Annotated in this window: 57 protein-coding genes (1 of these 57 only partly in view); 41 read left to right on the forward strand and 16 right to left on the reverse strand. The window is 62.8% G+C overall.

What is annotated here, in order from left to right; all coding sequences use genetic code 11:
- The 3 genes in view from NKJ77_RS13450 to NKJ77_RS13460 are tightly spaced (at most 36 nt apart) and all read right to left on the reverse strand, a layout consistent with a single transcriptional unit that may run on beyond the window.
- A protein-coding gene (locus NKJ77_RS13450) for a zinc-dependent alcohol dehydrogenase family protein (protein ID WP_023697653.1) crosses the window boundary here: on the reverse strand, positions 1–490 show its beginning. 551 nt of this gene lie to the left of the window's left edge; only the first 490 of its 1,041 coding nucleotides appear in the window; its start codon is at positions 488–490; its stop codon lies off the left edge, out of view.
- Between the two features lie 36 nt (positions 491–526).
- A complete protein-coding gene (gene maiA / locus NKJ77_RS13455; protein ID WP_023688172.1) occupies positions 527–1,177 on the reverse strand; it encodes a maleylacetoacetate isomerase in 651 nt (216 codons plus the stop codon).
- Positions 1,178–1,181: 4 nt separating this feature from the next.
- On the reverse strand, positions 1,182–1,889 hold the full coding sequence (locus NKJ77_RS13460; RefSeq protein ID WP_352535313.1) for a fumarylacetoacetate hydrolase family protein: 708 nt from the start codon (positions 1,887–1,889) through the stop codon (positions 1,182–1,184).
- Positions 1,890–2,096: 207 nt separating this feature from the next.
- Here NKJ77_RS13460 and NKJ77_RS13465 point away from each other — a divergent pair, with 207 nt between their 5' ends.
- Complete coding sequence (locus tag NKJ77_RS13465) at positions 2,097–2,780, forward strand: response regulator (protein WP_023672627.1); 684 nt, start codon at positions 2,097–2,099, stop codon at positions 2,778–2,780.
- Positions 2,781–2,903: 123 nt separating this feature from the next.
- Here the strand turns inward: NKJ77_RS13465 and NKJ77_RS13470 are convergent, their stop codons facing one another.
- On the reverse strand, positions 2,904–4,247 hold the full coding sequence (locus NKJ77_RS13470; RefSeq protein WP_352535314.1) for a hybrid sensor histidine kinase/response regulator: 1,344 nt from the start codon (positions 4,245–4,247) through the stop codon (positions 2,904–2,906).
- 3 nt (positions 4,248–4,250) lie between these two features.
- A complete protein-coding gene (locus NKJ77_RS13475; protein WP_352535340.1) occupies positions 4,251–5,435 on the reverse strand; it encodes an FIST N-terminal domain-containing protein in 1,185 nt (394 codons plus the stop codon).
- A 248-nt stretch (positions 5,436–5,683) separates the two neighbouring features.
- On the opposite strand from NKJ77_RS13475, the gene NKJ77_RS13480 reads away from it, so the two are divergent.
- The 4 genes from NKJ77_RS13480 to NKJ77_RS13495 all read left to right on the forward strand — a co-directional run bounded on the left by NKJ77_RS13480 (position 5,684) and on the right by NKJ77_RS13495 (position 10,866).
- Complete coding sequence (locus NKJ77_RS13480; RefSeq protein ID WP_023830584.1) at positions 5,684–6,184, forward strand: (2Fe-2S)-binding protein; 501 nt, start codon at positions 5,684–5,686, stop codon at positions 6,182–6,184.
- 122 nt (positions 6,185–6,306) lie between these two features.
- Complete coding sequence (locus NKJ77_RS13485) at positions 6,307–8,652, forward strand: xanthine dehydrogenase family protein molybdopterin-binding subunit (protein WP_023688177.1); 2,346 nt, start codon at positions 6,307–6,309, stop codon at positions 8,650–8,652.
- Positions 8,653–8,757: 105 nt separating this feature from the next.
- Entirely contained in the window at positions 8,758–9,555 is a 798-nt protein-coding gene (locus NKJ77_RS13490) for an FAD binding domain-containing protein (protein ID WP_023672622.1), read from the forward strand.
- Positions 9,556–9,843: 288 nt separating this feature from the next.
- Positions 9,844–10,866, forward strand: a complete 1,023-nt coding sequence (locus NKJ77_RS13495) for an acyltransferase family protein (RefSeq protein ID WP_023830586.1) — start codon at positions 9,844–9,846, stop codon at positions 10,864–10,866.
- Between the two features lie 66 nt (positions 10,867–10,932).
- Here NKJ77_RS13495 and NKJ77_RS13500 read toward each other — a convergent pair whose 3' ends face one another.
- The 5 genes from NKJ77_RS13500 to NKJ77_RS13520 all read right to left on the reverse strand — a co-directional run bounded on the left by NKJ77_RS13500 (position 10,933) and on the right by NKJ77_RS13520 (position 13,878).
- On the reverse strand, positions 10,933–11,439 hold the full coding sequence (locus NKJ77_RS13500; RefSeq protein ID WP_023746795.1) for a GNAT family N-acetyltransferase: 507 nt from the start codon (positions 11,437–11,439) through the stop codon (positions 10,933–10,935).
- Positions 11,439–12,209 carry a copper homeostasis protein CutC gene (locus NKJ77_RS13505; RefSeq protein WP_023735276.1) on the reverse strand — a complete coding sequence of 257 codons (771 nt, stop codon included), beginning with the start codon at positions 12,207–12,209 and terminating at the stop codon, positions 11,439–11,441. The genes NKJ77_RS13500 and NKJ77_RS13505 overlap by 1 nt, the downstream gene beginning before the upstream one ends.
- A gap of 109 nt (positions 12,210–12,318) precedes the next feature.
- Positions 12,319–12,753: a cupin domain-containing protein gene (locus NKJ77_RS13510; RefSeq protein WP_023823039.1), complete on the reverse strand. Its 435-nt coding sequence runs from the start codon at positions 12,751–12,753 to the stop codon at positions 12,319–12,321.
- A gap of 77 nt (positions 12,754–12,830) precedes the next feature.
- Positions 12,831–13,217: a hypothetical protein gene (locus tag NKJ77_RS13515; RefSeq protein ID WP_023730737.1), complete on the reverse strand. Its 387-nt coding sequence runs from the start codon at positions 13,215–13,217 to the stop codon at positions 12,831–12,833.
- A 64-nt stretch (positions 13,218–13,281) separates the two neighbouring features.
- On the reverse strand, positions 13,282–13,878 hold the full coding sequence (locus tag NKJ77_RS13520; protein WP_023672616.1) for an alpha-ketoglutarate-dependent dioxygenase AlkB: 597 nt from the start codon (positions 13,876–13,878) through the stop codon (positions 13,282–13,284).
- A gap of 148 nt (positions 13,879–14,026) precedes the next feature.
- Between NKJ77_RS13520 and NKJ77_RS13525 the strand changes: the two genes are divergently transcribed.
- From NKJ77_RS13525 to apnL, 9 genes are all read left to right on the forward strand, one after another.
- Positions 14,027–14,254, forward strand: coding sequence for a KTSC domain-containing protein (locus NKJ77_RS13525; RefSeq protein WP_023805420.1), 228 nt, complete (start codon positions 14,027–14,029; stop codon positions 14,252–14,254).
- Between the two features lie 136 nt (positions 14,255–14,390).
- Positions 14,391–14,771 (forward strand): hypothetical protein, encoded by a 381-nt coding sequence (locus NKJ77_RS13530; RefSeq protein ID WP_023805419.1) that lies wholly within the window; start codon positions 14,391–14,393, stop codon positions 14,769–14,771.
- A gap of 416 nt (positions 14,772–15,187) precedes the next feature.
- The gene (locus NKJ77_RS13535) at positions 15,188–16,015 is read left to right on the forward strand and encodes a phosphogluconate dehydrogenase C-terminal domain-containing protein (RefSeq protein ID WP_023825738.1); all 828 of its coding nucleotides are present in this window, start codon (positions 15,188–15,190) and stop codon (positions 16,013–16,015) included.
- 323 nt (positions 16,016–16,338) lie between these two features.
- Positions 16,339–17,280 (forward strand): D-ribose ABC transporter substrate-binding protein, encoded by a 942-nt coding sequence (locus NKJ77_RS13540; RefSeq protein ID WP_023825737.1) that lies wholly within the window; start codon positions 16,339–16,341, stop codon positions 17,278–17,280.
- 90 nt (positions 17,281–17,370) lie between these two features.
- A complete protein-coding gene (locus NKJ77_RS13545; RefSeq protein ID WP_352535315.1) occupies positions 17,371–18,015 on the forward strand; it encodes a DUF2291 family protein in 645 nt (214 codons plus the stop codon).
- Entirely contained in the window at positions 18,012–19,559 is a 1,548-nt protein-coding gene (locus tag NKJ77_RS13550) for a sugar ABC transporter ATP-binding protein (RefSeq protein WP_023825735.1), read from the forward strand. The genes NKJ77_RS13545 and NKJ77_RS13550 overlap by 4 nt, the downstream gene beginning before the upstream one ends.
- Positions 19,556–20,620, forward strand: coding sequence for an ABC transporter permease (locus NKJ77_RS13555; RefSeq protein ID WP_023730743.1), 1,065 nt, complete (start codon positions 19,556–19,558; stop codon positions 20,618–20,620). Before NKJ77_RS13550 ends, NKJ77_RS13555 begins: the two co-directional genes overlap by 4 nt.
- A gap of 2 nt (positions 20,621–20,622) precedes the next feature.
- Entirely contained in the window at positions 20,623–21,657 is a 1,035-nt protein-coding gene (locus tag NKJ77_RS13560; protein WP_023830589.1) for a Gfo/Idh/MocA family protein, read from the forward strand.
- Positions 21,654–23,492: a D-apionate lactonase gene (apnL, locus tag NKJ77_RS13565; RefSeq protein ID WP_023830590.1), complete on the forward strand. Its 1,839-nt coding sequence runs from the start codon at positions 21,654–21,656 to the stop codon at positions 23,490–23,492. Before NKJ77_RS13560 ends, apnL begins: the two co-directional genes overlap by 4 nt.
- A gap of 1 nt (position 23,493) precedes the next feature.
- Here the strand turns inward: apnL and NKJ77_RS13570 are convergent, their stop codons facing one another.
- Positions 23,494–24,207 carry a transcriptional regulator NanR gene (locus tag NKJ77_RS13570; RefSeq protein ID WP_023672607.1) on the reverse strand — a complete coding sequence of 238 codons (714 nt, stop codon included), beginning with the start codon at positions 24,205–24,207 and terminating at the stop codon, positions 23,494–23,496.
- Positions 24,208–24,392: 185 nt separating this feature from the next.
- On the opposite strand from NKJ77_RS13570, the gene oiaX reads away from it, so the two are divergent.
- The 15 genes from oiaX to derI all read left to right on the forward strand — a co-directional run bounded on the left by oiaX (position 24,393) and on the right by derI (position 42,333).
- Positions 24,393–25,643, forward strand: a complete 1,251-nt coding sequence (gene oiaX / locus NKJ77_RS13575) for a 3-oxo-isoapionate-4-phosphate decarboxylase OiaX (RefSeq protein ID WP_023805416.1) — start codon at positions 24,393–24,395, stop codon at positions 25,641–25,643.
- A gap of 4 nt (positions 25,644–25,647) precedes the next feature.
- On the forward strand, positions 25,648–26,982 hold the full coding sequence (locus tag NKJ77_RS13580) for a four-carbon acid sugar kinase family protein (protein WP_352535316.1): 1,335 nt from the start codon (positions 25,648–25,650) through the stop codon (positions 26,980–26,982).
- A 217-nt stretch (positions 26,983–27,199) separates the two neighbouring features.
- Positions 27,200–28,723, forward strand: a complete 1,524-nt coding sequence (locus NKJ77_RS13585) for an FGGY-family carbohydrate kinase (RefSeq protein WP_352535341.1) — start codon at positions 27,200–27,202, stop codon at positions 28,721–28,723.
- Entirely contained in the window at positions 28,720–29,496 is a 777-nt protein-coding gene (locus tag NKJ77_RS13590; RefSeq protein ID WP_023672603.1) for a DeoR/GlpR family DNA-binding transcription regulator, read from the forward strand. The genes NKJ77_RS13585 and NKJ77_RS13590 overlap by 4 nt, the downstream gene beginning before the upstream one ends.
- Positions 29,493–31,205 carry a glycerol-3-phosphate dehydrogenase/oxidase gene (locus tag NKJ77_RS13595; RefSeq protein ID WP_502902093.1) on the forward strand — a complete coding sequence of 571 codons (1,713 nt, stop codon included), beginning with the start codon at positions 29,493–29,495 and terminating at the stop codon, positions 31,203–31,205. The genes NKJ77_RS13590 and NKJ77_RS13595 overlap by 4 nt, the downstream gene beginning before the upstream one ends.
- Before the next feature lie 325 nt (positions 31,206–31,530).
- Positions 31,531–32,544, forward strand: a complete 1,014-nt coding sequence (locus tag NKJ77_RS13600; protein ID WP_352535317.1) for a sugar-binding transcriptional regulator — start codon at positions 31,531–31,533, stop codon at positions 32,542–32,544.
- Between the two features lie 33 nt (positions 32,545–32,577).
- Positions 32,578–33,225 (forward strand): DUF2291 family protein, encoded by a 648-nt coding sequence (locus NKJ77_RS13605; protein WP_502902092.1) that lies wholly within the window; start codon positions 32,578–32,580, stop codon positions 33,223–33,225.
- A complete protein-coding gene (locus NKJ77_RS13610; protein WP_352535318.1) occupies positions 33,222–34,760 on the forward strand; it encodes a sugar ABC transporter ATP-binding protein in 1,539 nt (512 codons plus the stop codon). The genes NKJ77_RS13605 and NKJ77_RS13610 overlap by 4 nt, the downstream gene beginning before the upstream one ends.
- A 27-nt stretch (positions 34,761–34,787) precedes the next feature.
- Entirely contained in the window at positions 34,788–35,921 is a 1,134-nt protein-coding gene (locus NKJ77_RS13615; RefSeq protein ID WP_023688198.1) for an ABC transporter permease, read from the forward strand.
- A 39-nt stretch (positions 35,922–35,960) separates the two neighbouring features.
- Positions 35,961–36,902 carry a D-ribose ABC transporter substrate-binding protein gene (locus NKJ77_RS13620; RefSeq protein ID WP_081726801.1) on the forward strand — a complete coding sequence of 314 codons (942 nt, stop codon included), beginning with the start codon at positions 35,961–35,963 and terminating at the stop codon, positions 36,900–36,902.
- Positions 36,903–37,013: 111 nt separating this feature from the next.
- Positions 37,014–38,573 (forward strand): FGGY-family carbohydrate kinase, encoded by a 1,560-nt coding sequence (locus NKJ77_RS13625; protein WP_023830596.1) that lies wholly within the window; start codon positions 37,014–37,016, stop codon positions 38,571–38,573.
- Positions 38,570–40,087 (forward strand): glycerol-3-phosphate dehydrogenase, encoded by a 1,518-nt coding sequence (locus NKJ77_RS13630; RefSeq protein ID WP_023830597.1) that lies wholly within the window; start codon positions 38,570–38,572, stop codon positions 40,085–40,087. Before NKJ77_RS13625 ends, NKJ77_RS13630 begins: the two co-directional genes overlap by 4 nt.
- Positions 40,087–41,025, forward strand: coding sequence for a sugar phosphate isomerase/epimerase family protein (locus NKJ77_RS13635; RefSeq protein ID WP_023830598.1), 939 nt, complete (start codon positions 40,087–40,089; stop codon positions 41,023–41,025). The genes NKJ77_RS13630 and NKJ77_RS13635 overlap by 1 nt, the downstream gene beginning before the upstream one ends.
- Before the next feature lie 76 nt (positions 41,026–41,101).
- Positions 41,102–41,869 carry a triose-phosphate isomerase gene (locus NKJ77_RS13640; RefSeq protein WP_023830599.1) on the forward strand — a complete coding sequence of 256 codons (768 nt, stop codon included), beginning with the start codon at positions 41,102–41,104 and terminating at the stop codon, positions 41,867–41,869.
- 26 nt (positions 41,870–41,895) lie between these two features.
- Positions 41,896–42,333 carry a D-erythrulose-4-phosphate isomerase gene (derI, locus tag NKJ77_RS13645; protein WP_023672592.1) on the forward strand — a complete coding sequence of 146 codons (438 nt, stop codon included), beginning with the start codon at positions 41,896–41,898 and terminating at the stop codon, positions 42,331–42,333.
- A gap of 15 nt (positions 42,334–42,348) precedes the next feature.
- Here the strand turns inward: derI and dhaL are convergent, their stop codons facing one another.
- Positions 42,349–42,990: a dihydroxyacetone kinase subunit DhaL gene (dhaL, locus tag NKJ77_RS13650; RefSeq protein ID WP_023830600.1), complete on the reverse strand. Its 642-nt coding sequence runs from the start codon at positions 42,988–42,990 to the stop codon at positions 42,349–42,351.
- Between the two features lie 24 nt (positions 42,991–43,014).
- Positions 43,015–44,022, reverse strand: coding sequence for a dihydroxyacetone kinase subunit DhaK (locus NKJ77_RS13655; protein WP_023667709.1), 1,008 nt, complete (start codon positions 44,020–44,022; stop codon positions 43,015–43,017).
- A 433-nt stretch (positions 44,023–44,455) separates the two neighbouring features.
- Between NKJ77_RS13655 and NKJ77_RS13660 the strand changes: the two genes are divergently transcribed.
- From NKJ77_RS13660 to NKJ77_RS13715, 12 genes are all read left to right on the forward strand, one after another.
- Entirely contained in the window at positions 44,456–45,733 is a 1,278-nt protein-coding gene (locus NKJ77_RS13660; protein ID WP_352535319.1) for a tyrosine-type recombinase/integrase, read from the forward strand.
- Positions 45,730–46,560, forward strand: a complete 831-nt coding sequence (locus NKJ77_RS13665) for a hypothetical protein (RefSeq protein WP_352535320.1) — start codon at positions 45,730–45,732, stop codon at positions 46,558–46,560. The genes NKJ77_RS13660 and NKJ77_RS13665 overlap by 4 nt, the downstream gene beginning before the upstream one ends.
- 390 nt (positions 46,561–46,950) lie before the next feature.
- On the forward strand, positions 46,951–48,201 hold the full coding sequence (locus NKJ77_RS13670) for an MT-A70 family methyltransferase (RefSeq protein ID WP_352535321.1): 1,251 nt from the start codon (positions 46,951–46,953) through the stop codon (positions 48,199–48,201).
- Positions 48,198–48,404, forward strand: a complete 207-nt coding sequence (locus NKJ77_RS13675) for a hypothetical protein (protein WP_352535322.1) — start codon at positions 48,198–48,200, stop codon at positions 48,402–48,404. The genes NKJ77_RS13670 and NKJ77_RS13675 overlap by 4 nt, the downstream gene beginning before the upstream one ends.
- On the forward strand, positions 48,401–49,264 hold the full coding sequence (locus tag NKJ77_RS13680) for a hypothetical protein (RefSeq protein WP_352535323.1): 864 nt from the start codon (positions 48,401–48,403) through the stop codon (positions 49,262–49,264). The genes NKJ77_RS13675 and NKJ77_RS13680 overlap by 4 nt, the downstream gene beginning before the upstream one ends.
- 399 nt (positions 49,265–49,663) lie before the next feature.
- A complete protein-coding gene (locus tag NKJ77_RS13685) occupies positions 49,664–50,206 on the forward strand; it encodes a hypothetical protein (protein WP_352535324.1) in 543 nt (180 codons plus the stop codon).
- Positions 50,172–50,687, forward strand: a complete 516-nt coding sequence (locus NKJ77_RS13690; RefSeq protein WP_352535325.1) for a hypothetical protein — start codon at positions 50,172–50,174, stop codon at positions 50,685–50,687. Before NKJ77_RS13685 ends, NKJ77_RS13690 begins: the two co-directional genes overlap by 35 nt.
- Positions 50,688–50,955: 268 nt before the next feature.
- Complete coding sequence (locus NKJ77_RS13695) at positions 50,956–51,216, forward strand: hypothetical protein (protein WP_352535326.1); 261 nt, start codon at positions 50,956–50,958, stop codon at positions 51,214–51,216.
- Positions 51,213–51,878 carry an ATP-dependent Clp protease proteolytic subunit gene (locus NKJ77_RS13700; RefSeq protein ID WP_352535327.1) on the forward strand — a complete coding sequence of 222 codons (666 nt, stop codon included), beginning with the start codon at positions 51,213–51,215 and terminating at the stop codon, positions 51,876–51,878. The genes NKJ77_RS13695 and NKJ77_RS13700 overlap by 4 nt, the downstream gene beginning before the upstream one ends.
- Before the next feature lie 6 nt (positions 51,879–51,884).
- Positions 51,885–53,003, forward strand: coding sequence for an Ig domain-containing protein (locus tag NKJ77_RS13705; RefSeq protein WP_352535328.1), 1,119 nt, complete (start codon positions 51,885–51,887; stop codon positions 53,001–53,003).
- Positions 53,003–53,281, forward strand: coding sequence for a hypothetical protein (locus tag NKJ77_RS13710; protein WP_352535329.1), 279 nt, complete (start codon positions 53,003–53,005; stop codon positions 53,279–53,281). The genes NKJ77_RS13705 and NKJ77_RS13710 overlap by 1 nt, the downstream gene beginning before the upstream one ends.
- Positions 53,269–53,973: a hypothetical protein gene (locus tag NKJ77_RS13715; protein WP_352535330.1), complete on the forward strand. Its 705-nt coding sequence runs from the start codon at positions 53,269–53,271 to the stop codon at positions 53,971–53,973. Before NKJ77_RS13710 ends, NKJ77_RS13715 begins: the two co-directional genes overlap by 13 nt.
- Before the next feature lie 174 nt (positions 53,974–54,147).
- Here the strand turns inward: NKJ77_RS13715 and NKJ77_RS13720 are convergent, their stop codons facing one another.
- The 3 genes from NKJ77_RS13720 to NKJ77_RS13730 are packed head-to-tail and all read right to left on the reverse strand — an operon-like array spanning position 54,148 to position 55,394.
- Positions 54,148–54,486: a sunset domain-containing protein gene (locus NKJ77_RS13720; RefSeq protein ID WP_352535331.1), complete on the reverse strand. Its 339-nt coding sequence runs from the start codon at positions 54,484–54,486 to the stop codon at positions 54,148–54,150.
- Between the two features lie 3 nt (positions 54,487–54,489).
- A complete protein-coding gene (locus NKJ77_RS13725) occupies positions 54,490–54,891 on the reverse strand; it encodes a calcium-binding protein (protein ID WP_352535332.1) in 402 nt (133 codons plus the stop codon).
- Positions 54,891–55,394, reverse strand: coding sequence for a hypothetical protein (locus NKJ77_RS13730; RefSeq protein ID WP_352535333.1), 504 nt, complete (start codon positions 55,392–55,394; stop codon positions 54,891–54,893). The genes NKJ77_RS13725 and NKJ77_RS13730 overlap by 1 nt, the downstream gene beginning before the upstream one ends.
- Positions 55,395–55,885 lie beyond the last annotated feature (491 nt).

Consider the following 55,885-nt stretch of genomic DNA (forward strand, 5'->3'; position numbering starts at 1 on the left):
TCACCCGGCCCTGGTCGACAATGGCGCGAAACGAGGTGACGAAGCGGCAGCCGAGGCTGGCGGCGGTGGCGAACTCCATCTCCTCGGGCAGGCGCACGAGATTGGTGTCGGCATGCTCGATGGCGACATATTCGGCAAACGATCCCCAGGCGGTGAATCCCGGCTGCGTTTGTTGTTCGCAGACCTGATGATTGCCCGAATTGCATTCGAAGCAGCGGCCGCAGCCGACGCAGAACGGCACGGTGACGCGTTCGCCGGCCTTCCAGCGGGTGACCTGCTTGCCGACGGCGACGACGATGCCGGCCAGTTCATGGCCCGGCACATGCGGCAGCGTGATGCCGTCATCATGACCCATCCAGCCATGCCAGTCGCTACGGCAGAGCCCGGTCGCCTCGACCTTGATGACGACGCCGTCGGCAGCCGGTTTCGGATCCGGCACGGTCAGGATTCTCGGCGTCTCACCGAATTTTTCGAAGACGACGGCTTTCATCGGCAACTCCCCGTGCTCTGCTCCGGCATTGTGAGCCTATTCGGCATCTATCTGATTCTCCGGCGCCGCCTTCTGAAAGGCCGGCAGCGCCATGCAGGCGGCGTGGATGCGCGAGATCTCGGGGTAGGGTGTCAGGTCGACGCCGAAGCGGGCGTTGCTGGCGATCTGGGCGACCAGGCAGATGTCGGCGAGGCCCGGTGCGTCGCCATGGCAAAATGTGCCGGTCTCATCCGATGAAGCCAGAATCTTTTCAAGCGGCTGGAACCCTTCGTTCACCCAGTGGCGAAACCAGTGGATGACATCCTGGTCGCCGGCGCCGAACAAAGTGCGCAGCGAGGTCAGCACGCGCAGATTGTTCACCGGGTGGATGTCGCAGGCGATCATCTGCGCCAGCATTCGCACGCGCGCCCGGCCGAGCGCGTCCTTCGGCAACAGCGGCGGTTCGGGATGGGTCTCGTCGAGATATTCGATGATCGCCAGCGACTGCGTCAAAAGCGTGCCGTCGCCCAGGATCAGCGCCGGCACCAGCCCCTGCGGATTGACCGCTAGGTAAGCCGGCTCCAGATGGTCGCCATGACGCAGATGATGCGGCACGTAATCGTAGGTCAGGCCCTTCATCTCGAGCGCAATGCGTGCGCGATAGGAGGTGGAGGAGCGGTAGTAGTTATGGAGGACCAGATCGCTCATCGGATCACGGCTTGCCCATCGAATCTTGGCCGACAGTGATCTCGATGGTGCCGATGCCGTCGACACCGCCGGTCATCGTCTGTCCCGGCGCCACCGCGCCGACGCCGGCCGGCGTGCCGGTGAAGATCAGGTCGCCCGGTTGTAGTACAACCGCACTGCTGCAGATCGAAACGATATCGGCGATCGGCCAGATCAGTTCGGCGAGGTCGCCCTCCTGTTTCACCGTGCCGTCGACGGCGAGCCAAATGCGGCCCTTTTGCGTGTGGCCGGATTTGGCGGCTGATACCAACGGGCCGCAGGGCGCCGATCGGTCGAAGGCCTTCGACCAGTCCCAGGGCCGCGCCGCTTTCTTGGCCTCGTCCTGCAGGTCGCGGCGGGTGAGGTCGATGCCGACGCCGTAGCCCCAGACATGCTCGAGGGCTTCAGCGCGGGGGATGCGGAAGCCGGCCTTGCCGATCGCCGCCACCAGCTCGATCTCATGGTGCAGGTTTTTGGTCAAAGGCGGGTAGGGGACCGTGGTGCCGCTATCGACCACCGCATCGGCCGGCTTGGTGAAGAAGAAGGGCGGGTCGCGCTCGTCATTGCCGAGTTCGCGGGCGTGCGCGGCGTAGTTACGGCCGACGCAGAAGATGCGGCGCACCGCAAAACGCTCGGCCGAGCCGGCGACGGCGACCGATGGTGTTGCGGGCAGGGGAAGGACGAAGTCTGTCATGCGCGGGTCTCTGCTTCAACTGAGGGCACATTTGACCGATTTGGACCGCCGGGCAAGGCAGGAGCCTCCGCAAAAGCGTCGGCTGCGCCTTGATTGTCTGATAAAGTCGGCTTCGCCTCCTGGGGTTAAGATGGCGATAGACTATTTGCCAATAAGCTGGCCATACCAGCGGGAGTATCGTGCCCAGGGAGAACTGAAACGAACACCATGACCGCAATCAACGATCGCGCCCGGTTTCTGATCATCGACGACCATCCGCTGTTTCGCGAGGCCCTGCACAGCGCCGTGCAGATGGCGTACCCGGAAGTCGACACGGTGGAGGCGCGCTCGATTGCCGAAGCGCTCGATCTCCTGGGTGGGATAAAACCGTTCGATCTGGCGCTGCTCGATCTCAACATGCCCGATGTGCATGGCTTTGACGGGTTGCTGCAGCTGAGGACCCGCCATCCGCGGCTGCCGGTGGTCGTCGTCTCGGGCTATGAGGAGCCGAAGATCATCTCCGAGGCGCTTTCCTATGGTGCAGCCGGCTTCATCCCGAAATCGGCGCGCAAGAGCGATCTTGCGGCCGCAATCCGCTCGGTGATGGAGGGCGCGATCTATGTGCCGGAGACATATGAGGGACAGCCGCCCGACGCCGACAGCGCCGACCGCGCCGATATGGTGCAGCGGCTGGCCAAACTGACGCCGCAGCAGCTGCGCGTGCTGCAGATGCTGCGCCAGGGCCTGCTCAACAAGCAGATTGCCTACGAGCTGCAGGTCGGCGAGACCACGGTGAAGGCGCATGTCTCGGAGATCCTGCGCAAGCTAAACGTCTACAGCCGCACGCAAGCGGTGATCGAGGTGTCGAAGCTGGACAATGCGGAGTTGTTCAGGGATCAGGCGGGGTTTTGATCTTTACCCTCCCCCTTGTGGGGAGGGTCGATCCGCGAAGCGGAGCGGGGTGGGGGAGCTTGGCGCTGCACCCCGCCCCGGCGCTGCGCGCCGACCCTCCCCATCGAGGGGAGGGTATGGGGCTCAAGCCAGCAGATGCGCCAGCAGCGCCCTTAGCTGCGCCGGCTTTAGCGGCTTCCGCATCAGCTCTATGCCTGCGGCGCGGGCTGCCTTGGCGACGGCCTCCGATCCGTCGGCGGTGACGATCAGCGCCGGCACGGCGCGGCCGAGATAGTCGCGGACTTCGGCTATTGTTGCGGTGCCGAGGTCGCCGTCGTCGAGATGCTGGTCGGCAATGACGATGTCGGGCACCCAGTCGGTGTCGCCAAGCAGGCTGATCGCAGCCTCGGTCGAGGTCGCGGCGCGCACCAGGCACTGCCAGCGCTCGAGCAGGAAGGTCATCGCCTGCAACACGTCGGCGTCATTTTCGACCAGCAGGACCTTGGTGCCGAACAGGCCGTAGCCGCGCGGCCGCTCCATCTCGGCAAGGCTGGCGATGGCGTCGGCGCTGGCGCCGATGCCGACCGGCACGTCGATGTGGAAGATGGTGCCGCGCCCAACCCTCGAGGAGAACGTCACGGGATGACCGAGCGCGGCGGCCATGCGCCGCACGATGGCAAGGCCCAGGCCCAGCCCGCCGCCGGAGATCCCGGTGTCGGCTGGAATGGCGGAGCCGCGATGGAACTCCTCGAACACCGCCTCGCGCTGGTCGTCGGGAATGCCGCAGCCGGTGTCGGCGACATCGATGCGGATGGTATCGCCGCGATGCCTTGTGCCGACAAGCACGCCGCCCGAAGGGGTATAGCGCAGCGCATTGGACAGGATATTCTGCAGGATGCGGCGCAAGAGCGTGCGGTCCGAACGCACCACGGCGCTGACCGGGCGGAACTTCAGCGCCAGCCCCTTCAGCTTGGCAACCGGCTTGAAATCCGAGCGCAGCGACGAAAACAGCGTCTCCAGATTGACGTCGCCAATGTCGGGCTGGACCACGCCGGCGTCGAGCTTGGAAATGTCGAGCAGCGTGCGCAACAGGTCTTCCATCGTCTCCAGCGAGCGCTCGACCTGACGGACGAGTTTCTTGCCCTCGTCGCTGGTCTGCACTTCGGCCAGTGCCGAGACGGAGAGGTGGGCGGCGTTCAGCGGCTGCAGCACGTCATGGCTGGCGGCGGCCAGGAACCTGGTCTTGGACAGGTTTGCCAGCTCGGCGTTTTCCTTGGCGGCGCTGAGGTCGATGTTCGACTGTTCCAGCCGGCGCAAGGTCGAGTGTAGTTCCTCGGTGCGCATGCGCACGCGGTTTTCCAGTGAAATTGCGGTCTGGAACAGCGAGAAGGCGTTGCCCTGCTGGTCCATCGAGCGCTCGACGCGGCTGACCAGAGCGGCGTTGATCTTCTTCAGCCTGTCGACGTCGTTGATGTCCCTGAGCGGCATGCGCTATTCCGCCGCCTGGCGTTCGCCGAAGGCGATGCCGGTGAAGGTTTGGTTCAGATGCATCGAACGGTACTGTTCGCCATAGGTGCCGAAGCCGATGACATTGTTGACCCGGTAGAGCTCCGAAATGTCGCGGAACACCTGGCGGTTGCGGGCGTCGAGCCGGCGCAGCACGCAATCGAAGCCGAGGATCATGTCGATGCCGCCGAGCCGCTCCTCGACGTCGCGCAGTGCGGCGCGCGTCGATTCCACCATGTCCTTGGGCTGGGCGATGGAGAGCACGACGCCGTCGTCTATGGCGCAGAAGAAAGACAGTGAGCCGTCGGCATGCATCTTCTGGATCGAGCGGCAGTAATATTCGCCGCCCACTTTCACCACCACCGGGTGCGAGGCGAAGCTCATCGGCGTCAGGTTCTGCGCAACGATGCCGACGGAGGCTGCATACTCCTCAGCCGCATTGGTGGCGTTGAATTCGCGCACGGTGCGGTGGTCCGGATCGGATGCCGTCACCACCAGCTTCTCGTCGGTTGGGATGAAATTGTCGGTCTTGAAGACATGGAACGGGATCTCGGTGGCGATCAGCACAATGATGGCGCTGTCGGACGCTACCTTGCCGTTCGAAATCAGCCTGGTGGTTTCGAATTTCAAATCGTCGCCCGCCGAACCGCCGATCAGCGGGATGTCGTCCAGCCCCCAATGGATGGCCGAGGTCACCGCTTCCTCTGCAAAGGACAGGCCGTCGATGAAGCAGAGCGCGAAGGTGCTTTTGGCATGGCAACTGCCGGTGCGTCCGCGCAGCAACCGCCGCAAGGCCTCGACTTCATCAGTGATCCTGTCCATGCCCGACGAGGAGAGATTGTCGACCATGGTGCTGACCGCCGAAAACGACGCGGAGGGAAAGAGCATGGCGAGCACATGACCTTCCTCCAGGCCTTGCGGGGTGATCTCGCCGGCGGTCGAGCAGGCGGCGTAGGCCAGCGTCGGCGCTTGGGTCTTCAGCGCTTGCGAAAGGACGCTCGCATCAAGCAGGCTCTGGGAAAAGAACAGCAGGGCAAAGCCGGCATCGATGGCTGCGGCCTCGGCGGCGACCGCTCGGGCGAATGCATCGGCGTCGGGCTCGTCGGTGGTGAGCGCCGACAGACCGGATGCATAGCTCGTCCGTGAACTGGCCAGAGGCTTCCTCCCGATATCCTCCGACGCTTCCTGCGCGCGCCCGTTTTATGTCTCTCGGCGCGCTGGCGTCGAGGGCATTGTTGCCCCCTATTCGCTCTTTGGCAATGGGGCGGACAGGCCCATGATTTTCGTTTTGTCCATGACCGAAAGTACAATGAGCGCCGTGTGTTTTTTGCGCTTTGTGCAGTGTACCAATAGCGCATGGCCGAGCGCCAAAGCCGCATCGGCAGCATGACTACCAAGGTCATACCCAGGGAGGATGCATGTCGGACGTTTCGTTTGTCGTGAACGGAAAACGGATCAGCGGCGCTGCCGAGGACCGAACGCTTCTGGTTCATTTCCTGCGCGAAAATCTTGGTCTCACCGGAACGCATGTCGGTTGTGACACCTCTCAATGCGGCGCCTGCGTCGTGCATGTCGACGGCATGGCGGTGAAGTCCTGTTCGATGCTGGCCGTGCAGGCCTCCGGGTCGACCGTGGTGACGATCGAAGGGCTTGCCAATGGCGGCGACCTGCATCCGATGCAGGCCGCGTTCAAGGAACATCATGGGCTGCAATGCGGCTTCTGCACGCCGGGCATGATCATGACCGCGACCGACATGATCGCGCGCCATCCCGAAGGCCTTGATGAGGCGACGGTGCGCGCCGAACTCGAAGGCAACATCTGCCGCTGCACCGGCTACCACAACATCGTCAAGGCGATCCTCGCCGCATCGCAGACTATGGCGAAGGTGCCGAAGGGCAGGGCGAAACAGGCAGCGTAAGAAAGAAGCGAGTAGCGAATAGGGAGTAGCGAGTAGTCGGTTTAGCCGAACCGCTCCGAGCACAATTCCTACTCACTAATCACTATTCGCCACTCACTATTCGCTATTCCGGAGGAATTCCTATGGGCATTGAAGGTATCGGCGCTCGGGTCGTGCGCAAGGAAGACAAACGGTTCATCACCGGCGCCGGCCGCTATGTCGACGACATGGTGGTTCCCGGCATGAAGCATGCCGCTTTCGTGCGCAGCCCGCACGCGCATGCTCAGATCAAGAAGATCGACGTCAGACGAGCGCAGGCGATGCCCGGCGTCATCGGCGTCTTGACCGGCAAGGAGCTCAAGGCCGACGGCATCGGCAACCTGATCTGCGGCTGGATGATCCATTCCAAGGACGGCTCGCCGATGAAGATGGGCGCGTGGTCGCCGCTGGCCGTCGACAAGGTGCGCTATGTCGGCGACGCGGTCGTCATCGTGGTGGCGGAAACCAAGGGCCAGGCCCGCGACGCGGCCGAAGCGGTCGAGATCACCTACAAGGAATTGAAGGCGGTGGTCGATGCCACCAAGGCGCTGCAAAAAGGTGCGCCGCAGGTCCATGCCGAAGCCGAGGACAATCTTATCTTCGACTGGGAGATCGGCGATGCCAAGGCGACCGACGCGGCGATCCAGGCGGCGGCCCATGTCACCCGCATGAAGATCGTCAACAACCGGCTGGTTCCCAACGCCATGGAGCCGCGCGCGGCCCTTGGCCATTACGACAAGGCCGAGGACCATTTTACCTGCTGGACGACGTCGCAGAACCCGCATGTCGCGCGGCTAGTGATGAGCGCCTTCTACAATGTCGCGCCGGAAAACAAGCTGCGCGTCATTGCGCCCGATGTCGGCGGCGGCTTCGGCTCGAAGATCTACATCTATCCCGAAGAGATCGTCTGCCTGTGGGCGTCCAAGAAAACCGGCGTCCCGGTCAAATGGGTCGCCGACCGCACCGAAAGCTTCCTCACCGACGCACATGGCCGCGACCATGTCTCGACGGTCGAAATGGCGTTCGACAAGAACAACAAGATCACCGGCTTCAAAGTCGACACCATCGCCAATCTCGGCGCCTACATGTCGCTGTTCTCGTCTTGCGTGCCGACCTATCTCTACGCGACGCTGCTGTCGGGCCAGTACAACATCCCGACGATCCACGCCAATGTGCGCACCGTCTACACCAACACGGCACCCGTCGACGCCTATCGCGGGGCAGGGCGGCCGGAAGCCACGTATCTGCTCGAACGGACAATGGAGACGGCCGCACGTGAACTTGGGGTCTCGCCGGCGGAGTTGCGGCGCATCAATTTCATCACCGAGTTTCCGCACCAGACGCCGGTCATCATGAATTATGACGCCGGCGATTACGGCGCTTCGCTCGATGCGGCGACACAGGCGTCCGACTATGCCGGCTTTGCCAAGCGCAAAGCGGCGGCCGCCAGCCAGGGCAGACTGCGCGGCATCGGCATGAGCTGTTACATCGAGGCCTGCGGCATCGCGCCGTCGGCGGCGGTCGGCTCGCTCGGCGCCGGCGTCGGCCTGTGGGAATCGGCCGAAGTGCGGGTCAATGCCGTCGGCACGATCGAGGTGCTGACCGGCTCGCACAGTCATGGCCAGGGCCATGAGACGACCTTCGCGCAACTCGTCAACCAGCGTTTTGGCGTGCCACTGGACTCGGTCTCGATCGTCCATGGCGACACCGACAAGGTGCAGATGGGTATGGGGACCTACGGTTCGCGCTCGGGCGCGGTCGGCATGTCGGCAATCGCCAAGGCGCTCGACAAGGTCGAGGCCAAGGCCAAGAAAATCGCCGCCCATCTGCTCGAAGCCGACGAGGGCGACATCGTCATCGAGAATGGCGAGGTCAAGGTCGCCGGCACCGACAAGAGCCTGCCCTGGTTCCAGGTGGCTCTTGCCGCCTACACCGCTCACAATCTGCCGGCAGGCATGGAGCCGGGACTGAAGGAAACCGCCTTCTACGATCCGGCGAACTTCACTTTCCCGGCCGGCTGCTACATCTGCGAGGTCGAGATCGATCCGGAAACCGGCACGACCGAGATCGTCCAGTTCGTCGCCGCGGACGATTTCGGCAACATCATCAACCCGATGATCGTCGAGGGCCAGGTGCATGGCGGCATCGCCCAGGGCATCGGCCAGGCGCTGCTGGAAGGCGCTCACTATGACGATAGCGGGCAGCTTTTGACGGCGAGCTATATGGACTACACCATGCCCCGCGCGGACGACCTGCCGTCATTCAAGGTGTCGACCTCGAACACGCCGTGTCCGAGCAATCCGCTCGGCATCAAGGGCTGTGGCGAGGCCGGCGCCATCGGCTCGCCGCCGGCGGTCATCAACGCCATCACCGACGCTTTGGGGATTGTGGACATCGCCATGCCGGCCTCGCCGTCGACGGTGTGGGCGGCGATTAGGGCGAAGAAATGAGTAAGTAGGGAGTAGTGAGTAGGGAATGGGCATTACCGGAGATGACAGCGTCCCTATTCCCTACTCCATACTCACTACTGCCTAACCACTTCAGGGGAGGATCCCATGTACGCAGTCAACTACCACCGCGCCGCCTCGGTCGCCGACGCCGCCAAGCTGGTGAAGAGCGGCGACGCCAGGCTTTTGTCAGGCGGCATGACGCTGATCCCGGCGATGAAGACGCGGCTCGCCGCACCCTCCGACCTGATCGACCTGTCGCGGATCAAGGAACTGCAAGGCGTCAAGGTGTCGGGCAAGACCGTCACCATCGGCGCCGCCACAACCCATTACGACGTCGCCAATGACGAGAAGCTGCGGAAGGCCTGTCCGGCGCTTGCGCACCTTGCGTCGCTGATTGGCGATCCGGCGGTGCGCCACAAGGGCACGATCGGCGGCTCGGTCGCCAACAACGACCCAGCCGCCGATTATCCGGCGGCGCTCTTGGCGCTGGGCGCCACCATCGTCACCAACAAGCGCGAGATTTCAGCCGCGAAATTCTTCACCGGCCTGTTCGAAACGGCGCTGAAAGAAGGCGAGATCATCACCGCGGTGAGTTTTACCGCGCCGGCCAAGGCTGCTTACGAAAAATTCCGCAACCCGGCCTCGCGCTATGCGATTGTCGGCGTGTTCGTGGCCAAGGGCAAGGACGGGGTCAGCGTTGCCGTTACCGGTGCCGGCGATGACGGCGTGTTCCGCTCGAAGGAGATCGAAGCCGCACTGGCGAAGAATTTTGCCGCATCGGCGCTCGACGGCGTGAAAGTGCCGGCGAAGAATTTGATGACCGACCTCCACGCTTCGGCCGAATACCGTGCCAATTTGATCGCCGTGATGGCCAAGCGCGCGGTGGCGGCAGCCAACGCCTGACATCATAAAGCTACTGACAAGGAAAGGGGCCATCGCGGCCCCTTTGTTCGTCTGCGGCGGGCTGTAACTGCCCAGTCCTTGCGGGTTCGCTGCCACGCGCAAATCCGTTGTTTCAGGTAATTCCCGTGCAAGAACAGGCGCATACTTCCCAAGGGACTGCCTAGCCCCATTCTCGCACTTGCACAATCTGATATTGCACTGCAATATGTATAGCTTGGCGGAACACGGGGTGGATTCTGCGCGCGGCGGTGTGAGCTGCGCCAAGATCTTGCGTCGTAGAGGATCGGCATGGCCGACATCTCCGCAGCGTCTGTTGCCCTGCCGCGGGCCACAGCCGACAAAGCAGCTAGAGCAAGACTGGCCTATCTCGATGGCTGGCGCGGGCTTTCGATCGCACTGGTGCTGATCGGCCATTTCTTCCCCGTTCCCGGGATCAATCTCGGCGTGCTCGGCGTCGAGTTCTTCTTCGTGCTCTCAGGCCGGCTGATGGGCGAGATCCTGTTCATCGAACGCTTCCCGCTGAAAAAATTCTTCAAGCGCCGCTTTTCGCGCATCTATCCCGCGCTTTTGGTGTTCGTGATATCAGCCATGATCGGGCTCTCCGGCACCTTTATCGCCTTCAAATGGAAGGCGGCGCTGACGGCGCTGACATTCACCTACAACTATGCCGGAATTTTCATCACCCGCGCCGGCGCGCTCGACCACATCTGGTCGCTATGCGTGGAAGAGCATGCCTACATCATCCTGGCGCTGATCAGCGTGGTGGTGACCGGGCGGGGTAATGTCGTTCGGCTGCTGGTGACGCTGTCGCTGCTGGCGATGGCCAATGGCGCCATTTCGTACTGGGCACTCGGCATGGATTACGAGCACAGCTATTGGCGCACCGATGTGCATATCGCCTCGATCCTGCTGTCGGCATCGATCTGCCTGCTCAAGCACGATGACCGGCTGCCGGCATTCCTGACGAGCCCCTATGTCAGCCTCGTGTCGGCGGCGGCGGCTATATTGCTGTTCCTCGATCCGGTGCCGACGCCGATCCATTACCTACTGGCGGTGCCGTTGCTGGCGCTTGCCGTCAATACGCTGGACACCAGCAACTGGCATCTTACCGGCCTGCTTTCATCCAGGCCGATGGTGATGATCGGGCTATGGTCGTACTCGCTCTATCTCTGGCAACAGCCCTTCTACAAATTCGTCGCCGAGCAGGGCAGTGCACCGATCCCGATGCTGGCGGCTGTCTTCGCCTGTGCATTATGCAGCTACTATCTGGTCGAGAAGCCCGCGCGGGCCTGGCTGAACCGGAATTGGTGAGGGCTACGGACTCCTAATCTTATGCTGCCGTGGCGATCTGCTTGCCGATCATCAGCCAGCGATGCGTCAGCCCGCAATCTGCCTGAGGTAGTAGCGCACGGTCTTCTTGCCGCCATGGATCACCGCGTCGCCGACCTCGGCGAAGCCAAGCGCGGCATGGAAGGCGTCCGAAGCCGGATTGGGCGGTTCGGCATTCACCTCGCACGTGACGATGCTGTGGCCCGCGCGTGCGACTTCCCCGAACAGATCCTCGTAGAGCCGGCGGGCATGGCCGCGGCCGCGCGCTTGCGCCGCGACGACGACGCGGTCGACATAGACGAAGCGTGGATAGCGCTCGCGGAACCAGAGGAAATTCGGGCTGTCGTAGCGCGCATCCTGGTCGAAGGTCATGATGAAGGCTTCGAGCGCGCCGATGCGCCTGACGTAAAACGCTTCGCCAAGAAGGAAGGACAGCCGTTCGGGCTCGAGCCATGACAGTTCGGCGGCGTGCTCGTTGTTGAGTGCGAGGATGGCCGCTTCGTCCTGAGGCGAGACACGGCTGATCGGCGACGGCCCACTCACGGCTTCGCTCATCATGCTCTGGCCGCCGCAATCGTCGCGGCAACCAGCGCCCCATCGGTGACTGTGGTGCGATACTCGCGGTCGAGATCGGTGCCGCCCATGCCGACTTGCGGGTTGCGGTAGGCCATGGCGCTCGGTACGTCCTTGAGCGCGGCGAAATGCAGTTCCGTCAGCCCGGTTGATGCCAGCACCCCGGCGATGTTTTCGGGGTCCAGCGCGCCGCAGCCGAGGATGATGATGCGGCCGTCGGCCTGGCGGACGAGATCCGCCAACAGGCCGGCGCCTTCCACCGCGGTGTCCCTCTGGCCGCTGGTCAGCACGCGGCCGACCTTGCAGCGGATTAGCGCTTCCAGCGCCTCGGCCGGGTCGCGCGTCATGTCGAAGGCGCGGTGGCAGGTAACGGCGAGCGGACCGGCGGCATCGACCAGCGCGCCCATGCGGGTTTCATCGATGGTGCCGTCGGCATCGAGGCAACCGACAACGACGCCGGCGACGCCGAGGTCACGAAGCGCTGCGACATCGGCGAGCATCGAGCTGTATTCGGCCTCGCTGTAGAGGAAATCGCCGCCGCGCGGCCGCACGATGACATGGAAGGGAATGGTCGCGCTCTCGAGTGCGGCGCGCACCGTGCCGAGGCTGGGCGTGATGCCGCCTTCGACCAGGCTGGCGCAGAGCTCGACCCGGTCGGCGCCGGCGGCCTGCGCAGCCAGCAGTCCATCGATGCCTTCGACGCAGATTTCGATCAGGGGGCGAGCATTTCCGGCCAAGGGGCGATCCTTCATGATTGCATGACGGCCAGCCCTAGCATCGGCTCGGTTGGCGGGGAAGCCGGAACAGCCTGTCGCTGCTTGGGCCAGCCCGGCAACCCTGCCTAGGTCCGTAGCGAGAGATCTATTGTTTCTGCAGCACCGTGTTCTTGGCGCCTTGTTCGACCTGGTCGATGACCAGCAGCTTGACCGGGCCGTCGCCGATGTTGGTGGCCTGGTGCCACTGGCCGATCATCTCGATGATGAAATCGCCCGTCTTGTAGGTGTTGCTGTTGCCGGTCTCGACATTCGTCACTTTGAGTGTCCCGGCCTCGACATAGGCGTAGCGGGCAAACGGGTGCTTGTGCACCGGCAGAGTGGCGCCGACCGCAATGTCATAGGCTGAAACCAGGACCTGGACGTTTTTCTGCGGCAGCACGATCGGCTGGCCGGACGCCGTCTGGCTGCGATCGGCAAGCGGTGTGACGACAACCGGCGGGATGGTACTGTCCAGCGCCCGAGCGGGGTTTGCAGATAGCGCTGCCGCGAACAGCAGCATCGATGCCAGAATCTTTCGCATGGTTCCTCCAGGTTCTACCGCCACCGCGCGGCGCGACGCCAAACTTCTATCTCTCGTCAGTTACTGGAGACACAACGTCATCCGCCGGTGCCGTCGTCCATCATCGTATTCGTGAGCGCTTCATAGATGTTGCTGCATACCTGGGACCGCGGACAGTGTTTTACGATGAATACCGGCACGACAGTCAGTGCGGCGGCGATCAGGATTTGCAGGAAGAGAGGAGCAGGCTCGAAGCGTTTGCCAAACAAGGCTCGGCAAGCGAAGTAGAGACTTTGAGCCAGGCATGCCCAGACAAGGACATGCAACAGCGTGCTCGTTGCTCGGGCATAGGGCGTTATGTATCCGTCGGGAAAGCCGACCATGCCAAGGTCGACGAGCCACTGCAGAGCCAGAACGCAGGACAGGCATGCCCACAGAAAGAGCGCCACGCGGGTAACCAAAACTCTGCTGCGATCCACGCTCATGTGCGATCGAAGCACAACTGCGCTCGGTCTTCCAGAGCGGCTGCTGCGTGGCTTGGAGTGTGGCCTATTTCAGAGTGCGCAGCGTGATCGAATAGCGGTGCCCGGCGACCGGCGGAATGCTGTGCTCCCACTCGTGGCGCGCCGGGCCGTCAATGAGATAGACAGATCTCGGCTGAACCTCGATCGTCTTGCGATCCCATTTCGAGCCGTTTTTTCGGCGCAGCCGAAAGCTGCAGGGCGCCAGCAGCGAGACGCCGGCGACGAGATCGAAATGCGGCTTGTCGCGATGCCAACCTATGCCCGCGCCCGGCCGATACTCGTTGATGAGCACTTGCGCGAATTCCGTGGCCTGCCTGCCGGCAAAATCCGCGACCTTGTCGCGAAGCGGCAGCAGGAATTTCGGGATGGGCGGCGCTTCGACGACCTGGCGCCGGTCGTAGTCGTAGCGCCAGCCGAAGCCGGCGACCTGCCGGTTGGCAAGGTGGCCGTGGAAATCGAACGGCTTGAAGGACAGTTCATTGAGGTGACGGACCAGTTCCGCCTCTTCGTCCGTTGTGATCAGGCTAGGCCGGTAAGAAAATCCTTCCGGCAGCGTGTCGGCCGCGCCGAAGAGATCGCCCTGGCTGGCATACGCTGTTGTACTGGATTTCGTCTGTGCCATCTGACGGAGAGATAGGAAGCCTCGCCACCCGGGCAAGATTCGGCGTTGTGGTGCGCCTCCCTGTCGGAACCTCCGCATCGTTGCGGCATTACGCATGTTCGAAGCAGGATTTGGGGCGAAAGATTTGGGGACGAAGCAGGATTTCGACATGCCGTCCACCGCCATCCGCAACACCCATTACGACCCGTCGACGAAAATCCTCTCGGTCTGGTTCGTCCCGAGCGGAGCCCGCTACGACTATGAAGAGGTCGAGCCCGAGACCTATGCGGCGTTCCGGGCCGCCTTCTCGAAAGGGCAATTTTTCAACGAGTTCGTGCGCGACCGCTACCGGTTTCAATTGGTTGAAGAAGGGCGTCCGCGAGCAACCGGGTTCTGAAGGTGCGGTGATCCGTATAAGGTCGCGAACCCCAATTGCTTTTCGAATTGACTTGTTTCAACCTGCTTTGTGGGGACGGACAATGCCGTGGTCGAGATGGCCATAACATTGGGGGAGGCAGCTTTTGAAATGCATATTGATTATACTCGGCGTGGTAGGTGTCCTGTCTTCCGCTGCGTCTGCAAAAGATAATCGACAACACATCGACCCTGCCTATCAAAAAAACATCAACTATCTGGCCGGGCTGTCCGACGCCCAGTTGAAATTGGTCGTAACATGGTCAGCCAACGTCATCGCCGTTACGACGCGATGCCCGGCGCTGCAGCTGACTCCAGACGGAAAATCCAAAATAACGGCGATATACATCTTGTACGATGTGCAAGATAAACACCTGATGCCCAATCCCCCCAAATTCAAGAGAGCCATCAGGTTTTATGAAGGCGCTTTCCGCACGGCGGCGCAACGCACGGACAGCTGTAGGGCGGAGAAAGCCAAGGACCCGGGAAGCTACCGGTAAATAATTGTCGGCATGATCGACTAGAAGTGATTTGGCTCGCCGGAACCCCGGCGAAGCGCTCTCTATAGCCCTTCGCCAAATCGCCGCGAGAACTCACGGCCCGAAAACGCGACCGGACCGCGCGGACGCGCTTCGCCTTGCTGGTGGCCCCCCACCGTCACCTCGCGACCGAGCCCCGCAAAAATGGACCTGGAGGCTTCTAACGCGGGCATCGAACGTCTGGAAAGGCAACGGCGCTCTGGCTTGGTTGAATTCTCGACCGCCACTGCGGAAATCGTGCGGACGGAATCCAAACGGGCGCCCGTATAGCCGCTCATCAAAGCCCTGTTCAACTCCTCAATTCGTGGTAAGGTGATTATACCAGTTAATAACATGACGATCGGCGCGGCCGTCGTTTAATGCGGGAGTAGGGATAGATGACGACGATTGCGCTGTTCGGTGCCGGCGGCAAAATGGGTTACCGCCTGTCGACCAATTTTCGCGGATCGCCCTACACGGTACGCCACGTCGAGGTCAGCGAGGCCGGCCGCGAGCGGCTGAAGACCGGACTGGGCTTCGACGCGGTCAGTGCCGATGCGGCGCTCGACGGGGCGGATGTCGTCATCCTGGCCGTTCCCGACACGCATATCGGCAAGGTGGCGGCTGATATCGAGAGCAAGCTCGCGCCTGGCACGATGGTGATAGTGCTCGACGCGGCCGCACCCTTCGCCGGCCATCTGCCCAACCGGCCGGACCTGACCTATTTCGTCACCCATCCCTGTCATCCGCCGATCTTCAACGACGAGACCGACATGGCGGCCAAGAAGGATTATTTTGGCGGCGTCAAGGCCAAGCAGCATATGGTCAGCGCGCTGATGCAGGGGCCGGAAGCGGACTACGCCAAGGGCGAGGCGGTCGCAAAAATCATCTGGGCGCCGGTCATGCGCTCGCACCGTGTCACCGTCGAACAGATGGCGCTGCTGGAGCCCGGTCTATCGGAGACGGTGTGCGCGTCACTGCTTGTCGTCATGAAGGAAGCCGTCGACGAGGTCGTCGCGCGAGGCGTCGACCAACAGGCGGCGCTCGACTTCCTGCTCGGCCACATGAACGTGCTCGGCGCCGTGATTTTCGGCGAGACCAAGGGCGTATTCTCGGATGCCTGCAACAAGGCGATCGAATTCGGCAAGCCGGTGCTGATGCGCGACGACTGGAAGCGGGTGTTCGAGCCCGAAGAGATCGCCGCGAGCATTCGGCGCATTACCTGAGACAGGCCGAGTCGGGCGCTTGCCGGAGCGCCTCGATGGCTCGACACACCCGCCATGACGAACAGATGTTTTGCTCAGTGGGAACATGTCACCTCAATTAGTGATTGACTCATCATACCAGTTGGCTTAGCTGTTGATGGCTTGGGCAAGGGTTCGCGGGAAGTACGAAGCCTGGGCGAGTGGAGGGACGGCGGGGGAGCAGCGATCGTTTGGGAAGCCGGCACCGGCATTCAGCCTGAACCGATCGGCGGCCCGCGTTGCGCGATGAATTCGAATGCAGAGGCCTTGATTTATCGAGGCAATTTTTCAAACGGGAGGACATCATGAAACTCACACGCAGAATGACACTTGCGGCGTTCGCCGGCATGCTGGCGCTTGGCACGGCGGTACCCGCCTATGCGGCCGACCTCATTGCCATCATCACGCCCTCGCACGACAATCCGTTCTTCAAGGCGGAAGCCGTCGGCGCCGAAGCCAAGGCCAAGGAACTCGGCTACGAAGCGCTTGTGCTCGTCCATGATGACGACGCCAACAAGCAATCCGAATTGATCGATACGGCGATCGGTCGCGGCGCCAAGGCGATCATCCTCGACAATGCCGGCGCCGACGCCACTGTCGCTGCCGTGCAGAAGGCCAAGGACGCAGGCGTGCCGTCGTTCCTGATCGATCGCGAGATCAACGCCACCGGCGTCGCCGTGGCGCAGATCGTCTCCAACAACTACCAGGGCGCCCAGCTCGGCGCGCAGGAGTTCGTCAAGCTGATGGGCGAGAAGGGCAATTTCGTCGAGCTGGTCGGCAAGGAATCCGATACCAATGCCGGCATTCGCTCGAAGGGCTATCATGACGTCATCGACGATTATCCGGACCTGAAGATGGTCGCCCAGCAATCGGCCAACTGGAGCCAGACGGAAGCCTATTCCAAGATGGAATCGATCCTGCAGGCCAACCCGGATATCAAGGGCGTCATCTCCGGCAACGACACGATGGCCATGGGCGCGTATGCGGCGCTGGTTGCGGCGAACCGCAAGGAAGTCATCGTCGTCGGTTTCGACGGATCCAACGACGTGCGCGATTCGATCACCGCGGGCGGCATCAAGGCAACCGTGCTGCAGCCGGCCTATGCGCAGGCGCAGATGGCGGTCGAGCAGGCCAACGACTTCATCAAGAACAAGAAGTCGCCCGAGAAGGAAAAGCAGCTGATGGACTGCGTGTTGGTCAATGGCGACAATGCTTCCAAGCTGGAAACGTTTGCGCTGACCAACTGAGCCGGCGTGACATGAATAGCGAGGGGCGATCAAGGTCGTCCCTCGCCGCCATTTTCCGTGGGTGCCAATCACCATGCTCAACAGGCCATCATGCTGAACAACAAGCCGATCTGGCCGATGCTTGTCGTTGCAGTCGGCATCAGCCTGACCGCCTGCAAGATTTTGCCGACTCCCTCGGGGGATAGCGGCAATGCCGCCGTCTTCAACCCGGACAAGATGGTCGAGGAGATCTGGGCCGCGAAGGTCGTGCCTTACCTCCAGCAGAAGGCCGGGCCTTTTGCCGAGGTCCACGCTCTGGCAAAAACCGATCCTGCTTCCGCCGGCGCCAAATATGGCAATCCGAACAAGCAGGCGAATTCGCCCTGGACCTTCGCGGTTCGCGTCGAGGGCAAGATCATCGCCGCCAACACGCAGTCGCGGGCCGCGACCATGGATATCGATGTCGACGGCGACGGCAAGGCCGATGCGCGGATACAGATCGGACCGGCGATGCGTGGAACCGCGCTGCGCGACAGTCTCGATTTCATCCAGTTCAACGATTTTACCAACCAGATCGACTTCGCCCAGTTCGGCAAGGCGTTCAACGCCTATGCCGTCAAGGCCGTGCTTGCCAAACTGCCACGTGACGCGCTGGAAGGCCGGACCGCCAAGGTCCTCGGCGCCTATACGCTCGAAAACGGCCAGGACCTGCCGCTGGTGACGCCGGCGGAGGCAGAAATCGGGCCGAAGCCATGAGCGCTGCGGTTGCTCACGATGTCGTCTTGAAGCTGGAGGACGTCTCCAAGGTCTATTCCGGCACCGTCGCGGTCAAGCGCGCGAATTTCGAGGTGCGCAAGGGCGCCGTCAATGTGCTGGTCGGCGAAAACGGCGCCGGCAAATCGACGCTGATGAAGATTATCGCCGGCGTCGAACAGCCGACGCTCGGCCGGATCCTCCTGGAAGGGGAGGAGGTCTCCTTCTCGTCATCGGGCGACGCGGTGAACCGCGGCATCGGCATGGTGTTCCAAGAGCTGAACCTGTTTGGCAATATGACCGTCGCCGAGAACATCTTCGCCACGCGCGAGATCACCAACCGGTTTCGCAAGATCGACCGCAAGGAGCAGGAGCGCCGTGCGGCCCAATTTCTCGAACGCCTGCAGGCCGGGATAAGGCCCGACATGCTGGTCGAGGATCTGCGCATCGGCCAGCAGCAGCTGGTCGAGATCGCCAAGGCGGTTTCGCTCGATGCACGCATCCTGATCATGGACGAGCCGACCTCGGCGCTGAGTGCGGCGGAAGTCGAGATCCTGTTCAAGGTGATCGCCGACCTCAAGGCGCGCGGCGTGGCGATCGTCTACATCTCGCACCGGCTGGAAGAGCTGATCCGCATTGGCGACTACATCACGGTGCTGCGCGATGGACAGATCACCGGCCAGGAAGAGATGAAAAACGTCGACACGCGGTGGATCGTGCGGCAGATGATCGGCTCCGACGCCAAGGATTTCGCCAAGGCCGACGGCCATGTACCCGGCGAAGAAATATTCCGCGCCGAGGACATCTGCCTGCCGCGCGCGACCGGCGGGCTGGCAGTCGATCACGTCTCCCTGTCGCTGCGCGCCGGCGAGATCCTCGGCATCTATGGCCTGATGGGCGCCGGGCGCAGCGAACTGTTCGACTGCATCATGGGCCGCCATGGCCAGGCGACCGGCGCGATCTTCATCGCCGGCAAGAAGGTCAAGGAGCGGGACACGACGCGGCGCATCCGGCGCGGGCTGGCGCTGATCCCCGAAGACCGCCAACGCGAAGGGCTGGTGTCGATCCTCTCCGTCGCCAGCAATCTGACACTGGCCAGCCTGTCGCGCTTTGTCCGCCTGTTCCACATCAGTGGCGGCCAGGAGAAGCAGGCGGTCACGCAGATGGTGCGGGAACTGGCGATCAAAGTCGCCGACCCGGCGCAGGAGGTCTCGTCGCTGTCGGGCGGCAACCAGCAAAAGGTGGTGATCGGCAAGGCGCTGCTCACCGGGCCGAAGGTGCTGCTGATGGACGAGCCGAGCCGTGGCATCGATGTCGGCGCCAAGGCCGACGTCTTCCGCACCATGCGCAAACTGTCGCGCGATGGGCTCGGTATTCTGTTCGCCACCTCGGATCTCGATGAGGTGATGGCGCTGTCCGACCGCATCGCGGTGATGAGCAACGGAAAACTGACCGGCATGTTCGATCGCGCCGAGGCGACGGAGGCAGCCCTTGTCGCCGCCTCGGCACTTGGCCACGGACCGGCCCCGCACACGGAGAACCCATGACTGACATCCCGGCCAAGGCGGCTGCCCCCTCCGTCTCGAGCGGCTCGCTGCTGCTGACGCTGATGAAGGCGAGGACCTTCATCGCGCTGATCGCCGTCTTGGTCTTCTTCTCGATCGCGGCGCCGAATTTCCTGTCGACCGCCAACCTGATCCTGATGTCGAAACATGTGGCGCTGAACGCCTTCCTCGCCATGGGCATGACCTTCGTCATCATCACCGGCGGCATCGATCTCTCAGTCGGCTCGATCGTCGGCCTGTGCGGCATGGTCGCCGGCTATCTCGTGCTCAACGGCATCGACCTGCAATTCGGCTACACCATCTATTTCAACGTCGTCGAGATCGCGCTGATCACGCTGGCGGTTGGCATATTGATCGGCGCCGTCAACGGATTGCTGATCACCAGGCTGAACGTCGCGCCGTTCATCGCCACACTCGGCGTGCTCTATGTCGCGCGCGGCCTGGCGTTGCTGTCGTCGGACGGCCGCACCTTCCCCAACCTCGTCGGCAAGCCGGAGCTTGGCACCACCGGGTTTGGTTTCCTCGGCGCCGGGCGGCTGCTCGGCCTGCCGGTGGCGATCTGGATCCTGATCGTTGTTGCGCTGGTTGCGGCATATCTCGCCAAATACACGCCGCTCGGCCGCCACATCTTCGCCGTCGGCGGCAATGAACGGGCGTCGCGAATTTCGGGCGTTCGTGTCAACATGGTGAAAATGTTCGTCTACATGTTCTCCGGCTTCTGCGCGGCGATCGTCGGCCTGATCATCTCGTCCGAACTGATGGCCTCGCACCCGGCAACGGGCGAAAGTTTCGAGCTCAACGCCATCGCGGCGGCAGTGCTCGGCGGCACCTCGATGTCGGGTGGGCGCGGCACGATCGGCGGCACCATTGTCGGCGCCTTCGTCATCGGCATTCTTTCGGACGGGTTGGTGATGATGGGCGTGAGTTCCTTCTGGCAGATGGTGATCAAGGGCCTTGTCATCATCGTCGCCGTCGTCGTCGACCAAGCGCAGCGCCGGCTGCAGAGCCGGGTGACGCTGATGCAGATGGCAAAGGCAGGCTGAGCATGGCGGAGTTGCGGGGAGGGCTCATCGGCTGCGGCTTCTTTGCCATCAACCAGATGCATGCCTGGCGCGACATTGAAGGCGCCGCGATGGTCGCCATTTGCGACCGCGACCCGGAGCGGCTGCGCATCATCGGCGACCAGTTCGGCATTGCGAAGCGCTACACCGACGCGGCAGAGATGTTTGCAAGCGAAAGCCTCGACTTCGTCGATATCGCCACTACCGTTCCCAGCCATCGTCCGCTGGTCGAGATGGCGGCGCTGCACCGTGTGCCGGTGATTTGCCAAAAGCCGTTCGCGCCGACGCTTGCCGACGCCAAGGCGATGGTGAGGGCCTGCGTGGAAGCCGGCGTACCGCTGATGGTGCATGAGAATTTTCGCTGGCAGTCGGCGATCCAGGCGGTGCGTGCCGTGCTCGACAGCGGCGAGATCGGCACGCCGTTCTTCGGGCGCATCTCCTTCCGCTCTGCCTATGACGTGTTTTCCGGCCAGCCCTATCTCGCCAAGGGAAAGCGCTTCATCATCGAGGACCTCGGTATCCACAGTCTCGACATCGCCCGTTTTCTACTGGGCAACGTGTCGACGATCACGACGCGAACCGCGCGCATCAACCCTGGCATCGCGGGCGAAGATGTCGCGACGATGCTGATGGACCACAAGAGCGGGGCGACGTCAGTGGTCGACTGTAGCTACGCGACGAAGCTCGCCACCGAACCGTTTCCCGAAACGCTGATCGAGATCGACGGCAGCGACGGCACGATCCGCTTGGCGCAGGGATATCGGCTCACCGTCACCGGCAGGAGCGGCACGAAGATCACCGACGTTTCGCCGCCCGTACTCGCCTGGGCATCGCGCCCATGGCACAACATCCAGGAGAGCGTCGTCGCCATCCAGCAGCACTGGGTCGACTGCCTGGCAAAGGGAACCGAGCCGGCGACCTCGGGCGCCGACAATCTCAAGACATTCGCGCTGGTCGAGGCGGCCTATCTGGGCGCCGCGAGCCACGAACCTGTCCACCTGGATGGCTTGCTGACATGACAGCCGACGCCTTCCTCCTATACGGCACACGCGTGGTCGAGGTCGAGCCGGTTAGGCTGAGTGCGGGCTTGCTCAGCGCCGACTTTGTCAACGGCAGCCTGCGCACCATCCGTTACGGCGGCATCGAAGTGCTGCGCGCCATCGCCTACATCGTGCGCGACCGCGACTGGGGCACCTATGAACCGGCGCTGACGGACCTTGCCGTCGATCAGGACGCCGACAGCTTCTCCGTCAGCTACTCCGCAACTTGCTTAGCACCGGGCGGAAGCCGGCTCGACTTTCGCGCTACGATCAAGGGCTCCGCCAACGGTCACCTAGTGTTCGACGTCAGCGCGGTCCCTGAAAGCGATTTCGAGACCAATCGCTGCGGTTATTGCGTCCTGCATCCGATCGCCGGCCTCGCCGGCAGCCCGGTCACGGTCGAGCATACCGACGGCAGCGTGGTGGCGACGAAACTGCCGCTGTTGATCGATCCCTGGCAGCCTTTCAAGGATTTGCGCGCGATCACCCATGAGGTCCGGCCGGGCATCACTGCCGAATGCCGGATGGAGGGCGACACTTTCGAGATGGAGGACCAGCGTAACTGGTCGGACGCGTCCTACAAGACCTATGTGCGGCCACTGGCGCTGCCTTGGCCCTATGTGCTGCCGGCCGGCCAAACTGTAAGCCAGACGGTCAGCCTGCGCATCACCGGCGAGGGGGGAATGCCGGCCGCAGCATCTGCCGCCGAACCGGTCAGCGTCGAACTCGGCGAGACCGGGCAGAGGCTGCCGGATCTCGGCGTGATCATCTACCCGGATGAGGTCGAAGCAGCGCTCGCAAATCTTTCGACATTGACCGAGCTCGGCCCGCAGCAACTTGTCTTCCACTACGATCCGACGCGCGGCCACGGTCTCGAAGCATTGCAGTCTTATGCAAGGCTCACCGCCGCCTATCCGGTGCAGACGACGCTGGAATGCGTCGTTGCCTGCGCGGGCGACCTCGATGCCGAGCTGTCAGGCGTTGCCGACATGGTGCGTCAAGCCGGGTTGAAGCTTTCGGCCATTGCCGTCTCGCCTTCGGTTGACCGGCAGTCGACACCGCCGGGCAGTGCGTGGCCGGACTGTCCGCCGCTCGAAGACGTCTATGACGCGGCGCGGCGCGCCTTTCCCGATATCCGGCTTGGTGGCGGCATGTTCAGCTATTTCACCGAGCTCAACCGCAAGCGCGTGCCGGGGGGCCTGCTCGATTTCGTCACCCACTGCACGTGTCCGATCGTGCACGCCGCCGACGATCTCAGCGTCATGCAGTCACTGGAGGCGCTGCCCTTCATCACCGCGTCGGCGCGGGCGATCTTCGGGGCAAAGCCTTACCGCATCGGTCCGTCGACGATCGCCATGCGCCAGAACCCCTATGGCGGCGCGACCAAGGGCAATCCCGGGGGACAGCGCATCGCCATGGCCGATCGCGACCCTCGCCATGCCGGCCTCTTCGCAGCCGCATGGGCGATCGGCTATGCCGCGCGCGTGGCGCCGGCTGGGCTGGAACTGCTCACGCTGTCCGGCTTCGCCGGGCCCTTCGGCGTGCTCGCAGCATCCGGCGAACCCGTCGCGGAAGGATCGCCTCGGCCGATCTTCGGTGCCATCAAGGGGCTTTGCGAACTGGCCGGCCTTGCGCATGTGGCGGCAAGGACGAGCGATCAGACGAAGGTGCTGGCGCTGGCCGGCCGCTCCGCTTCGGGCAAGACCGTGGCGTGGCTGGCGAACCTGACGGCGAACGACGTGACGGTCGACATCTCAGCGTTTGGCCGAGGCCAACTGGTGATGACCCCTTACGCGATCACACGGATCGGCTGAATCAGTTGCCGGAGTTCATCACATAAAGCGCGCGCGAGCGCTCGAGGTGCTTGATCATCGCCTTCTCGGCGCCGTCGGCATCCTTCTTCTCAATGCGGCCGATGATCTCTTCATGCTCGGTCAGCGTGAACTGTTCCTTGCCGGTCCAGATCAGCATTTCGGTGTGATATTCCTTCAGCCAACCGAGCATCGCCTCGCTGACGGCGATATAGATCGGGTTGCCCGAGATCGCCGCGATCTGGGTGTGAAACTTCATGTCGGCGGAGATGAAGGCTTCGGAATCGCCGCGAAAGCCACGCTGTTCGGCAATTGTGGCCCGCAGCTGCTCAACGTCCTCGGCAGTGGCGTTTTCGGCGGCTTCCCTGACCATACCGCGCTCGAAGAAGATGCGCGCCGTTTTCAGGTGTTCCAACGTGTCCTTCGACGACGACAGGATGATCTTGGCTGCGCCATCGACCTGCTTGATGATCGACTTGGCGGTCAGCTGGAGCACCTTGGCGCGTTCCCCATGCGAGATCGCGACGAGGCCCATATTGCTCAGCGCCTGCATCGCCTCGCGGATCGCGGGACGGCCGACCTCGAAGCGCTCCATCAACTCGCGCTCCGACGGCATGTCGTCGCCCGGCGTCAATTCTCCGCTGGTGATCAGGCGCTTCAGCCGCAAAAACACTTCGTCGGAAAGTTTGCGCCGGACGATCGGCTCCGAACGGTTCATCGTCGCGAATCACTCCCTTGACCTGTCTCTATCTAGCATTGCCACAGCCATTCCCGGAATGGCCGTCGCCCCCATCGGCCATAGCCGCAAGACAGGATATTGCTTGCAAAGCTTATGTACTCATTATACCAGATTTCGACGATCAAGGAACTCTTTTCGAACCTTCCGCCCTCAGACAACGAACCATGATCACGCTCACCTACCGCATCGAAACATCAGGCAGCATCGAGGCGCTGGCAGCCAAGATCGCGAGCGACCAGTCGACCGGAACCTTCGTCGCGCTGCCCGGCGAAACCGAGGAACTGAAGGCCCGGGTGGCCGCGCGCGTTCTGGCCATTCGGCACCTGCCGGACGCACTTCGCCCCTCCATTCCCGAGGCCGGTAACGGGCCGTTCAAGCGCGCGGATGTCGACATCGCCTTTCCATTCGATGCCATCGGCCACGACCTGTCGGCTCTGATGACCATTGCCATCGGCGGCGCCTATTCGATCAAGGGCCTAACCGGCATTCGCGTTGTCGACATGAAGCTGCCGGAGCAATTCCGCGGCGCGCATCCAGGTCCGCAATTCGGCGTCGCCGGCAGCCGCAGGCTGACAGGTGTCACGGATCGGCCGATCATCGGCACCATCGTCAAGCCGGCGCTGGGGCTGCGGCCCCCCGAGACCGCCGCGATGGTGGGCGAGCTGATTGCCGCCGGTGTCGATTTCATCAAGGACGATGAGAAGCTGATGAGCCCGGCCTATTCGCCGCTGGCGGAGCGGGTAAAGGCAATCATGCCGCTGATCCTCGGCCACGAGCAGAGGACCGGTAAGAAGGTGATGTATGCCTTCGGCATCTCGCATGCCGACCCGGACGAGATGATGCGCAATCACGATCTGGTGGCCAAGGCCGGCGGCAATTGCGCGGTGGTCAACATCAACTCGATAGGCTTCGGTGGCATGGCGTTTCTTAGAAGACGCTCCACCCTGGTGCTGCATGCCCATCGCAACGGCTGGGACATTCTTACTCGCCATCCCGGCCTCGGCATGGATTTCAAGGTCTGGCAGCAATTCTGGCGGCTGCTCGGCGTCGACCAGTTCCAGATCAACGGCATCCAATCGAAATACTGGGAGCCGGACGCGTCTTTCGTCGAGTCCTTCAAGGCGGTGACGACGCCGATTTTTGCGCCTGAGGATTGCGCCTTGCCTGTGGCGGGCTCCGGCCAATGGGGCGGGCAAGCGCCCGAGACCTATGAACGGACCGGCCGGACGGTCGATCTGCTCTATCTGTGCGGCGGCGGCATCGTCAGCCATCCGGATGGACCGGGCGCCGGGGTGCGTGCCGTGCAGCAAGCCTGGCAGGCGGCGGTCGACGGCATTCCGCTGGCGGATTTCGCCTTGAGCCATCCGGAGCTGGCGCGGTCGATCGAAAAATTCGGCGACGGCAAAGCGGCCTGAAGCGATGCAAGACCTGCTGCTCAGCTATTATGGCGACGACCTCACCGGTTCGACCGACGTCATGGAAGCGCTTGAACTCGGCGGCGTCCCGACCGTGCTGTTCATGCGCCAGCCGGACGCGGCTATGGTTGAGCAGTTCAGCCATTGCCGCGCCATTGGCCTGGCCGGCACCAGCCGCAGCGAGACGCCGCAATGGATGAACACGCATCTGAGCGATGCCTTCGCTTGGCTGAAGACGCTGAATGCCGCGATCTGTCACTACAAGGTGTGCTCCACCTTCGATTCCAGCCCGACCATCGGCAGCATCGGTCGCGCCATCGAGATCGGCCGCTCGGTCTTCGCGCAGGACAGCGTGCCGCTGCTGGTCGGGGCGCCGCAGCTCAAGCGTTACACGGCCTTCGGTCATTTGTTCGCGGCCTATCGTGAAAAGTATTTCCGCATCGACCGCCATCCGGTGATGAGCCGCCACCCGACGACGCCGATGGATGAATCCGACCTGCTGATCCATCTGTCGCGGCAGACGGAGCTCACATCGGGGCTGGTCGACCTCGCGACGTTGCAGTCGGTGGCGCGCTCGGAGGCCTTCGACCGCTTGCTCGCAGAGGGCACCGACATCGTACTTGTCGATGTCGACAGCCGCGAGACGCAGGCGCTTGCCGGCAAGGAGATATGGCGCGCCCGCAAGCCGGGCGGTTCGTTCGTCGTCGGCTCGTCGGGGATCGAATATGCGCTGCTGGCCGAATGGGTGTCGAACGGGACAGTCAGAGCTGAACCAGAATTTTCGCCGCCAGGTGCCGCCGACCGGATCGCGGTCGTCTCGGGCAGTTGTTCGCCGACGACCGAACGACAGATCCGTCACGCTTTGACTGACGGCTTCGACGGCATCGAGGTCGATCCCGTCGAACTGGTCTCCGAAGCTTCCGGAGATGCGATTGCACGCGCGGCGGCAGCCGGTCGCACCAGCCTGGAAGCCGGGCGCAGCGTCGTTCTCTACACGGCCCTTGGACCCAACGCCGACAGGGGGGGCGAAATCGACCGCCAGGAAGGCGCCCGCCACAAGCTTGGTCGCGGCCTCGGCGAACTGCTTCGCGCGCTGACGATCGAGCAGAAGTTGCAGCGCGTGGTCATAGCCGGAGGCGACACGTCGAGCCACGCTCTCGGCCAGATGGGCGTCGGTGCGCTGACGGTGCGGATGCCGCTGCCGGCGTCGCCGGGCTCGCCGCTTTGCGTCGCTCACTCGCGTATTGAGGCGATCGATGGGCTGGAGGTGGCGCTCAAGGGCGGGCAGGTCGGAACCGACCGCTATTTCAGCGCCATCCGCGACGGCCTTAGCAGCTGACAACGCGTCGCTCCGGCAACCGCGAGATCCATCCGAAGCCTTTTTGTCGCGTATGTTGACGTTAAATTCACATAAAGATATGAGTTCTTTGTTGCGGCGAGGTGCTTTTGCCGTTTGTCCCCCTTGCTCAATCGGGGTTGTCGCCATGTGTTTCGCCCTTGCATCAGACTGCAGGATCGCCCTGTAGCAATCGCCAATGCTGAAAGAGGCGGTGATCATGCCCAGCCTGCTCGGAATCGATAACGGCCTCACGGTCACCAAGGCGGTCATCTTCGATGCCGACGGCACGCAATTGTCCGTGGCGCGTCGCCGGGTGCCGCAATCGATGCCCCACGCGCGCTGGGTGGAGCGCGACATGTCAGGCCTGTGGCAAGCAACAGCCGACGCCATCAAGGAGGCGATCGCGCTCTCCGGCAGGCCGGCGGAAGACATCAAGGCGGTGGCGGCGACCGCGCATGGCGATGGTCTCTATCTGCTCGATCATGATCGTCAGCCTTTGGGATCAGGCATCCTGTCGCTCGACAGCCGCGCCGGCGACATTGTCGAAAGGTGGTCCGCCGGTACCGTTTTCACCGATGCGCTGGCGACGACGGGCCAGACGCCGCATGTTTCGGCGCCGTCGGCGCTGCTGGCGTGGCTTAAGCAGAACGATCCTGATCGCTATGGCCGCATCGGCCATGTGCTGGCCTGCAAGGACTGGCTGCGCTTTTGCCTGACCGGCACGATCGGGACCGACCGCACGGAGGCCAGCACTTCATTCACGGATTTTCGCACGCAAGCCTATGCGCCTGAAGCGCTGCGCATCTTCGGGTTGGAGGATCTGTTCAACGCGCTGCCGCCGGTGGCGCATTCCGCTGACATCGCCGGTCAAGTCACAGCCGATGCCGCCGAAAGGACCGGCCTTCGCAGGGGAACACCGGTCGCCTGCGGCCTGCACGACGTGGCCGCCTCGGCGCTTGGCATGGGCGGCCATGAAGACGGCGTGCTCGCCATCGTCGCCGGCACGTATTCCATCAACGAAGTCGTCTCTTCGCAACCGCGCGTCGACCGACGTTGGTTCTGCCGCAACGCCATCGATGCGGGGCGTTGGAACAACATGTCGATCTCGCCGGCCTCGACCGCGAACTACGACTGGTTTCTCGACACTTTCTGTCGCTTGGAGCAAGACAGGACAAACGCGGATGGCGGCTCGCTCCACGAATTGCTGGCGGGAGAGATCGACGCGGCGTTGAAGAAGCCTTCGACCATCCTGTTTCATCCCTATCTGTTCGGCTCTCCCTATGGCGATTTGGCCAGCGGCAGCTTTGTCGGCCTGCATGGCTGGCACAATCGCGGCGACATGCTGAAGGCGGTTCTGGAAGGCATCGCCTTCAATCACCGCACCCATGTCGAGGCTTTGCGCGACGGCTTTGCCGTCAGCGAGATCCGCCTGACCGGCGGCGGTTCGCGCAATCCTGCTTTCGTCCAGATGTTTGCCGACGTGCTGAACGCCCCGGTCACCGTCACCTCGACGGATGAGACCGCGGCCCTCGGTGCCGCGCTTTGCGCAGGTGCTGCGGTCGGCTTGTTCAAGACGCCGCAAGAGGGCGCCAGGCAGGTCGGCATGACGGAGCGGACGTACCAAACCGTGCCCGCCTCCAGTGCTGTGTTCAATGAGCGGTTTTCGCTCTACTGCCGCATAGCCGAGCAGCTGAAGTCGCATTGGCCTGATATCGAAAGGCTGGCGGGGGTAAACGCATGATCAAGGCCGACGAACGACGCGAAGAGATCGCCGATTATGTGATCAAGCTCGGCCAGGTGCGCATCGATGATCTGGTCGAGCATTTCGGCGTGTCGCGCATGACCATCCACCGGCATATCGACCGGCTGGCGCAGCAGGGCGTGCTGCGCAAGCTGCACGGTGCGGTGACGGTCCAGCCTTCCGGCCTCTACGAGAGCGCTTTCCGCTACCGGGTGACCGTCAATCGAGCCGAGAAGGATGCACTGGCGCGGGCGGCACTGGATTATATCGAGGCCGGCCAGGTGGTGATGCTGGACGATTCATCGACGGCAAACGCGGTCGCGACGCTGCTGCTCGACGTCAAGCCGCTGACCGTCATTTCCAACAGCGTCTCGACGGCGGGCCAATTGATCAATGTGGACGATATCGATTTCATCTGCCTCGGCGGCCAGTATCATCCCACTTACAATGCCTATATCGGCATCGTCTGCGAGAACGCCGTGGCGCAGTTGCGCGCCAATGTGCTGATCTGTTCGGCTTCGGCCGTCACCGGAACCACTGCTTTCATCCAGGATCCGAATGTCGTGCGGGTCAAGCAGGCGATGATGACCGCCTCCGTGAAGCGCATCCTTTTGGTCGACCACGCAAAATTCGACCGGATCGCGCTGCATGTCTTCGACGATCTGACCAGTTTCGACGCCGTGCTGGTGACCGAGGGCCTGGGCGATGCGCAGGCGCAGAGCCTCGAACGGGCGGGGGTGAAGTTGCGCATCGTCAAGACGAAGGCGCCATGAACCCAGCAGATGGAGCCGGGGCGGACAATCCCGCAGGGCGTCTCGCCGCGATGGCCGGGACCGGCGAAGTCGACGTCGTCATTCTTGGCGCCGGCATCAACGGGGCTGGGCTGTTTCGCGATCTGTGCGCGCAAGGTGTCAGCTGCCTGATCGTCGAAAAGGCGGATTTCGGCTCGGGCACCAGTGCCGCGCCGTCGAGGCTCATCCACGGCGGCTTGAAATATCTCGAGACCGGCGAGTTCGGGCTGGTGGCGCAGTCGACGCTCGAACGCAATCTGCTTCTTCAAAACGCGCCGCACTATGTCAGCCCGCTGCCGACCGTCATCCCGATCTTCTCGTGGAGCAAGGGCATGCTCGCGGCGTTGCGAACGCTGTTCGGCTCGACCAGCGCGCCGCGCAGCCGCGGCGCCATACTGATCAAGATCGGCTTGATGATCTACGATTTCTACGGTTCACGAAACCAGGTCATGCCGCGCCACCGCATGGTCGGGCGGCGGCAGGCGCTTGTTGAGATGCCGGCGCTCAATCCGGCGATCGTCGCCACCGGCACCTACTACGACGCCAAGATAAGTCACCCGGAAAGGCTGGTGCTGGAACTGATCCTCGACGGCTTGCAGGCTCACGCGGCGTCTGCCGGTGCCAACTACACGACACTGGCGGCTTCAGCCAATGGCGTGCTCACCTTCCAGCCGGAAAACGGCGCGGCCTTTTCGGTGCGGCCGAAGCTGGTGGTGAACGCCGCCGGTCCGTGGATCGACGACGTCAACGCGCTGCTTGGTGCTCCATCGAAGATGATCGGCGGCACCAAGGGCTCGCATATCCTGTTAAGGCATGACGAACTGGTCAAAAGCCTCGCCGGGCGCATGCTCTATTTCGAGGCCGATGACGGCCGCATCTGCCTGGTCTACGACTATCTCGGCCTGGCGCTGGTCGGCTCGACCGACATCAAGGCCGACAATCCGGACGCGGTCCGCTGCGAACCCGAAGAAGTCGACTATCTGCTCGACAGCGTGCGAACGCTGCTGCCGGGCATGGCGTTCGAGCGCGACCAGATCGTCTACGCCTATAGCGGCATCCGGCCGCTGCCGACGTCTGAAGCAGCGACGCCCGGACTGATCAGCCGCGATCATTCGGCGCCCGTTGCCGAGCCGGACGGCAACAGGCCCTTTGCAGTCATTTCGCTGGTCGGCGGCAAATGGACGACGTTCCGCGGCTTTGCCGAGGAAGTCACTGATACCGTACTCATGCGCTTGCAGCGCAGCCGCAAGATGTCGACTCAGTCGATGCCGATCGGCGGTGGGCGGGATTTTCCGGCCAATGCCGCCGCGCGCGCGAACTGGCTGGCTGAGGCACAGCAGGCAACGGGCGCCGGGGAAGGGCGCCTTGATCAATTGCTGTCGCGCTACGGGACCAGAGCCGTTGAGATCGCCAGGCACGGGTCGGATGATGAGGGTTGCCTGCCGGACTCCGGCGGCTACGGCAAGGCGGAAATCGACTACATCGCGCGCAACGAGTTCGTCGAACATCTGGCCGATGTCGTTATGCGCCGCAGCACGTTGGCGATAGGCGGCTCGCTGACGAGCCGCGACCTGCAGGAGATTGCCGCGATCGCGGGGCGGGCGTTGGGGTGGAGCACCGAGCGCCTCACGCGGGAGGTCGAAGCCGCTGTTGTCGAGCTCGAAGGCAGGAACCTGATGCGGCTGGACTGATCGCTTGATCGCCGACGCCTAGCTTTTCCTGAGGCAATCCGATCGATTTGCCCTTGTTGCGCCCTGTGCATCAACCTTCCCATTTTGCACCCGGATTGGGATTTGCCGGCGCCTACGGGCTCATGCCGTCACTGGATACGGTAACACAAATTGAAGTTAAATTAACACTACCGTATGGTCATATTGTATGCTTACCTTCTAATAGGCTCGCGTTGGCTGCCGAACGTCGGCTGAGGCAACCATCTGCGGAGGGATTGACAGCGGCGCAAAGGTATGAAAATTTTTGCACACAAAGATAATATTATCACCCTGGGGAGGGGATGGCTTGAATTCCGGCGGAAGCGCAAACCGCGACCATGAGTCCAGCCTCGCCACGCGCGCGGCCTGGCTGCACTATGCCGGTGGTCTGACCCAGGCCCAGGTGGCCAAGCGGCTTGGCCTGACCAGCCTCAAGGCGCATAGGCTGATCACCAAGGCCAACCAGGAAGGTCTGGTTAGGGTCTTCATCGACGGCGACGTCGCCGAATGCGTCGACCTGGAACAGCGCCTGATCGCCGCCTATGGGCTCCACTATTGCGAGGTGGTTCCCGATCTCGATCAGGACGAACTGCCGCTCAAGGGGCTGGGCATTGCCGGCGCCCAGTTCCTGAAGCGCGAAATCGATCGCGGCGAAGACATGCTGATCGGCGTCGGCCATGGCCGCACGCTTGCCGCCAGCGTCGAATATCTGACGCGCGCAACTGCTGCTCACATCCGTTTCGTCTCGCTGCTTGGCGGCGTGACGCGCAAATTCGCCGCCAACCCGCACGACGTCATGCATCGCCTGGCAGAGCGGACCGGCGCGCAGGCTTTCGTCATGCCGGTGCCTTTTGTCGCCAATACCGCCGAGGACCGCGAAGTGCTGCTTGGCCAGCGCGGCATCAGCGATGTGTTCGCTCTCGCCAGCCGGTCCGACCTGATGTTCGTCGGAATAGGCACGGCTGAGCGGGAGGCGTCGCTGGTCGCCACCGGCATGATCGAGCCTTCCGAAATCGATGAGGTCAAGCGGGACGGCGGCGTTGGTGAATTGCTGGCGCATTTCTTCGACGACAAGGGTGGTCCGGTCGAAACGGCGCTGTCGGAAAGAATACTGGCGCTTCCGCGCGATCAGTTGAAGGGCCGCAGGATCGTTGCCGTCGCCGGCGGCAAGGTGAAGGTGCGCGCCATCAAGGCAGTACTCGAAAGCCGTTATCTCAGCGGCCTGATCACCGACGAATGCACCGCCCGCGCCCTGGTCGAGCTCGACGATGCAGCCGGGGCCGCGAAGCGCCGCGTGAACGGAGGAACTTCGAATGCGTGACAACGGACAATCCGCACCGCTGGTGGTTGCATCATGAGCGCGAAGGCCACCGCCTGGCAAGCTTCGCCCGGCCTGCGCCGGGTGCTTGCCGGCGCCGCGGCTCTGGTTCTGCTCGGCGCCATGGCGCTCGACACCAAGGTGATCAAGATCGGCTCTGCCGGCGATGTTCGCAACGCGGTGTTTTCGGCCGCCGACTACGGCAAGTCTGAATTTCCCAAGGTGCAGGCCGATGTCGAAGCGCGTGCCGCCGACGCCGCAACGGTGGCGACGGCGATCGCCAAGGACAAGGCGACGGCCGAAAAGGAATATGGCGTGCCGGCGGGAGTCGGACCGGTCATCTCGGTCAAGTTCACCGGCGTCGTCGGCGAGGGAAAATCGGGCATCTACAAGGTCGCGGTCGACGGTTTGCCGGACACGTTGACCGTCCGCGTACAGACTGGGCCGGCGATCAACGGCACCGAGCTTCGCGACGCCACCGGCAAGATCACCTTTGGTCAGTTCACCAACCAGATCGAGTATCAGGACGCCGGCTCGGCGCTGAACAACGAGATGAAGAAGGAGGTGCTGGCGAAAGTCGATACCAGTGACTTGACCGGCAAGACAATAGCGGTGGTCGGCGTCTTCAAGCTGGTCAATCCGAAGAGCTGGCTGGTCACGCCGGTGAGGCTGGACGTCAAATGACAATGGCTGCCGGCACAGAACCCGCGACTGGCGATGCCGTGCTTTCGGCGCGCAATGTCGTCATGTCGTATGGCGGCGTCCACGCGCTCAAGGGCGCCAACTTCGACATCCATCGCGGCAAGGTCACCACCCTGTTCGGAGAGAATGGCGCCGGCAAGTCGACGCTGATGAAGATCCTGTCCGGCGTGGTCACGCCGACATCCGGCGACATCGTGCTCGACGGCAATCTCGTCAGCTTTTCCTCGTCTTCGGACGCGCGCGACCGCGGCATTTCGATCATCCACCAGGAGCTCAGCCTGGCGCCGAATCTGAGCGTTCGCGACAACATCTTCATGGGCCGCGAACTGCGCACCAGAACCGGCCTCGACTTCGCCGAGGAGTCGCGCCAAGCGCGGGCGCTGATGGCCGACCTCGAAGAGGACATTGATCCGATGACCCTGGTCGAGGACCTGCGCCTGGGGCAGCAGCAGATCGTCGAGATCGCACGCGCGCTGTCAGTCGATTCCCGCATCCTGATCATGGACGAGCCGACCTCCGCGCTGAGCGCCACGGAGGTCGAAGTGCTGTTCAAGGTGATCCGCGATCTGACCAGCCGCGGCGTCTCCATCGTCTACATCTCGCATCACCTCGAAGAGGCGCTGCAGATCACCGACTACGCCGTCGTGCTGCGTGACGGGGCGATCACGGCGACGGCCGAGGCCAAGGACATCGACCTCGAATGGATCGTCCGCAACATGGTGGGCGAGAATTTCGATCTCGGCTCGCCGCCGACCGGCCACGAGTTCGGCGCGGTGGCGCTGTCGATCGAGGATGTCAGCGTCACCGACGCTTCGGGTTCAGGCTACGTCGTCGATCATCTGTCGCTGGATGTCAAAGCGGGCGAGATCGTCTGCATCTATGGGCTGATGGGCGCGGGCCGCACGGAATTGCTGGAGGCCGTCGCCGGCCGTGTGCCCATGGCGGGCGGGCGGGCGCTGCTGGAGGGTGAGGACGTTTCGGGGCTGACCATTGCCCAGCGCATCGCCCGAGGTCTGGTTCTGGTCCCCGAGGATCGCCAGCGCGATGGCCTGGTTCAGACCATGACCGTCGGCCGCAATCTGTCGCTTGCCAGTATCGAGGCATTCGCCAAGGGGCTCTTCCTCTCCCGGCCGAGGGAGCGCGCACTGATCGACAATTCGATCCGCAAGGTGACCATCAAGACCGCGGGCGGCAATGCCATGATCGGATCGCTGTCGGGCGGCAACCAGCAGAAGGTCGTCATCGGCAAGATGCTGACGACAGATCCCAAGGTCATCCTTCTCGACGAGCCGAGCCGCGGCATCGATGTAGGCGCCAAGGCCGAAGTCTTTCGCTTGCTCAGCGAGCGCGCCGCGCAAGGCCTGGCGGTCGTCTTCTCGACCTCGGAGGTCAATGAGTGCCTCAGCATCGCCCACCGCATCGTCGTCATGCGGCGCGGCAAGATTTCAGCCGAATTCGGCGCCCACGCCACCAAAGAGCAGATCATGGCCGCCTCCGGCGAAGCCGTGGTCGCCTGACCATAGAATTTTTCGGAGCCCCGACCCATGAGCGATGTCAGCCAGGCCAGCAAACAGTCCAGCCCCAATGCGGGCGGAGAGGGCTTCGACGTGGCCAAGCTGCTGCTCGAAGGCCGGGCCTTCTTTGCCCTGATCGTCATCATTGTCGTCTTCTCGATCCTGTCGCCCTACTACCTCTCGGTGGCGAATTTCCTGACCATGGCTTCGCATGTCGCCATCTTCGGGATTCTCGCCGTCGGCATGCTGCTCGTCATCCTCAATGGCGGCATCGACCTGTCGGTCGGCTCGACGCTCGGGCTTGCCGGCGTCGTCGCCGGGTTTCTGATGCAGGGCGTAACGCTGACCTGGCTGGGCGTCGTTCTCTATCCGCCGGTCTGGGTGGTCGCGGTGCTGGCCTGCATGCTGGGCGCCGCTGTCGGGCTGATCAACGGCGTGCTGATCGCGCGGTTCAAGGTTCCGGCCTTTGTCGCCACGCTCGGCGTCATGTACATGGCGCGCGGCCTGGCACTGCTGATGACCAGCGGCCTGACCTACAACAATCTCGGCGGCAAGCCGGAGTTGGGCAACACCGGTTTCGACGCGCTTGGCTTCAACCGTCTGTTCGGCGTGCCGACCGGCGTGGTGGTGCTGGCGGTCATCGCGCTGATCGGCAGCATCGTGTTGAACCGCACCGCGTTCGGGCGCTGGCTCTACGCCTCGGGCGGCAATGAGCGCGCCGCCGAACTGTCCGGCGTTCCGGTCAAGACTGTGCAGATTTCGGTCTATGTGCTTTCAGGCATCTGTGCCGCCATTGCCGGCCTGATCCTGTCCTCGCAGTTGACCTCGGCCGGACCGACCGCTGGCACCACTTACGAACTGACGGCCATCGCCGCCGTCGTCATCGGCGGCGCCGCACTCACCGGCGGGCGCGGCAACATTCGCGGCACCCTGCTCGGAGCCTTCGTCATCGGTTTCCTGTCCGACGGTCTGGTGATCATCGGCATCTCATCCTACTGGCAGACAGTGTTCACCGGCGCCGTCATCGTGCTCGCCGTGCTCCTCAATGCCGTTCAGTATCGCCGCCGTAGCAAGCTTCCAGCTTCGACGGGCGGCCAACCGACTTCTCAGAAACGGGGGAAGGCCGAACCGGCCAATCCTGCCCAAGGGAAGACTGCCAGCTGACTGGCAGCAAGACCGCGTAAAATCATTGGAGGAATGTACATGAAAATCGTGCTTAGAAGTTTGCTTGCCGCCGCGATGGTGGTCGGGTTTAGCGCAGCCGCATCGGCCGCAGGCCTGATCTCGATCATCGTCAACGATCCGGCCAACCCCTACTGGCTGACCGAAGGCAACGTTGCCAAGGCCGAAGCCGAAAAGCTTGGCTATACAGCCAACGTCGCCGCCCACAAGGGCGACACCAATACCGAAAGCAATCTGATCGACACCGCCATCACCAACAAGTCGGTGGCGATCATCCTCGACCCGGCCAATGCCGATGGTTCGGTCGGCGCGGTGAAGAAGGCGATTGCCGCCAACATCCCGGTTTTCCTCGTCAATGCCGAGATCAACCAGGAAGGTCTTGCCAAGGGACAGCTCGTCTCCAACAACGCCCAGGGTGCGGCTCTCGGTGCCCAGCAGTGGGTGCAGGCGGTCGGTGAAAAGGGCAAGTATGTCGAACTGCTCGGCGCCCCGTCGGACAACAACGCCGCCACGCGCTCGAACGGCTACGCGACTGTGCTCAGCCAGTATCCGGATCTCGAAAAGGCCGCTTCGCAGGTCGCCAACTGGGATCGTACCCAGGGTCATGACAAGATGCAGAGCATGCTGCAGGCCAATCCCGACATCATCGCCGTGATCAGCGGCAACGATGAAATGGCGCTTGGCGCGGTTGCGGCGCTGAAGGAAGCTGGCAAGCTCGCCGGCATCAAGGTCGGCGGCTTCGACGGTTCCCCGGATGCGGTTGCGGCCATCAAGTCCGGCGAACTGCAGTACACCGTGCTTCAGCCGGTGGCCATCTTCTCGGCCAAGGCCGTGCAGCAGGCCGACTCGTTCATCAAGACGGGCGCTACCGGCGCCACCAGCGAGAAGCAGCTGTTCGATTGCCTGCTCATCACCAAGGACAATGTGGACAAGTACACCGCACCCTTCGTGCTGTCGGAATAAAAACCTGCTCAGGGGGTGTCCTTCGCGGACACTCCCTGGCTCTTCCATGGCTTCGAGATAACAAAGACTGCTCCTTGTGACTTGCCTTCATAACCATCCGGAACTTGCGGCATGAAAGACCTGCTGATCGGCATCGACGCGGGAACGTCCGTGATCAAATCGGTCGCTTTCGATCTGTCGGGGCGGCAGCTTGCCATGGCGTCGGTGACCAACAGCTTCGTCACGCTGGAAGGCGGCGGCGCCGAGCAGGACCTTAATCAGACCTGGCGCGACATGGTGCTGACCGTCCTCGATCTGGCGACGAAAATTCCAGACCTCGCGCGGCGAACCGCGGCCGTCGCGGTCACCGGGCAGGGCGACGGCACCTGGCTGATCGATGGCGACGGCATGCCGGTCGGGCGCGCCTGGCTCTGGCTCGATGCGCGCGCCGGACATCTGGTGGACGAGATGCGCGGCGATCCCCGGGATCGCACGCGGTTCGCGATCACCGGCACCGGGCTCAACGCCTGCCAGCAGGGCGCTCAGCTCAGCTGGCTGAAGAAAAACAGCCCGGAAATCCTGGAGCGCGCCGCCAATGCCTTTCACTGCAAGGATTGGCTCTATTTCAAGATGACCGGCAAGCGCGCCACCGATCCTTCGGAGGGAACATTCACCTTCGGCGATTTCCGCTCGCGCAGCTATTCCGACGAGGTGCTCGACATTCTCGATCTGACGTCGCACCGCCGCCTGCTGCCCCCCATGCTCGAAGGCACGACCGACCATCATCCGCTTTCTGCGTCGGCAGCAGGCGAGACCGGCCTGCTTGCGGGCACGCCGGTGGTGCTGGGCTACGTCGACATGGTCAGCACCGCGCTCGGCGCCGGCCTCTATGATCCAAGCGGCAATGTCGGCTGCACGGTCATCGGCTCGACCGGCATCCACACGCGCCTGGCGCGCACAGCCGACGATGTCATCCTCAACGACAACGCGTCCGGCTACACGATCGCCATGCCGGTTCCCGGCGCCTATGCGCAACTGCAATCCAATATGGCGGCGACGCTCAACATCGACTGGCTGCTCGGCCTGGCGCGCGACGTGCTGACCGCCAGCGGCGCAAAACCTTCGGGCGACGAATTGCTGAAAGCGCTCGATGTCTGGGTCGAAGGATCGGAGCCGGGATCGCTGATCTATCAGCCCTACATCTCGCTTGCCGGCGAACGCGGACCGTTCGTCGACCCCGACGCACGAGCGGGCTTCATCGGCCTCTCGGTCAAGCACGGCTTTGGCGATCTGGCACGCGCGGTTCTTGAAGGATTGGCCTTCGCGGCCCGCGATTGCTACCAGGCAATGGGCAGCGTGCCCGGCGAAATCCGTCTGTCTGGCGGCGCCGCGCGCAGCCCGTCGCTGCGCCGCATCATCGCCGCGGCGACCCGCGCGCAGGTCAGGACCAGCAGCCGCCAGGAAGCCGGCGCCGCGGGTGCGGCGATGATGGCCGCAGTCGGGCTTGGCGTCTATCGCTCGATGGATGATTGCTGCGCCGAGTGGGTGACGCCGCTGCTGGGCGAATGCGACGCCTATGACGAGGCGCTTTCGCAAACCTACGATGCGCTGTTTCCATCCTTCGTCGCGGCGCGCCAGGCGCTGCATCCGATGTGGAAATCGATGGCGCACCGCACAGGAGCTAAGTCTTGAGCGATACAACGGATATTGTCGATCTCTTCGTGATCGGCGGCGGCGTGAATGGAGCGGGCATAGCGCGCGATGCCGCCGGCCGTGGGCTGTCGGTCATCCTGTGCGAGAAGGACGATCTGGCGCAAGGCACCAGCTCGCGTTCCGGCAAGCTGGTGCATGGCGGTCTGCGCTACCTCGAATATTACGAGTTCCGGCTGGTGCGCGAAGCGCTGATCGAACGCGAGGTGCTGCTTGAGGCGGCGCCGCACATCATCTGGCCGATGCGCTTCGTGCTGCCGCACAGCCCCGAGGACAGGCCGGCATGGCTGGTCCGGCTCGGGCTGTTTCTCTACGACCATCTTGGCGGCCGCAAGCGGCTGCAGGGAACGAGGACGCTGAACTTGAGAACAGCGCCGGAAGGGGCGCCGATCAAGGACGAATTCAAGCGCGGCTTCGAATATTCCGACTGCTGGGTCGACGACGCCAGGCTGGTGCTGCTCAATGCGCTCGATGCCAGTCAGCGCGGCGCAAAAGTCTTCACTCGCACTGCCTGTATTGCTGCCTGGCGCGAAGACGGCCTGTGGTCGATCGACATGCAGGACGGCCGCACGGGCGCTGTGACGAGGGTCCGCGCACGCGGGTTGGTCAACGCGGCCGGGCCATGGGTGAATGACATCGTCAGCCGCGTCGCCGGACAGAATTCCACCCGCAACGTTCGCCTGGTGAAAGGAAGCCATATCGTCGTGCCAAAATTCTGGGAGGGACGGCAGGCCTATCTGATCCAGAACAACGACAAGCGGGTGATTTTCGTCAACCCGTATGAGAACGATCTGGCGCTGATCGGCACCACCGACATACCCTATGAAGGCAGGCCTGAGCTAGTGGCGGCCGAAGCCAGCGAAATCGATTATCTGATCAAGGTGGTCAACCGCTACTTCAAGCGCCAACTCACCGCGCAGGACGTGGTCTACAGTTTCTCGGGCGTGCGGCCGCTCTATGACGACAATGCCGACAACCCGAGCGCGGTGACGCGCGACTACATCTTCGAACTCGACGCCCCGAATGGTGGCGCGCCGCTGCTTTCTGTGTTCGGCGGCAAGATCACCACCTTCCGCAAACTGTCCGAACATGCGCTGGAAAAGATCCAGCCCTTCTTTCCGACCATGAAGAAGGCCTGGACAGCCAAAATTCCCCTGCCGGGAGGCGACCTGCCCAACGCGGATTTCGAGCAGTTCCTGGGCGATCTGCACGCCGAGTTTTCGTGGCTTAGCCCGTCGCTGGTGAAGCACTATGCCCGCAGCTACGGCACGCGCACGCGCGCCTTGCTGAAAGGCGTAAAAGGCGAAGCCGATCTCGGCCGTCGTTTCGGCCCGGATTTCTATGAGCTCGAAGCTGTCTTCCTGTTCGAGACCGAATGGGCGATGACCGCCGCCGACGTTCTCGAACGCCGGACCAAACACGGGCTGCATATCAATGCGGCCGAGCGGAAAACATTCGAAGACTGGTGCACAAAGACAATGGCGGCGGTGAACTGATGGCCTTCACGCTTTCGCTGAACACCAACCCGCTGGTCAATCGCTTCGCCGATCCCGACGATCTGATCGACGCCATTGCCTATGGCATCGGCATCCGCGACGTGCAACTGACGCATGAATTCGTCAATCCGGGCTGGCCGGCGGCAACGATCGCCAAGTTCGTTCGCCTGTTCAACAGCGCCCTGGCGCGGACCGGCGTGCGGATCACTTCGGGTATGACCGGTCCCTATGGCCGGCTCAATCATTTCGGCCATCCGGACGCGGATGTGCGCCGCTATTATGTCGATTGGTTCAAGACCTTCGCCGGCATCTCCGCCGAACTCGGCGCGTCGGGCATGGGCACGCAGTTCGCCATATTCACCTACAAGGATTTTGACGATCCGCAGCGGCGCGCGGCGCTTCTCGGCATCGCGCTCGAATGCTGGCGCGAAGTGGCCGAGCACGCCAAAGCGGCGGGCCTGACCTACCTTTTCTGGGAACCGATGTCGGTCGGCCGCGAGTTTGGCCACACGATCGAAAGCTGCGTCGAATTGCAGGGCGCCATCGATGCGGCCAAGCTGCCGATCCCGATGCAGATGATGGTCGACATCGACCATGGCGACGTGACCTCGCCCAATCCTGACGACACTGATCCCTATGCCTGGGCGAAAGCGTTCCCGTTGCAATCGCCGATCATCCACATCAAGCAATCGTCGATGAACAAGGGCGGGCACTGGCCGTTCACCGCCGCCTACAACAAGGATGGCCGCATCATCCCGCAGAAGCTGCTCGACGCCGTGCGGGCGGGTGGCGGAACCGACAATGAAATCTGCCTTGAACTTTCCTTCCGGGAGAGGGAACCGGTCGATCATCAGGTTATTGCAATGATCCGTGAGTCGGTGGATTTCTGGGCGCCTTACATCGACAGCGGCCGCGAAAGTCTCAAGCCTCGCGCTTGAGGCAAACCGCCGGCCCGAAGGCCGGCGCAGACCCGGAAACACGCATCATTCGAATTTCGGATCGAAGGAGAGAAGAATGGCCCCATATTGGGTCGGCACGAGCTGGAAGATGAACAAGACGCTGGCGGAGGCGCTGCAGTTCGCCGAGGCATTGGCGGCGTTCGTGCCGGGCTTCGATCCGGCGATACAGCCTTTCGTCATTCCCCCCTTCACCGCGGTGCGGCAGGTCAAGGCGGCGCTCGCCAACACCCGCGTCAAGGTCGGCGCCCAGAACATGCATTGGGCCGATGCCGGCGCCTGGACGGGCGAGATTTCGCCGGTGATGCTGAGGGATTGTGGGCTCGACCTGATCGAACTCGGCCATAGCGAGCGCCGTGAGCATTTTGGCGAGACGGACAAGACTGTGGGACTGAAAACGGCGGCGGCAGTCAGGCACGGCTTCGTACCCTTGATTTGTGTCGGCGAGACGCTGGCCGAGCGCGAGGGCGGCCGCGCCGACGAAATTCTGACCGCGCAGGTTTTGGGCGCGCTGCAGGGTCTCGCAAACAATGAGTTGTCGGCAGAGATACTCTTTGCCTATGAACCGGTGTGGGCGATCGGCGAGAAAGGCATTCCGGCCAGCGCCGACTATGCCGACAAGCAGCAGGCGCTGATCAAGCAGATCGCAGCAACCCGGTTGCCGACCGCCCCGCTTGTGCTCTACGGCGGCAGCGTCAATCCCGGCAACGCGGCCGAACTGATCGGCCAGCCGCATATCGATGGGCTGTTCATCGGCCGCTCGGCATGGCAAGCGGAAGGCTATATCGACATTCTCAAAAAGGCGTCGGCCGCCATCGCGCGCTGACCACGAAAACGAAGGAGTTAATTGCCATGAAGATCGCACTCGGAGCCGACAGCGCCGGCAAGCCGCTGCTCGATGTCATCGCCAAGCATCTCGCCACCAAGCCAGAACTGCAGGTCGTCGATCTCAGCCAGGCCGGATTCTACGCCGATATTGCCGCTGCGGTCGGCCACGAAATTGTCGACGGCAATTACGACCGCGCCATCCTGTTTTGCGGCACCGGCATCGGCGTCAGCATCTCGGCCAACAAGGTGCCCGGAATCCGTGCCGCGCTAACCCACGACACCTATTCGGCGGAACGCGCTGCGAAATCCAACAATGCCCAGATCATCACCATGGGTGCGCGCGTCATCGGCCCCGAACTGGCCAAATCGATCGCCGACGCCTGGCTGGCCTCGGAGTTCGATCCGAACGGTCCCTCTGCCGCCAATGTGCAGGCTGTCGACAAGCTCGACGCGAAGCGCTGAGGATTCGCTCCCGACCTAGCCGGTCAAGGCGATCCGCATCGCCTCGATGACGGTTACGGCGGACGCCGCGCCTGGATCCATATGGCCAAGCGAGCGTTCGCCGAGGCGGGAGGCCCGGCCCTTGGTGGCGATCATCGCCTTGGTCGCCTCCGCGCCGGCCTTTGCCGCCTCGGCTGCAGCCGCGAGGCTGCCGGCCAGCCCCTTGCCGGCGGCCAGTGCCTCGCCCGCAGCCGTCGCGGCCGGCGCCCACGCATCGATCATCGTCTTTTCGCCAGGCTCGGCCTTGCCGCGATCCTGAATGCCTCTGGCCATCGCTTGGAACATAGCGACCGCGTCGGCGTCGTCGAGCGTCGCCTTGCCCTTGACGGCGGCCGCGCCGCGCATGAATGCCGTGGCATAGAGCGGGCCCGAGGAGGCGCCGACGGCGTTGAGGAACGACTTCGCCGCCGTGTTCAGCAAGATGGTCGGATCGGTGGTGCCGGTATCCAATGCGGCCACCGCATCGCGTGCCGCGGCAAATCCAAGCTCCATCGCAATGCCGTGGTCGGCATCGCCGATCACCCCGTCAAGCGCGCACAACCGGTCCCGGTCGGCTGACATGGCGTCGGCGATGGCAACGAACATCGCGGCAAGGCGGGTGGTGTCGATTGTTGTCATCTGTTGTTCCTTGCCGCCCCCAGTTTACCCGGCGCGAAACATGGCGCAGTCGCAAGGGTGGTCGAGCATCGTTTGCAACTCGTCGTCGAGGTGGTGCAGCGTGATCGAAGCGCCGGCCATTTCGAGCGAGGTGCAGTAATTGCCGACCCAGCTTGCGTGAATGGATACACCGATATCGTCAAGCCGCTGCTTCACGCGCCGGTTCATGATGTAGAGTTCCATCAGCGGTGTCGAACCCAGCGAATTGACCAGCACGGCGACCTTCTCGCCGCGTGCCGGCGCCATCTCGGCGAGAATCCTGTCCAGCATTTCGTCGGTGATCTCGTCGGCCGTTTTGAGTTTTCCGCGTGCGATGCCGGGTTCGCCATGGATGCCCATGCCGATCTCCATCTCGTCGGGTCCGATCTCGAAATTCGGCCGGCGGGTTTGCGGCAACGAACAGGGCGCCAATGCCACGCCCATGGTGAATGTGTGGTCGTTGGCCTTCCCGGCAATGCGTTCGCATTCGTCGAAGGACAGCATCCGGTCGCAGGCAGCGCCTGCCGCCTTGAAGATGAAGAAGTTGCCGGCGACACCGCGCCTCTTGTGCCTGTCGCCAACGGGCGCGGAAGCGACGTCGTCGGTGCTCAGAACCGTGCGCACCTCGATGTCGTCCATCGCGGCCATCTCGGCCGCCATGTCGAAATTCATGACGTCGCCGGCATAGTTGCCGTACATGAACAGCACACCGGCGCCGCCGCTCGCCGCCTTGGCGCATTCGAGGATCGGGTCGGGCGGCGGAGAGGCGAAGACATTGCCGATCGCCGCCGCGTCGGCCAGCCCCTTGCCGACGAAGCCGAGAAAACTCGGCTCGTGGCCCGAGCCGCCACCAATGACGAGGCCTACCTTGCCTTGGCGCGGTCCATCGCGGGCGATGATCGAGCGCGGGCTTCCGTCAACGGCTTTGAGATGGCGGGGATGCGCAGCCAGGATGCCTTCCAGCATCTCGTCGACGGCGCGATTGCCGTCATTGATGATCTTCTTGGTTTGCACCAACGTCCTCCCGATTTGGTATTTTCATAGATGATACCGGGCGTTATCAGGCTGCCTTCGGGCGAGGGCAGGGGCGCGATGCCCACCAAACTGCCTCGATCGGCTTCGTAGCTGTTACCAGCCGTTCTGGCAGAAGCTAAGCGGACCGAAGTGCGCGGACAATGGCGCTGTAGTGTACAAGATCGCACCACGGCTTAGAAAAGGCGGTGGCTCCCCGGGCCGGATTCGAACCAGCGACCAACCGGTTAACAGAGGTTTTCCTAAGCATCTTCACGCGTCGATTTGCGACAGACCGATACAGCCGAAACCGTTTGTGTGCAAGGCTTTTGTCGGTGCACGTTGTCGCCGCTTGTCGCGTGGTGTATCGACAAAGCGCAGGGTTTTGTGTAGATCATGCTGTAGATCAAGCCGAACCGGTTTCTCGGGGGACGCAATGCCGACTGTCGAACTCACCGACAAATTCTGTCAGTCGGCCAAATCGCTGTCAGGTCGCAAGATCGACTATTTCGACACGATCGTAAAGGGTCTCGTCCTCCGCGTTTCAACCGGCGGCCAACGCTCCTGGTATGCCGTGTACGGACCTCCAGCGAAGCGCCAATGGCTCAAGTTGGGGACCTATCCCGAGGTGCCGCTCGGAAGCGAGAAAGGGGCACGGCAGAGGGCCAAGGATACGCGCGCCAAGGTCGGCGATGGTGTCGACCCGATTGCCGAGAAAAAGGCTCTGGCGGCCTCGCAGACAGTCGCGGATCTCGTTGACAACTATGTTGCCCGGCAGGCCTCTACGAAACGGTCCGGCGGTGAGATCGCTCGCCGGCTTCGAAAGAACGTCACAGACCTGATCGGCACCATCAAACTCGCTGACCTGCACCGGCGCGATATCACTAAGTGCATCGATGCCGTCAAGGACCGCGGCGCCCACGTAGAGGCCAATCGGATCTTCGAAGATGTTCGAGCAATGATCCGGTGGGCGCGAGGCCGCGGTGACCTCGATAGCAACCTGGTGGAAGGCATGCGCCGGCCGACCGAAACAACAGAGCGGGACCGCGTCCTTTCCGCCGACGAGATCAAGACCATGTGGAAGGTGTTAGTCGACGCCGATATGAGGGAATCGACCCGGCGGATTCTTCGCCTTTGCCTCGTCACCGGGCAGCGCGTCGGGGAGATTTCCGGCATGGTCCGCAACGAGCTAGATCTCGACCGGCACATCTGGACGATCCCGCCGGCCCGGGCCAAGAACAAGCGCGAGCATGTGGTGCCGCTTTCCGACATGGCAATTGAGATCATCGCGGCGCAACTGGACGACGCGGCTGCATTGGCCGAACAGAAGGACAGGCAACTGCCGCCATTCGTCTTTCCCGCACCAGGCGGGCGCGTGGCCGTCACTGGCGCTTCTGTGCCAAAAGCCGTCAAGCGCGAGGAGGCAACGAAACGCAACGTCACAACCATCATGGGTGTCTCACCTTGGACGCCGCACGATCTCCGGCGCACCGCTGCCACCCACATGGAAGAAATCGGTGTTTCGCCATTTGTCATCGGCCACGTGCTCAACCACATTTCCGCGACGAAGGCCTCGATAACCAGTCGCGTATACGCCCGATATGACTATGCCCGCGAAAAGCGCGAGGCGCTGGAGCTTTGGGCCGGACGCTTGCGAGGGATCATTGACGCCGACACCAAGGTTGTGCCGCTGGCGGGCAAGGCGCGGGCATGAGTTCGCCGCGCGATTTTGACCTAGCGCTAGAGGACTTGGCCAAGCTGCGCGGACCATCAGATGATTCTGAATGGCGGATGCTGGAAGGACTTCTCGTTGGCGCGGCGCAGCGGGCAGCTCGGTGGGACGAGCATGCCGACCCCTACGAGGATGATCGTGCACGGGATCGTGATTTCATTGAGAGCGGCCTTCCTTCGATGCAGGCGACCGTCGCCAAACTGCAGGGGCTGGCAGAGCGACACACCGGACGTTTTGATGCAGCCGTCTTTCGAGCGATCAGGTCGATAGGGTTGACTCCTGACATCCTGAGATCGGCCGGTTACTCCTACGATGACGATGGCTGGCTCGCCGGACCGTTTCTTCGCAAGCTACTTGCTGCCCTGCATGATCATCTCGAAATCGAGGCAGATCCGGGCTCCAGGCAAACTGTAAAAGGGCGCCGGACTGGAGGTCGCCACCGCGTCATTTGGGGCCCGCTCCAGTGGCCGCACTTCGTCGACGAAACCCGGATGCCTGATGGACGGAGGACGGGGTTGCAGTTCGAATTGGCGTTCCATCTGCGCCGATACACCGGCGGGCTCAGGATGCGTGAAATCATGATCGACGACACGCTGCCGACTGTCGGTCGGCCGCACCATGCGATCGCCGCACAATTTGTGTTTGCAGCGATCGGCGTCTTCATCGACGACAACGGCGACGCATTTCAAAAGGTGATGAGCAACCACTCAGGCGTGAACGGGGAACCGGTGCGCTGGTGGGGTTGGGGTGCACCTGAAGGGTACGATCGGGACACGAAGAGCTTTGCTTTTTTCGCTCCCGACGACTGAGCGGAAATCTTTCTGGAGAGTTGTCCGTTCTCAACGGCATGCAGCTGGGTGAACCTTGTCCCGTCAACAGACGACGAGGCAGTTTGCACATGTCAAAGCATCAAATCATAGATCTGGTCGACGAACCGGCCGCATGCCGCATCCTTGGCGGCGATAACTCTCCTATTCATCGCTCCACGCTCTGGCGTGGAATCAACGCCAAGAGGTTCCCGGCTCCTATCAAAATGGGATCTGGGACGAACCGGTGGAACCGGGATGAGTTGCTCGCGGTAATAGAGAAAGCGGTAGCTGAACGCGATCAGGAAGCCGCTTGATGCGAGCCGTTCCGATCCTCGTCACCGGCGCCGCCGTTCTTTTCGTGATTGCTGTCCTCACCGGATGGGTGCAGCCATGAGCGCGGATTTCGGGCAATCGACAGGGGCTTTGGTGAGTAAGTACCAGCTCCTGCCGCGCCTTTCCCCAGAAGAATTCGCCTCACTCGAGCGCTCGATCATCGCGCATGGCGTGCTGGTGCCGGTGGAATATGACGAGGCCGGCGAGATCATCGACGGCCATCACCGCGTCGAGATCTGCGCAAGCCTTGGCCTGGTCGACTGGCCGAAATTCGTGCGCAAGGGGCTGTCGGAACTCGACAAGCGGGCGCTGTCGCGCGAACTGAATTTCGCCCGCCGGCATTTGACGACGGCACAGAAGCAGGCGGTGATCTCCGACCAGCTGCGCGACACGCCGTCGATCTCGTCGCGGGCCATCGCCGGCATGCTGGGCGTCGATCCGAAAACGGTTTCGGCGGTGCGCACCCGGCTGGTGTCAACTGGGGAAATTCCCCAGTTCGACGAGACCACCGGCAAGGACGGCAAGGACCGTCCGGCGCGCAAGACCATCAAGACCGCCTTCGTGCCCGACCAGGGCAATGTCGGCGAGTTCCTGAAGGGCGCGAAAATGATCCGCGCCGAAAAGCAGAAGCTCGCGCATGCCGTGCGCCTCACCCATATGGACATGGTCAGGGCCAACGGGGCGGCCACGGCGCCGGGCAAGCTGTCGCGCACCTATTGCGTCGGCTATGCCGATCCGCCGTGGAAGTTCGGCGTGCGCTCGGAAGTGACCGGGCGCGAGAAGAGCGCCGAAAACCACTATCCGACGATGACCACCGACGAGATCATCGCGCTGTTTCGCGACCTCGATCCGTTCAGCGAAAACGCCGTCTTTTTCCTCTGGGCGACCAACCCGATGCTGCTCGACGGCCTGCGGCTGCTTGCCGAGCTCGGCTTCACCTATGTGCATAACTGGGTCTGGGACAAGGAAGTCGCCGGCACCGGCTATTGGGGCCGCGACCGCCACGAGCACCTGCTGATCGGCCGCCGCGGCGACATCGCCGCCCCGCTGCCCGGCTCGCAGCCCGAAACCGTGCACCGCGAGCGCAAGGGCAAGCATTCCGCCAAGCCGGACTTTTATGCCGAGACGATCGAAAAACTGTTTCCCGGCGTCGCCAAGCTCGAGATGTTCTGCCGCGCGCCAAGGCCCGGCTGGGAGAGCTGGGGGTTTGAAGCTGCGGTCGCGCCTTGGACGCCCGAGGTGTTGATCCAGGCCGAGGAAGCACAGAACCCGAAGCGCGGCCGGTCGCGCAAGGCGGTGCCGGCATGAAGCACAGCATTCTTCTCGACCTTCCCGTTGGTGGATCAACGGGTCTCTGCCATCAGTCGAGCGCCGCCATCGAGGTTGCCGCGGCCTGGTATCGCGCCAATGCCTCTGCATGCGAGCATCCAATCATCCCGGCTCTGCGGCGCCGCTTCGGCCTGACGCCGTTGCAGGCCGTTGCCGTGCTGCGCGAGGCCGCGCGGGCATGAGCATCGAGGTCATGGTCAAGGTCATCCAGCGCGCGCCGGAATCGGGCAGCAAGCTGAACTGCATGATCATCATGGCCAACTGGTGCAACGACGAGGGGGACAGCCTTCGTCCTTCAATCGCCTTGCTTGCAGAAGCGATGCGCGTGAGCCGATCGCAGGCCCAGCGCGTTCTACACGAACTCATGCCCGCTACACCGGAGGACGAAGCCGCCGGAAACTGGTGGTTCCGTGTCGTCGGCAACGACAAGGGCGGAGCGCCGGGCATGACAAGACGCTACAAAATGAACGTGGCTAGGCTGGACGAATGTCCGCTGTTGCCGGAGTTCGAAAGGGCAGCCGCGCGGCGCCGGAACAAGAGTGAGACGGGTCGCATAGGTGCGACGGGTCGCATGGATGCGACGGGTCGCATGGATGCGACCTCACGGGCCGCACCCATGCGACCCGATTCGTCAGAAGACTCGTCAATTGAGAGAGAGCGCGCGCGCGATGACGGGAAGGACTTCGAGCAAGCTCGCCGCGCCTGGCCGACTGGCTTTGCCGACAGTCGGAAAGATGCGCTGAAAGTCTGGTTAGCGCTTTCACCTGAAGATCGCGTTGAGGCAAGCAGCGAAATCAGTCGGTTTGTGGACGCGAACAAGTCGGCAGGTCGAACGCTGATCTGCAGCTTTGCGGCATACCTGAGCGAGCATCGGTGGACGGCGCTGCCCTATAGGAGGCCAACGCCGTCTTCATCTGCGGCAGCAACCGAACCGAAAGCCTCGCCAAGACCGTCGCGGCCGACGGCGTTCCAGCGAGCCAATCCGCACCTCTACCCCGAACTGTTCGGTCAGCCCAAGCCTGATGCCGAGGCGGCAGCATGACCATGAGGAGGGGGGCGGTCAAATCTCTGAAGCCTATGGGGCCTCCAACCGCTTGGGGCTCACTCACAGGTTTTTTTCTTGGCGCCGGATTTTTTGCTGCCGAACCGATATTTGAACACTCGCCGACCGGGGCGCGCCGGTGAGCACTCGAAAAACAACAAACGACATCAGTGACTTACCTGCGCGAACCAGTTTCGTGAGCGCGAAAGTATGCTCGAATCGTTCGATTAATTTCGTTTGTGAGCCGGTGCAGCTTGGGCTGCCTGGCCTGCCGCCGGCGACTGCTCGCTGCTGGCATTGCGGCGAACTGTTCGGCGTCGGCCAAGCGCGCCGCGGTCGGCCACAGGCATTCTGCTCGCCTCCTTGCCGCCAGGCGCATGGCGCCGCGCAGCGCGAGACGTGGCGAATGACGCACGGCAACGGATCCGCACCGCATTCCGACGGCTCGACCGGCGCGACAGTCAGCTGCTTGACCTGCGGCAGCGCGTTGCCAACTACGCCGAAGCGGGCCGGCCGCCTGGCTCGTTTCTGTACTCCGGAGTGTCGGCACAAAGCCGTGCTTCGGCGCCGGGCGGCGTGGCGAGCACGTCGCCGCAGGGTTGCGGGGCCGTGACATCGCCGAGCCAGGAGCACACCCGAAAGCTCGCCGCGGCGCGTCAGCGGCGGCGGCGCCGACGTGAACAGCGCGGCGAAATCGTGGTCCCGTTTGTGGCAGCCGACGAATTCATCACCTGGGCGATCGATACCGGCCGGGTCGACGAAACGAGAGCTTGGGACCGCGTGGCGCTCGCGAGAGCGCTGCGCCTGATCGTGATCGAAGCAATGGCGTCACGCGTGACGGACGGATTTGCCGAGGCCGCGGTAAGACGTGACCAGCACGAAGAATCGCCCACCAGGAGACCGACAGATGCTCGCAAGGCTCTTCCCGACCGAGAGAACTGAAACCACAGCGGCCGATCGCCTTCGCGAAAGCCTGCAGCTGCCCGCCAAACCGAATATTCTGAAGCTCGCCGAAGCTGGCGTTGACAGAATCCGCACCCAACGCGCCGATCGGCTGAACGAAATCCAGGCCTTCGCGTCGGGCACTTCCACGAACAAGGCCCATGCCGCGCAATTGAGAGTTGAGCTCGAGGCGTTCGACCAAGGCGACGGTAAGAAGGCATTCGAGGAACGATCCCGCCGCCGTGAGGCATTCGGCAAGGCTGCAATGGCTGAGCTTGGCCCAGCCGTCGCCGAATATCGGCAGGAGATCAATCAAATGATCGACGAAATGGAGGCGCTGAACGCCTTGGTTTTGGAGCTGCTGGCCGCCTCGAACGCAAACGGCATTGAAGCCATCACGGGGATCAGAGCATCTCTGCCGCTGTCGCACGTCATCAGGCGCCTGCGCCAGATCATCAACAACAACGGATCGATGTTCTGATGAAAAAACCTTCCCCGGCGCGCGGTTCATTGCGGGCGACTAAAGGGCGCGTCCAAAAGCAGATAGACGACCTCCGGCGCGCGTCGGGTCTGAGTGCTTCCGGTCAAGGTCGTCGTTGCCCTGAGTACGAGCCGGCAAAACGAAATGACCCGGCGAACGGCTCGGCTGCCGCGCGCTTGCCAATAGCGAGCGCGCGGCAATCCGCCGAAGACACCGCCGCCGGCGAACTGGCGCGGATCCGGTTCCAAGTTTTCATGGAGAGGGCTCGATGAACTCGATTCCAACAGGTGGCCGAACGGCCCTGGTGGTCGCGGCCGAAGATAGCCGACAGACTGCCCCAGTCATCGTTGACGTCAGTCGCAATCTGCCAATCGAAAGGCCGGAACAGGTCGGCGCGGCGCTGGCGGGGCTCTCCGCGGCGCTCGTCTCGGCGGTCGAGGGCGCCGACGACGTCAGCCTGGAAATTGACGCCACCACGACTGGCATTCGTTACAGGTTTCGGTCCTATCGCAGGAGCACTGGACGATGAGCAATGCTGTTTTCCTCTACGCGAAAGGCGAAGTGAATTCGCACATGGTCGAGCAGGTGCGCAGCGATCTCGCACACAAGCCGCGGGCGACGCGCCTTACTCTATTGATCGATTCGCAAGGTGGTGACATCGACGACGCAAAGCGCATTTACCAAGCAATCCGCAAGCACCCGGCCGCTATTAAGCGCGCGACGATCGTCAATCAATGCTGCTCGGCAGGGATCATCGTGTTGTTGGCCTGCGATTACCGGCGGGCACAAGCGAACGCGAAAATCGTTCTCCACCCGACAGAGATCGAACCTGCGCATTTCAACCAGACTGGCCGCGGCCGCTGGACTGCAGCGCGATACGCCGATGCCGCTGCTCGCTTGCAACGGATCGACGGTGAAATACTCGATCTGATGGCCGAGCGGACTGGAGCAAGCCGGGCTTCGCTCGCGAGCGAAGATGCGCATGAGAGGGAAACGCCGTTGCCCAAGGCGATCGGCTTGGGCCTGATCCATTCAGCTACGGGCTTCCCTTCGCGGTGCAATGCATCCTGGCCCGTTGCAGCCAGGGCCATGAGCAAGAGCGGCGCCCTGATCGGCTTGCCAACACATTTCTTTTCCGAAGCCTTCTTTGCGGCATGCAATGCGGCACCGAGGCACGAGAGTGATGAGTAGCGCTCGATGAGCTTCATGGCCGACCAGATCTTCGATTCCGGCCTGGCCTTCGTGACCAGCCATGCCAACCGGCTGCATATGTGCTCGGACGAGCCGGCGACTTATGCCGAGGCCGTCTCCCTGTCGCTGGGCCACAAAGACAGCCCGACCGTAAGCTCGCCATCGCCCTTCAACTCGGGCCGTAAGGTGACGATCTCCGCCTTCACGGATGGTGTGTTCACCGCTGCCGGCAGGGTTACCCATTGGGCTCTCGTCGACAGCGTCAATTCCGTCCTGCTCGGCACAAACACATTGGCGGTTCCAAAGAATTGCAACGACGACGGCTTCTTTACCTCGCCGGCGTTCCTGATCGCCATTCGAGGTGAGAACGACGTCGCCCTTTCGATCTCCGGTGGACCGGTCACACTGGCGACCAAGGACCAGGCCTATGCCGGCTTCGTTGTCTCGGGCAGGGGCGGCACGCCTCCCTATGCGTATTCCGTCTTCTCCGGCTCTCTGCCCGACGGACTGGCGCTCAATGCATCGACAGGCGCGGTCAGCGGCACACCGACAACGGCAGGTAGCTTCGATGACATCGTGATCCGGGTGACCGATGACGACGGCTCGGTCGCCAACCTGGGTGCCTTCAACATCGAGGTGCTTGCATGGGTGGCGACCGCAAGCCTGACCTTCGAGGCAGACAGCTTGGGCGGCCAGACTGTCCGGATCAGGATTGCGTCCGCACAGATCGGAACAGGCGGCACCCAAGTGCGCGTCACCCTGATGGCGAGCACTTCACATGGCGGCGCCGACATTGTGGGAGCCTTCGTCGGAATAGCCGGCACCGCGGCCGCATATGCGACAACGCCAACTCGTCTGACCTTCAACGGTGGAAGCTCCGGCGTTTCGCTTGGGCAAGGCTCATCGATCGTCACCGATAACGTCGCATTTTCGACGGCGCCGGGCGACGACATCATCATCGGCCTGTCCTTTGACAGCTCCTCGGCCGCCCGCGGCACGGGGTCTCAACTTGGCTGGGATACGTACATCAAAGCCGCCTTCGACGATGCGGGCAACATCAGCGGAAGCGGTTATTTCGGTGCGGCTTGGGGCGTCATCTGCATCACGAAAATAGAGGGTTTCTGATGAGCGATCCAGCAGCAATGAGCATCGCCGATCTCGTCCAGTTCCAGCCTCGCATCGAGGCCGTGACGCGCGGCAGCGGCGAGAGATTTGACCTGACCACATGGGAGGGCGCGACGGCTTGGCTCGCAGCATGCAAGGCCCCGTCGTCGGCCGAGCTCTTTCACGTCCATAGAGACGATATCGCAACCTTGGAGGCTGCTTGGCGCGCCGGCGTGCCTTTTCCGGTCGGCCGAAATGCAATTCTCAACGAAGAGGACCCGCGCAAGTGTTCAAACTGACCAACCTCATAGGATTTGGCGCCAACGCCGCCCTCCACGTTCCGCCTCCGTCGTCGCCGGTGACATATATCGCCCACTCAGCAGGTGCTGTCTCAGCCGGCAGCTATACCTACGCAAGCGCGCCGCTGTCGGCGCCGGCTGCTGATCGCCTTGTCGTGGTCGTTCTCACCGGCGACTCGGTTGGCAACTATTCAACCACGGGTGTCTCGGTCGGCGGCACGGCATTGACGCTCTGGAGCCCTGGCCGCCTTCAGCTTTTCACAACAGTCGTGACCTATCTAGAGGTCTACTACGGCATCGTCGCCGCCGGTGCGGCACCGAACATCGTTGCCACCATGACGGCAGCGAATGCGGCCATGGACGTCTATTGTCTGTCTGGTTGTAGTTCGACGCCTGTTGATCAAGTCGGGGTGACATCGGCGAGCGGCACAAGCTGCGCCATCAACAATGTGGAAACCAAAGTCGGCGGCGCGCTGGTCGCAGCCATTGCCGCACAGAACGGCAGCGTCACGTTCACCGAGGGCTGGACAGGCGCCGGCAGCATCGTTGAAGATTCAGACACAGGTGGCGCCAACCTACGCACTGGTGCCGCGCACATCGCCACAACGGCGGCAACGACGACCGACGATTTCACCTTCACGCTTTCCGCATCGAAGACCTTCGTCGGCGGGGCAATCAGTTTCGGGCCGTAGGTTATCCCACTTGAGGGTACATGTTGCCGATCGGATCGGATGGGTGCTTGACCGCAGGCCGATGAGGCGCGCCGGCCTCCGGTGCAAGCTTAATCACAATGCTGAGCCCAATTATGATGCCGATCGCCACCGCAAGTACGAGGGCAGTCCGGCTAGGCGCTGGATGGTTGGTATTCATTGCCTAGCCTTCCTCCACCCGGCCGCGCGCGCCTGGTCTTCAGAGCAAAACCAGCGCTCGCCCTTCAGCAGGCTGATGCGGGTTTCGGAGTAATATTCCTGGCCGGGGACATGATAGATTTTCTCGCCGGCGTTGTAGCTGATGTTGCCCTTGATGTTGCAACTGGTGAACTCAGGACCGATCTGGATCGCCAAACCGACGCCCAGCAGCGTCAGGAGCCCGAGGAGCCCAACCCACCATTCCCACCAAGGCGCCCGTTCAGGCGGCCGCCTATGCCGGCGATACCGTCGCCGGTTGTACTCGTTGTCCGCGACGTATCGGTGCCGCTTGCCCATTACTCAATGCCTATCGCAGGCGATGCCATTGTGATTGCGGTCCAGGCCATTCACGTCCGGCCCGGTGAGGGGCGTGTTCGGCGGCACCACCGGATTGTTCCCCTTGCCGCCGGCGCAATCCAGATCGGCACCACCATTCGGCACCGTCGCAAGTCCGGCAGGCGTCACGCCACGATATCGCTGGACAACGCCGGCAATGCGTTGGCCGTTACCCTCGATGTGCGTGTTCTGGCTGTTCGGATTGAACGGGTCGACGGTCTGGGCGAGGCTGTTGGCCCGGTTGGCGTCGCCGGCGGCGAGCGTCACGGTGTCGTAGTTGTTGAGATAGTCCACAGCGCAGCCGCTGAGTGCCAGAATGGCGCTCAGAAAGAACAGCACTGCAGGACGCGCCACCACCTTGGACATCAGACTGGTGCCGGATTGACGCCGGCGGCTCTCAGCTGAGCTCCCAGCTTTGCTCGAGTTGCGCAGGAGGCCTTGTTACCGGCGACGCACTTATTGTTCGCATCTGACCAGTCCAGCAAAGCCGTATTGATCCAACTGCCGGGCGCCCTCTGTATCCCGTACGGCGTCGGTTGCGCGCCAGCAGCGACGGCTGCTGCAGCAACTGCGGCACCTTGCCCATGCGGGGCACGCTTCCACCCGCTTAGGATCAGGCAGTTTTTCATATACTGGTCTTCGGCAGCCAAATTGCCCAGGGCATTGCCGATACCGGCCCCCGCAACAAATCCCGGAGACCCGATAGCAATATAGCCTTGGTCGACTGACCCCTTATGCATTTCGCATTGAGCATGGGCGACGTCGAAACTAGGCCCGTAGCCTATTTGCATGTAGTCGGCTTGATTGCTTGTTTGGCAGCCGCAAAGCACTGCCACGGCACCAAGTGCCATGAATACCTTTGTTTTCATCCCCCAGCCCTCCCAAGGCGGCGTTAGCATCTCTCAAAGCTGATATTTGCGCAAGTGACGACAGGTGCCCTGATATCGGATGCTTGGTTCCGTCACAGCCAAGGAGCCATTTTGCTGCACGGCTTTTGTGAAGACCGTCCCATTTCAGCACTGAAATGCTGGCACCGCTCTTGCAGCATCAATCTTGCCGGCTGACCCCGGTCCTGATCGCGTACTCTGATCAGGTGTAAGGCCTCGCCGGGCTCGAGGTAGTTGGGGTCTTCGCCCGGCGAGTTGTCTACCAGCACGGAACGCGCCGGCCGAGGCCTTGCTTATAAGCCGCGACTTATGCAATATCGCCACGTTCTCCAAAGCGAGGCGCGGCATGCTGGCACGGACAGATCGTCATCCCTGCGATATCCACGCCATTTCCCGCATATGCGGTGTCACCCTGCACGACAGCGCCGATAATCGCTCGACCGGCCGCAAGCCTGGTCACTGCTACTGCAAAC

It is taken from the genome of Mesorhizobium sp. M0052 (assembly GCF_040323255.1).
GTDB lineage: Bacteria > Pseudomonadota > Alphaproteobacteria > Rhizobiales > Rhizobiaceae > Mesorhizobium.

Coding starts and splice junctions, on each gene's coding strand:
- maiA (WP_023688172.1), bottom strand. CDS start 1,177: ATGAGCGATCTGGTCCTCCATAACTACTACCGCTCCTCCACCTCCTAT.
- NKJ77_RS13460 (WP_352535313.1), bottom strand. CDS start 1,889: ATGACAGACTTCGTCCTTCCCCTGCCCGCAACACCATCGGTCGCCGTC.
- NKJ77_RS13465 (WP_023672627.1), top strand. CDS start 2,097: ATGACCGCAATCAACGATCGCGCCCGGTTTCTGATCATCGACGACCAT.
- NKJ77_RS13470 (WP_352535314.1), bottom strand. CDS start 4,247: ATGCCGCTCAGGGACATCAACGACGTCGACAGGCTGAAGAAGATCAAC.
- NKJ77_RS13480 (WP_023830584.1), top strand. CDS start 5,684: ATGTCGGACGTTTCGTTTGTCGTGAACGGAAAACGGATCAGCGGCGCT.
- NKJ77_RS13485 (WP_023688177.1), top strand. CDS start 6,307: ATGGGCATTGAAGGTATCGGCGCTCGGGTCGTGCGCAAGGAAGACAAA.
- NKJ77_RS13490 (WP_023672622.1), top strand. CDS start 8,758: ATGTACGCAGTCAACTACCACCGCGCCGCCTCGGTCGCCGACGCCGCC.
- NKJ77_RS13495 (WP_023830586.1), top strand. CDS start 9,844: ATGGCCGACATCTCCGCAGCGTCTGTTGCCCTGCCGCGGGCCACAGCC.
- NKJ77_RS13500 (WP_023746795.1), bottom strand. CDS start 11,439: ATGAGCGAAGCCGTGAGTGGGCCGTCGCCGATCAGCCGTGTCTCGCCT.
- NKJ77_RS13505 (WP_023735276.1), bottom strand. CDS start 12,209: ATGAAGGATCGCCCCTTGGCCGGAAATGCTCGCCCCCTGATCGAAATC.
- NKJ77_RS13510 (WP_023823039.1), bottom strand. CDS start 12,753: ATGCGAAAGATTCTGGCATCGATGCTGCTGTTCGCGGCAGCGCTATCT.
- NKJ77_RS13515 (WP_023730737.1), bottom strand. CDS start 13,217: ATGAGCGTGGATCGCAGCAGAGTTTTGGTTACCCGCGTGGCGCTCTTT.
- NKJ77_RS13520 (WP_023672616.1), bottom strand. CDS start 13,878: ATGGCACAGACGAAATCCAGTACAACAGCGTATGCCAGCCAGGGCGAT.
- NKJ77_RS13525 (WP_023805420.1), top strand. CDS start 14,027: ATGCCGTCCACCGCCATCCGCAACACCCATTACGACCCGTCGACGAAA.
- NKJ77_RS13535 (WP_023825738.1), top strand. CDS start 15,188: ATGACGACGATTGCGCTGTTCGGTGCCGGCGGCAAAATGGGTTACCGC.
- NKJ77_RS13540 (WP_023825737.1), top strand. CDS start 16,339: ATGAAACTCACACGCAGAATGACACTTGCGGCGTTCGCCGGCATGCTG.
- NKJ77_RS13545 (WP_352535315.1), top strand. CDS start 17,371: ATGCTGAACAACAAGCCGATCTGGCCGATGCTTGTCGTTGCAGTCGGC.
- NKJ77_RS13550 (WP_023825735.1), top strand. CDS start 18,012: ATGAGCGCTGCGGTTGCTCACGATGTCGTCTTGAAGCTGGAGGACGTC.
- NKJ77_RS13555 (WP_023730743.1), top strand. CDS start 19,556: ATGACTGACATCCCGGCCAAGGCGGCTGCCCCCTCCGTCTCGAGCGGC.
- NKJ77_RS13560 (WP_023830589.1), top strand. CDS start 20,623: ATGGCGGAGTTGCGGGGAGGGCTCATCGGCTGCGGCTTCTTTGCCATC.
- apnL (WP_023830590.1), top strand. CDS start 21,654: ATGACAGCCGACGCCTTCCTCCTATACGGCACACGCGTGGTCGAGGTC.
- NKJ77_RS13570 (WP_023672607.1), bottom strand. CDS start 24,207: ATGAACCGTTCGGAGCCGATCGTCCGGCGCAAACTTTCCGACGAAGTG.
- oiaX (WP_023805416.1), top strand. CDS start 24,393: ATGATCACGCTCACCTACCGCATCGAAACATCAGGCAGCATCGAGGCG.
- NKJ77_RS13580 (WP_352535316.1), top strand. CDS start 25,648: ATGCAAGACCTGCTGCTCAGCTATTATGGCGACGACCTCACCGGTTCG.
- NKJ77_RS13585 (WP_352535341.1), top strand. CDS start 27,200: ATGCCCAGCCTGCTCGGAATCGATAACGGCCTCACGGTCACCAAGGCG.
- NKJ77_RS13590 (WP_023672603.1), top strand. CDS start 28,720: ATGATCAAGGCCGACGAACGACGCGAAGAGATCGCCGATTATGTGATC.
- NKJ77_RS13595 (WP_502902093.1), top strand. CDS start 29,493: ATGAACCCAGCAGATGGAGCCGGGGCGGACAATCCCGCAGGGCGTCTC.
- NKJ77_RS13605 (WP_502902092.1), top strand. CDS start 32,578: ATGAGCGCGAAGGCCACCGCCTGGCAAGCTTCGCCCGGCCTGCGCCGG.
- NKJ77_RS13610 (WP_352535318.1), top strand. CDS start 33,222: ATGACAATGGCTGCCGGCACAGAACCCGCGACTGGCGATGCCGTGCTT.
- NKJ77_RS13615 (WP_023688198.1), top strand. CDS start 34,788: ATGAGCGATGTCAGCCAGGCCAGCAAACAGTCCAGCCCCAATGCGGGC.
- NKJ77_RS13620 (WP_081726801.1), top strand. CDS start 35,961: ATGAAAATCGTGCTTAGAAGTTTGCTTGCCGCCGCGATGGTGGTCGGG.
- NKJ77_RS13625 (WP_023830596.1), top strand. CDS start 37,014: ATGAAAGACCTGCTGATCGGCATCGACGCGGGAACGTCCGTGATCAAA.
- NKJ77_RS13635 (WP_023830598.1), top strand. CDS start 40,087: ATGGCCTTCACGCTTTCGCTGAACACCAACCCGCTGGTCAATCGCTTC.
- NKJ77_RS13640 (WP_023830599.1), top strand. CDS start 41,102: ATGGCCCCATATTGGGTCGGCACGAGCTGGAAGATGAACAAGACGCTG.
- derI (WP_023672592.1), top strand. CDS start 41,896: ATGAAGATCGCACTCGGAGCCGACAGCGCCGGCAAGCCGCTGCTCGAT.
- dhaL (WP_023830600.1), bottom strand. CDS start 42,990: ATGACAACAATCGACACCACCCGCCTTGCCGCGATGTTCGTTGCCATC.
- NKJ77_RS13660 (WP_352535319.1), top strand. CDS start 44,456: ATGCCGACTGTCGAACTCACCGACAAATTCTGTCAGTCGGCCAAATCG.
- NKJ77_RS13665 (WP_352535320.1), top strand. CDS start 45,730: ATGAGTTCGCCGCGCGATTTTGACCTAGCGCTAGAGGACTTGGCCAAG.
- NKJ77_RS13670 (WP_352535321.1), top strand. CDS start 46,951: ATGAGCGCGGATTTCGGGCAATCGACAGGGGCTTTGGTGAGTAAGTAC.
- NKJ77_RS13675 (WP_352535322.1), top strand. CDS start 48,198: ATGAAGCACAGCATTCTTCTCGACCTTCCCGTTGGTGGATCAACGGGT.
- NKJ77_RS13680 (WP_352535323.1), top strand. CDS start 48,401: ATGAGCATCGAGGTCATGGTCAAGGTCATCCAGCGCGCGCCGGAATCG.
- NKJ77_RS13690 (WP_352535325.1), top strand. CDS start 50,172: ATGCTCGCAAGGCTCTTCCCGACCGAGAGAACTGAAACCACAGCGGCC.
- NKJ77_RS13695 (WP_352535326.1), top strand. CDS start 50,956: ATGAACTCGATTCCAACAGGTGGCCGAACGGCCCTGGTGGTCGCGGCC.
- NKJ77_RS13700 (WP_352535327.1), top strand. CDS start 51,213: ATGAGCAATGCTGTTTTCCTCTACGCGAAAGGCGAAGTGAATTCGCAC.
- NKJ77_RS13705 (WP_352535328.1), top strand. CDS start 51,885: ATGAGCTTCATGGCCGACCAGATCTTCGATTCCGGCCTGGCCTTCGTG.
- NKJ77_RS13710 (WP_352535329.1), top strand. CDS start 53,003: ATGAGCGATCCAGCAGCAATGAGCATCGCCGATCTCGTCCAGTTCCAG.
- NKJ77_RS13720 (WP_352535331.1), bottom strand. CDS start 54,486: ATGGGCAAGCGGCACCGATACGTCGCGGACAACGAGTACAACCGGCGA.
- NKJ77_RS13725 (WP_352535332.1), bottom strand. CDS start 54,891: ATGTCCAAGGTGGTGGCGCGTCCTGCAGTGCTGTTCTTTCTGAGCGCC.
- NKJ77_RS13730 (WP_352535333.1), bottom strand. CDS start 55,394: ATGAAAACAAAGGTATTCATGGCACTTGGTGCCGTGGCAGTGCTTTGC.